This window comes from Bradyrhizobium sp. UFLA05-108 (assembly GCF_059803455.1).
On the sequence record NZ_JBANAZ010000027.1, the window covers coordinates 1 to 56,894 of the forward strand.

General features: G+C 64.0%; 55 protein-coding genes and 1 pseudogene (1 of these 56 running past the window's edge). 36 read left to right on the forward strand and 20 right to left on the reverse strand.

Features of this window, described 5'->3' with window-relative positions:
• Nucleotides 1-346: transposase (locus SO140_RS20645; protein WP_498543073.1), on the forward strand; the 346-nt coding region annotated here is incomplete at its 5' end.
• A gap of 263 nt (nt 347-609) precedes the next feature.
• On the opposite strand, the gene SO140_RS20650 is transcribed toward SO140_RS20645, so the two are convergent.
• Nucleotides 610-1,266, reverse strand: coding sequence for a TetR family transcriptional regulator (locus SO140_RS20650; RefSeq protein WP_449384183.1), 657 nt, complete (start codon nt 1,264-1,266; stop codon nt 610-612).
• Nucleotides 1,267-1,481: 215 nt separating this feature from the next.
• Between SO140_RS20650 and SO140_RS20655 the strand changes: the two genes are divergently transcribed.
• The 3 genes from SO140_RS20655 to SO140_RS20665 all read left to right on the forward strand — a co-directional run bounded on the left by SO140_RS20655 (nt 1,482) and on the right by SO140_RS20665 (nt 5,287).
• Nucleotides 1,482-2,822 carry an MFS transporter gene (locus tag SO140_RS20655; protein WP_498543074.1) on the forward strand — a complete coding sequence of 447 codons (1,341 nt, stop codon included), beginning with the start codon at nt 1,482-1,484 and terminating at the stop codon, nt 2,820-2,822.
• 18 nt (nt 2,823-2,840) lie between these two features.
• Nucleotides 2,841-4,352 carry a carboxylesterase/lipase family protein gene (locus SO140_RS20660; protein ID WP_449384181.1) on the forward strand — a complete coding sequence of 504 codons (1,512 nt, stop codon included), beginning with the start codon at nt 2,841-2,843 and terminating at the stop codon, nt 4,350-4,352.
• Nucleotides 4,353-4,858: 506 nt separating this feature from the next.
• The gene (locus SO140_RS20665; protein ID WP_449384180.1) at nt 4,859-5,287 is read left to right on the forward strand and encodes a universal stress protein; all 429 of its coding nucleotides are present in this window, start codon (nt 4,859-4,861) and stop codon (nt 5,285-5,287) included.
• A 215-nt stretch (nt 5,288-5,502) separates the two neighbouring features.
• On the opposite strand, the pseudogene SO140_RS20670 reads toward SO140_RS20665, so the two are convergent.
• Nucleotides 5,503-6,338 (reverse strand): annotated as a pseudogene (locus tag SO140_RS20670) (transporter substrate-binding domain-containing protein).
• A 113-nt stretch (nt 6,339-6,451) separates the two neighbouring features.
• On the opposite strand from SO140_RS20670, the gene SO140_RS20675 reads away from it, so the two are divergent.
• The 5 genes from SO140_RS20675 to SO140_RS20695 all read left to right on the forward strand — a co-directional run bounded on the left by SO140_RS20675 (nt 6,452) and on the right by SO140_RS20695 (nt 11,920).
• Complete coding sequence (locus SO140_RS20675; RefSeq protein ID WP_449384179.1) at nt 6,452-7,369, forward strand: NAD(P)-dependent oxidoreductase; 918 nt, start codon at nt 6,452-6,454, stop codon at nt 7,367-7,369.
• Between the two features lie 146 nt (nt 7,370-7,515).
• Nucleotides 7,516-9,180, forward strand: a complete 1,665-nt coding sequence (locus tag SO140_RS20680) for a thiamine pyrophosphate-binding protein (protein WP_449384178.1) — start codon at nt 7,516-7,518, stop codon at nt 9,178-9,180.
• Nucleotides 9,180-10,445 carry an NAD(P)/FAD-dependent oxidoreductase gene (locus SO140_RS20685; RefSeq protein WP_449384177.1) on the forward strand — a complete coding sequence of 422 codons (1,266 nt, stop codon included), beginning with the start codon at nt 9,180-9,182 and terminating at the stop codon, nt 10,443-10,445. Before SO140_RS20680 ends, SO140_RS20685 begins: the two co-directional genes overlap by 1 nt.
• Nucleotides 10,446-10,454: 9 nt before the next feature.
• On the forward strand, nt 10,455-11,198 hold the full coding sequence (locus SO140_RS20690; RefSeq protein ID WP_449384176.1) for an aspartate/glutamate racemase family protein: 744 nt from the start codon (nt 10,455-10,457) through the stop codon (nt 11,196-11,198).
• Between the two features lie 17 nt (nt 11,199-11,215).
• The gene (locus SO140_RS20695) at nt 11,216-11,920 is read left to right on the forward strand and encodes a GntR family transcriptional regulator (RefSeq protein ID WP_449384175.1); all 705 of its coding nucleotides are present in this window, start codon (nt 11,216-11,218) and stop codon (nt 11,918-11,920) included.
• A 20-nt stretch (nt 11,921-11,940) separates the two neighbouring features.
• Here the strand turns inward: SO140_RS20695 and SO140_RS20700 are convergent, their stop codons facing one another.
• Nucleotides 11,941-13,626, reverse strand: coding sequence for a glycosyl hydrolase family 79 N-terminal domain-containing protein (locus SO140_RS20700; RefSeq protein ID WP_449384174.1), 1,686 nt, complete (start codon nt 13,624-13,626; stop codon nt 11,941-11,943).
• Between SO140_RS20700 and SO140_RS20705 the strand changes: the two genes are divergently transcribed.
• The gene (locus SO140_RS20705; protein WP_449384173.1) at nt 13,625-14,428 is read left to right on the forward strand and encodes a fumarylacetoacetate hydrolase family protein; all 804 of its coding nucleotides are present in this window, start codon (nt 13,625-13,627) and stop codon (nt 14,426-14,428) included. The genes SO140_RS20700 and SO140_RS20705 overlap by 2 nt on opposite strands.
• 151 nt (nt 14,429-14,579) lie before the next feature.
• Nucleotides 14,580-15,023: a hypothetical protein gene (locus SO140_RS20710; RefSeq protein WP_449384172.1), complete on the forward strand. Its 444-nt coding sequence runs from the start codon at nt 14,580-14,582 to the stop codon at nt 15,021-15,023.
• A gap of 9 nt (nt 15,024-15,032) precedes the next feature.
• Here the strand turns inward: SO140_RS20710 and SO140_RS20715 are convergent, their stop codons facing one another.
• From SO140_RS20715 to SO140_RS20725, 3 genes are read right to left on the reverse strand one after another with little or no spacing between them, the layout of a single operon-like run.
• Nucleotides 15,033-15,773: an IclR family transcriptional regulator gene (locus SO140_RS20715; RefSeq protein WP_449384171.1), complete on the reverse strand. Its 741-nt coding sequence runs from the start codon at nt 15,771-15,773 to the stop codon at nt 15,033-15,035.
• Nucleotides 15,774-15,785: 12 nt separating this feature from the next.
• Nucleotides 15,786-16,637 carry an HpcH/HpaI aldolase/citrate lyase family protein gene (locus SO140_RS20720; protein ID WP_474799671.1) on the reverse strand — a complete coding sequence of 284 codons (852 nt, stop codon included), beginning with the start codon at nt 16,635-16,637 and terminating at the stop codon, nt 15,786-15,788.
• Nucleotides 16,637-17,089, reverse strand: a complete 453-nt coding sequence (locus SO140_RS20725; RefSeq protein ID WP_449384095.1) for a MaoC family dehydratase — start codon at nt 17,087-17,089, stop codon at nt 16,637-16,639. Before SO140_RS20725 ends, SO140_RS20720 begins: the two co-directional genes overlap by 1 nt.
• A 213-nt stretch (nt 17,090-17,302) precedes the next feature.
• Here SO140_RS20725 and SO140_RS20730 point away from each other — a divergent pair, with 213 nt between their 5' ends.
• The 5 genes from SO140_RS20730 to SO140_RS20750 are packed head-to-tail and all read left to right on the forward strand — an operon-like array spanning nt 17,303 to nt 22,658.
• Entirely contained in the window at nt 17,303-18,325 is a 1,023-nt protein-coding gene (locus SO140_RS20730) for a TRAP transporter substrate-binding protein (protein WP_449384094.1), read from the forward strand.
• Nucleotides 18,326-18,356: 31 nt separating this feature from the next.
• Nucleotides 18,357-18,911 carry a TRAP transporter small permease subunit gene (locus tag SO140_RS20735; RefSeq protein ID WP_449384093.1) on the forward strand — a complete coding sequence of 185 codons (555 nt, stop codon included), beginning with the start codon at nt 18,357-18,359 and terminating at the stop codon, nt 18,909-18,911.
• 6 nt (nt 18,912-18,917) lie between these two features.
• Nucleotides 18,918-20,207, forward strand: a complete 1,290-nt coding sequence (locus SO140_RS20740; protein WP_449384092.1) for a TRAP transporter large permease — start codon at nt 18,918-18,920, stop codon at nt 20,205-20,207.
• Nucleotides 20,208-20,237: 30 nt separating this feature from the next.
• Nucleotides 20,238-21,404 carry an acyl-CoA dehydrogenase family protein gene (locus tag SO140_RS20745; protein WP_474799668.1) on the forward strand — a complete coding sequence of 389 codons (1,167 nt, stop codon included), beginning with the start codon at nt 20,238-20,240 and terminating at the stop codon, nt 21,402-21,404.
• A 3-nt stretch (nt 21,405-21,407) separates the two neighbouring features.
• Nucleotides 21,408-22,658: an acetyl-CoA hydrolase/transferase family protein gene (locus tag SO140_RS20750; protein ID WP_449384090.1), complete on the forward strand. Its 1,251-nt coding sequence runs from the start codon at nt 21,408-21,410 to the stop codon at nt 22,656-22,658.
• A 2-nt stretch (nt 22,659-22,660) separates the two neighbouring features.
• Here the strand turns inward: SO140_RS20750 and SO140_RS20755 are convergent, their stop codons facing one another.
• From SO140_RS20755 to SO140_RS20765, 3 genes are all read right to left on the reverse strand, one after another.
• Complete coding sequence (locus SO140_RS20755) at nt 22,661-23,191, reverse strand: hypothetical protein (protein ID WP_449384089.1); 531 nt, start codon at nt 23,189-23,191, stop codon at nt 22,661-22,663.
• 14 nt (nt 23,192-23,205) lie between these two features.
• The gene (locus tag SO140_RS20760; RefSeq protein ID WP_449384088.1) at nt 23,206-24,516 is read right to left on the reverse strand and encodes a hypothetical protein; all 1,311 of its coding nucleotides are present in this window, start codon (nt 24,514-24,516) and stop codon (nt 23,206-23,208) included.
• A gap of 66 nt (nt 24,517-24,582) precedes the next feature.
• Nucleotides 24,583-26,781, reverse strand: a complete 2,199-nt coding sequence (locus SO140_RS20765; RefSeq protein ID WP_449384087.1) for a hypothetical protein — start codon at nt 26,779-26,781, stop codon at nt 24,583-24,585.
• A 747-nt stretch (nt 26,782-27,528) separates the two neighbouring features.
• Between SO140_RS20765 and SO140_RS20770 the strand changes: the two genes are divergently transcribed.
• The 11 genes from SO140_RS20770 to SO140_RS20820 all read left to right on the forward strand — a co-directional run bounded on the left by SO140_RS20770 (nt 27,529) and on the right by SO140_RS20820 (nt 37,765).
• Nucleotides 27,529-28,224, forward strand: coding sequence for an RNA polymerase sigma factor (locus SO140_RS20770; RefSeq protein ID WP_449384086.1), 696 nt, complete (start codon nt 27,529-27,531; stop codon nt 28,222-28,224).
• Nucleotides 28,225-28,369: 145 nt separating this feature from the next.
• A complete protein-coding gene (locus SO140_RS20775; RefSeq protein WP_449384085.1) occupies nt 28,370-29,194 on the forward strand; it encodes a flagellin in 825 nt (274 codons plus the stop codon).
• 64 nt (nt 29,195-29,258) lie between these two features.
• A complete protein-coding gene (gene fliD / locus SO140_RS20780) occupies nt 29,259-30,959 on the forward strand; it encodes a flagellar filament capping protein FliD (RefSeq protein ID WP_474799664.1) in 1,701 nt (566 codons plus the stop codon).
• Nucleotides 30,959-31,387, forward strand: a complete 429-nt coding sequence (locus tag SO140_RS20785; RefSeq protein WP_449384083.1) for a flagellar export chaperone FliS — start codon at nt 30,959-30,961, stop codon at nt 31,385-31,387. The genes fliD and SO140_RS20785 overlap by 1 nt, the downstream gene beginning before the upstream one ends.
• A gap of 189 nt (nt 31,388-31,576) precedes the next feature.
• Nucleotides 31,577-31,846, forward strand: coding sequence for a hypothetical protein (locus SO140_RS20790; protein WP_449384082.1), 270 nt, complete (start codon nt 31,577-31,579; stop codon nt 31,844-31,846).
• A gap of 507 nt (nt 31,847-32,353) precedes the next feature.
• Entirely contained in the window at nt 32,354-33,019 is a 666-nt protein-coding gene (locus SO140_RS20795) for a flagellar hook assembly protein FlgD (RefSeq protein WP_449384097.1), read from the forward strand.
• 19 nt (nt 33,020-33,038) lie between these two features.
• On the forward strand, nt 33,039-34,304 hold the full coding sequence (gene flgE / locus SO140_RS20800; RefSeq protein ID WP_449384081.1) for a flagellar hook protein FlgE: 1,266 nt from the start codon (nt 33,039-33,041) through the stop codon (nt 34,302-34,304).
• A 3-nt stretch (nt 34,305-34,307) separates the two neighbouring features.
• On the forward strand, nt 34,308-34,565 hold the full coding sequence (locus tag SO140_RS20805; protein WP_474799661.1) for a hypothetical protein: 258 nt from the start codon (nt 34,308-34,310) through the stop codon (nt 34,563-34,565).
• Between the two features lie 19 nt (nt 34,566-34,584).
• Nucleotides 34,585-35,040: a flagellar protein FlgN gene (locus SO140_RS20810; protein WP_449381108.1), complete on the forward strand. Its 456-nt coding sequence runs from the start codon at nt 34,585-34,587 to the stop codon at nt 35,038-35,040.
• Nucleotides 35,041-35,062: 22 nt separating this feature from the next.
• Complete coding sequence (gene flgK / locus SO140_RS20815; RefSeq protein ID WP_474799658.1) at nt 35,063-36,838, forward strand: flagellar hook-associated protein FlgK; 1,776 nt, start codon at nt 35,063-35,065, stop codon at nt 36,836-36,838.
• 15 nt (nt 36,839-36,853) lie between these two features.
• Entirely contained in the window at nt 36,854-37,765 is a 912-nt protein-coding gene (locus SO140_RS20820; RefSeq protein ID WP_449381106.1) for a flagellin, read from the forward strand.
• Nucleotides 37,766-37,771: 6 nt separating this feature from the next.
• Here SO140_RS20820 and SO140_RS20825 read toward each other — a convergent pair whose 3' ends face one another.
• The 5 genes from SO140_RS20825 to SO140_RS20845 form a co-directional block, all read right to left on the reverse strand.
• Nucleotides 37,772-39,343, reverse strand: a complete 1,572-nt coding sequence (locus SO140_RS20825; RefSeq protein WP_449381105.1) for an AMP-binding protein — start codon at nt 39,341-39,343, stop codon at nt 37,772-37,774.
• 34 nt (nt 39,344-39,377) lie between these two features.
• Nucleotides 39,378-40,013, reverse strand: a complete 636-nt coding sequence (gene upp / locus SO140_RS20830; protein ID WP_449381104.1) for a uracil phosphoribosyltransferase — start codon at nt 40,011-40,013, stop codon at nt 39,378-39,380.
• A gap of 129 nt (nt 40,014-40,142) precedes the next feature.
• On the reverse strand, nt 40,143-40,271 hold the full coding sequence (locus tag SO140_RS20835; RefSeq protein WP_449381103.1) for a hypothetical protein: 129 nt from the start codon (nt 40,269-40,271) through the stop codon (nt 40,143-40,145).
• Between the two features lie 118 nt (nt 40,272-40,389).
• Complete coding sequence (locus SO140_RS20840; RefSeq protein ID WP_449381102.1) at nt 40,390-40,767, reverse strand: hypothetical protein; 378 nt, start codon at nt 40,765-40,767, stop codon at nt 40,390-40,392.
• A gap of 48 nt (nt 40,768-40,815) precedes the next feature.
• Nucleotides 40,816-41,007, reverse strand: coding sequence for a hypothetical protein (locus SO140_RS20845; protein WP_449381101.1), 192 nt, complete (start codon nt 41,005-41,007; stop codon nt 40,816-40,818).
• Between the two features lie 247 nt (nt 41,008-41,254).
• Here SO140_RS20845 and SO140_RS20850 point away from each other — a divergent pair, with 247 nt between their 5' ends.
• Nucleotides 41,255-41,497, forward strand: coding sequence for a hypothetical protein (locus tag SO140_RS20850; protein ID WP_449381100.1), 243 nt, complete (start codon nt 41,255-41,257; stop codon nt 41,495-41,497).
• 41 nt (nt 41,498-41,538) lie between these two features.
• Here SO140_RS20850 and dapA read toward each other — a convergent pair whose 3' ends face one another.
• The gene (dapA, locus tag SO140_RS20855) at nt 41,539-42,456 is read right to left on the reverse strand and encodes a 4-hydroxy-tetrahydrodipicolinate synthase (RefSeq protein WP_449381099.1); all 918 of its coding nucleotides are present in this window, start codon (nt 42,454-42,456) and stop codon (nt 41,539-41,541) included.
• A 72-nt stretch (nt 42,457-42,528) separates the two neighbouring features.
• Between dapA and SO140_RS20860 the strand changes: the two genes are divergently transcribed.
• A complete protein-coding gene (locus SO140_RS20860) occupies nt 42,529-42,900 on the forward strand; it encodes a hypothetical protein (RefSeq protein ID WP_498543075.1) in 372 nt (123 codons plus the stop codon).
• A 46-nt stretch (nt 42,901-42,946) separates the two neighbouring features.
• Here SO140_RS20860 and SO140_RS20865 read toward each other — a convergent pair whose 3' ends face one another.
• From SO140_RS20865 to SO140_RS20875, 3 genes are all read right to left on the reverse strand, one after another.
• Nucleotides 42,947-43,201: a hypothetical protein gene (locus tag SO140_RS20865; protein ID WP_449381097.1), complete on the reverse strand. Its 255-nt coding sequence runs from the start codon at nt 43,199-43,201 to the stop codon at nt 42,947-42,949.
• 196 nt (nt 43,202-43,397) lie between these two features.
• On the reverse strand, nt 43,398-43,664 hold the full coding sequence (locus tag SO140_RS20870) for a hypothetical protein (protein ID WP_449381096.1): 267 nt from the start codon (nt 43,662-43,664) through the stop codon (nt 43,398-43,400).
• Nucleotides 43,665-43,705: 41 nt separating this feature from the next.
• Nucleotides 43,706-44,173 carry a hypothetical protein gene (locus SO140_RS20875; protein ID WP_474799653.1) on the reverse strand — a complete coding sequence of 156 codons (468 nt, stop codon included), beginning with the start codon at nt 44,171-44,173 and terminating at the stop codon, nt 43,706-43,708.
• 487 nt (nt 44,174-44,660) lie between these two features.
• Here SO140_RS20875 and SO140_RS20880 point away from each other — a divergent pair, with 487 nt between their 5' ends.
• From SO140_RS20880 to SO140_RS20905, 6 genes are all read left to right on the forward strand, one after another.
• On the forward strand, nt 44,661-44,750 hold the full coding sequence (locus tag SO140_RS20880; RefSeq protein WP_474799651.1) for a K(+)-transporting ATPase subunit F: 90 nt from the start codon (nt 44,661-44,663) through the stop codon (nt 44,748-44,750).
• A 111-nt stretch (nt 44,751-44,861) separates the two neighbouring features.
• The gene (kdpA, locus tag SO140_RS20885) at nt 44,862-46,565 is read left to right on the forward strand and encodes a potassium-transporting ATPase subunit KdpA (protein ID WP_449381094.1); all 1,704 of its coding nucleotides are present in this window, start codon (nt 44,862-44,864) and stop codon (nt 46,563-46,565) included.
• Between the two features lie 23 nt (nt 46,566-46,588).
• A complete protein-coding gene (gene kdpB, locus SO140_RS20890) occupies nt 46,589-48,700 on the forward strand; it encodes a potassium-transporting ATPase subunit KdpB (RefSeq protein WP_449381093.1) in 2,112 nt (703 codons plus the stop codon).
• A 112-nt stretch (nt 48,701-48,812) separates the two neighbouring features.
• Entirely contained in the window at nt 48,813-49,415 is a 603-nt protein-coding gene (locus tag SO140_RS20895; protein ID WP_498543076.1) for a K(+)-transporting ATPase subunit C, read from the forward strand.
• A gap of 40 nt (nt 49,416-49,455) precedes the next feature.
• The gene (locus SO140_RS20900; protein ID WP_449381091.1) at nt 49,456-52,179 is read left to right on the forward strand and encodes a DUF4118 domain-containing protein; all 2,724 of its coding nucleotides are present in this window, start codon (nt 49,456-49,458) and stop codon (nt 52,177-52,179) included.
• Nucleotides 52,176-52,865, forward strand: a complete 690-nt coding sequence (locus SO140_RS20905) for a response regulator (protein ID WP_449381090.1) — start codon at nt 52,176-52,178, stop codon at nt 52,863-52,865. Before SO140_RS20900 ends, SO140_RS20905 begins: the two co-directional genes overlap by 4 nt.
• A 162-nt stretch (nt 52,866-53,027) precedes the next feature.
• Here the strand turns inward: SO140_RS20905 and ku are convergent, their stop codons facing one another.
• Nucleotides 53,028-53,912 carry a non-homologous end joining protein Ku gene (gene ku, locus SO140_RS20910; RefSeq protein WP_449381089.1) on the reverse strand — a complete coding sequence of 295 codons (885 nt, stop codon included), beginning with the start codon at nt 53,910-53,912 and terminating at the stop codon, nt 53,028-53,030.
• Between the two features lie 120 nt (nt 53,913-54,032).
• Between ku and ligD the strand changes: the two genes are divergently transcribed.
• The gene (gene ligD / locus SO140_RS20915) at nt 54,033-56,690 is read left to right on the forward strand and encodes a DNA ligase D (protein ID WP_449381088.1); all 2,658 of its coding nucleotides are present in this window, start codon (nt 54,033-54,035) and stop codon (nt 56,688-56,690) included.
• 138 nt (nt 56,691-56,828) lie between these two features.
• Here ligD and SO140_RS20920 read toward each other — a convergent pair whose 3' ends face one another.
• Nucleotides 56,829-56,894, reverse strand: partial view of a DUF3309 family protein gene (locus SO140_RS20920; protein WP_211384334.1) — the end only. It continues 99 nt past the right edge of the window; the window shows 66 of its 165 coding nt (coding positions 100-165); its start codon lies off the right edge, out of view; its stop codon occupies nt 56,829-56,831.

The following is a 56,894-nucleotide window of genomic DNA, read 5'->3' on the forward strand; positions in this document are numbered from 1 at the left end:
CGGTGCCACCATTCTTTACATGGCCAGTAAGCGCGATTGTGATCATTGCGCATTGAAGTCCCGGTGCTGTCCCAAGCAGCCCTCAAGAAGGGTGCCGCGCTCGATCTACGAGGGCGCTCGCGACATGGCGCGCGAGATAGCACGATCTTGGGAAGGCCGCACTTCGCGTCGGCTTCGCAAGAAGATCGAGATGCTGTTCGCGCACCTCAAGCGCATTCTCAAACTCGACCGTTTGCGGTTACGAGGCCCAAACGGCGCGCGCGACGAGTTCACTCTCGCAGCCACCGCTCAGAACCTTCGCAAGATGGCCAAGCTGATCCCGATGCAAACCCTTAAGCCCGCATAAAGGCCGACACAGCCGCTCGGCCGCATCGCCGCTGACGCCAATACATCGGATTACTGCCGCCCTTTTTCAACGGAATCGGCCTTTCTCGGACCTGATACGCGTCCCGATTGCGGCGTAGGCTATGAGTACGCGCCCCAGTTTCCCTGCCAAAGCCTTTATCGGGCTCGCCGAAGGCGAGACCCGGTGGCGGGGAGTGACAGTTGGGATTTGGAAGCTCTCGCGACCCGACGCGAGCCGTCCGAACGGGCGGCCAGGCCGCCTTGCTATTCGCTCGCCTTCGCCCCCAGCCACGCCAAGATCATCTCCACGATTTGCGTCCGGCTCTTGGCCAGCACTTTCGGCTCGCTCAGGTCGCGGTCGAACAGGGCGCCGAAGGTGTGGCGGTTGGCGACGCGGAAGAAGCAGTAGGAACTGATGGCAAGATGCAGGTCGACGGCGTCGACGTCGTTGCGGAAGACGCCTTCCTTGCGGCCGCGGGCGAGGATGCCATCGAGCGTCGCGATCACGCTGGCGTTGAGCTGGCGCAGTTGCGGATTCTGCTTCAGATGCTTGCCATGATGGATGTTCTCGATGCTGACGAGGCGGATGAAGTTCGGATTGCGCTCGTCGTGGTCGAAGGTCGCCTCGATCAGCCGCCGCAAGCCCTCGCGCGCGTCGCAGCGCTGGATGTCGAGCTGGTCCTCCAGCGCGCGGATGTTGCGATAGGCTTCCGCCAGCACCGCGAGATAGAGCTGCTCCTTGCCGCCAAAGTAGTAATAGATCATCCGCTTGGAGGTGCGGGTCCGCGCCGCGATCGCGTCGACCCGCGCGCCGGAATAGCCCTCGGAGGCGAATTCCTGCGTCGCCACCTCGATGATGTCGCGCTTGGTGCGCTCGGGGTCGTTGGTGCGCTTATGGGCGGGGGGCATGCGCTTCAGCATCACTGTTTCTCCCGCCAAGTCGTATGGATCACCCTGAAGGTGAAGGCAAATTTCGCAACTCCGGGCACGGCTTCGATGCGGCCTTGCGTAAACGTACTAGTTCGTACATTATGAGGGAAAGAGGGTGACGGCAAGTCACCGCAGCTCCGGCGCAACCCAACGTGGTCGCCGGCAATGACGCGGGATCTGCCGCACATCACACGGGGAGGATTTTCATGACGTTGACGTCAACCGCATCGCTGAACGCGCCCGTCGCAAAGGAAGCCGCGCAGACCAGGCTGCCGAAGCGCGCCGCGCTCGTCAGCTTCGTCGGCAGCATGCTCGAATACTACGATTTCTTCATCTACGGCACTGCCGCCGCGCTGATCTTTCCAAAAGTGTTCTTCGCCAATGTCGATCCCTCGACGGCGACACTGCTCGCTCTGCTTTCCTTCGGCATTGGCTATATCGCGCGTCCGGTCGGCGCCGTCATCCTCGGCCATTTCGGCGACCGCATCGGGCGCAAGACGGTGCTCTTGTTCACGCTCGTCCTGATGGGCGGCTCGACGCTCGCGATCGGGCTGTTGCCGGATGCGAAGGCGATCGGCAATGCCGCGCCGATCATCCTGACCCTGCTGCGGCTGTTGCAGGGCCTGTCGGCCGCGGGCGAGCAGAGCGGGGCCAACTCTCTGACGCTCGAGCATTCCGCCAACTCCAACCGCGCCTTCTTCACGAGCTGGACGCTGAGCGGCACGCAGGCGGGCGCGATCCTGGCAACGCTGGTGTTCATCCCGGTTTCGAGCTTGCCGGAAGATCAGCTGATGAGCTGGGGCTGGCGCATTCCGTTCCTGCTTTCCGCGCTGGTGCTGCTGGTCGCCTATCTCGTGCGGCGGACCATGCCGGAGACGCCGGTCTTCGAAGACATCAAGGACAAGGCGCAGGTCGCACGCTTCCCCGTGATCGCGCTGCTCCGCGACTACTGGCCCGACGTGCTTCGCGTGATCGTCTGCGCGCTGATCGCCACCGTCAGCACCATGACCGCCGTGTTCGCACTTGGCTACGCTACCAGCAAGTTCGGCGTGGCGCGCCCGACCATGCTCTGGGCCGGCGTGCTCGGCAACGTCACCGCGCTGATCACCCAGCCGCTGTGGGCGTTGCTCGCCGACAGGATCGGCCGCAAGCCGGTGTTCATCGGCGGCGTGCTCGGTTGCGCGGTGCTGCTGTTCCCCTATTTCATGCTGGTGACATCGGGCAACACGATCGCGATCTTCGCGGCCGCGATGATCCTTTCCGGCGTCGTCTATGCCGCCCCGAACGCGATCTGGCCGTCGTTCTATGCGGAGGTGTTCGAGGCGCGCGTGCGTTATTCCGGCACCGCGATCGGCACGCAGCTCGGCTTCCTCGCCGCGGGTTTCACGCCGCTGGTGAGCGCCAGCCTGGTCGGCGAGGGGCCGAACGGGTGGATCCCGGTCGCGATCTTCGTCGGCGCCTGTTGCGTGATCTCGGCCGCGGCCGCTGCGACGGCGCGCGAGACGCACACGGTCGATATCGCCGATCTCGGAAAGCGGCGCGGTTAGAGCAGAGGTGAGGTTCACATGCTGACGCAGGCAGTTTCGACCACGAGCGGGGCGGTCATCGGCCTCGAACAGGGCGGGGTGCGCGCCTTCAGGGGCGTGCCCTATGCGACCGCACGGCGCTTTGCGAAAGCAGTGCCGCCGCGCGCGTGGTCGGAGCCGATCGCCTGTACGGCCTACGGCGCCTACGCGCCGCAGCCCGGTCATCTCGATCATGCGAACGAGCCCACCTGTCTCAGCCTGAACATCTTTGCACCGGCGGCGGCCTATCGACCATTGCCGGTGCTGTTCTTCATCCATGGCGGCGCCTTCGTCACCGGCGGCGGCGCCGACTATGATGGCGGCTTCCTCGCCGCGCAAGGGCCGGCCATCATCGTCACCATCAACTACCGGCTCGGTCCGCTCGGTTTCCTGCAACTGCATCGCTTCGGTGGTAGGCTGTCGGAGGCCAACAATCTCGCAATGTCCGATGCGCTCGCTGCGCTCGACTGGGTGCGTGCGAACATCGCGAATTTCGGCGGTGATCCCGATGCGGTGACGCTGTTCGGCCAGTCCGCCGGCGCGTCGATGGTGATCGCGCTGGCCACCCTGCCTCAGGCGCAGGGCAAGTTCGCGCAGGCCATTGCCTTCAGTGCACCGGGCCGTGGCATCATGAACCCAGCGCATGCCGATGAGGTGACGCGGCGGGTGATCGCAGAGCTCAAGATCGAAAACGATGCGAGCGCCATCGCGACGGTGCCGCTGCCTCAGCTCTTCGCAGCGGTGGAGAGCGTTGGTCGCAGGCTGGCGGATGAAACGGAAGCCGGGACCGTGTTCGGTCCGGTGCTGGACGGTGTGGTGATCCCGCGCGATCCGATCTCGGCGATCGCCGATGGCGCGCTGCGCGATGTCCCGCTCTGGCTCGGCTCCTGCCGCGACGAGATGGCGATGTTCCTGAAGAGCACGCCGCCCGCCGCAATGATCCGCGTCACCGAGCGGCACGTCCGCGCGTCCTTTGGCGATGCCGGCTTCGAGCGCCTGCTCGGCTGCTATCGCGCGACGGCGCGTCCCGATGAAGATCCTTACGAGGCGCTGCTGTCGGATGCATTCTGGCATCGACCGCTAGCCGTGATTGCGCGCCATCAGAGTGCGGCCGGTGGTGCTGTCTGGCTGAACCGGTTCGACCATCGTCCCGCGCTGGAGCCTTTCCTGTCGCAAGGGCCGACCCACGGCGCGGACAATGCCTGCGTCTGGGCGCACTTTCCTGACTTCGTCGATCGCCCCATCCTCCGGCGCAAGGGTGGCCCGATGACACCTGGCGATATCGAGGTCGCCACGCGCCTTCAGGCCGCCATGCTGCGCTTCATCGCGACCGGTGCGCCTGAAACAAGCGACGTCTGGCCGCGGTTCGAACTCGGCAAGGAATCTCTCGCCATCTTCGACCGGCCGTTCCAGATAGCTCGCCTCAACGTGGACGAGCGCTTCCGCCTGTGGGCGGAGCTTGAGGGGCGATCCGCCCCGGCCACCGACAACACAATGATGCAGGCAGGTTGAACAGATCGCCCTGCCTCGTAGCTTGGATAGTTCAGCGAGCGAAGGCGGAAGCGAGATCCGCGATCACGTAAGGTGGCCCCGCATTCACAACGGGCCTTCGCACGAGAAATGCAGTAGTACTAACCGCCCCAACGACAATAGGGGGAGCACCGATAGCTTCCGCCGTGCCAACGGCCCCAGTGCCAGCGCACCTGGACCACGTCACTCTCCTGCACCATCGGCTTGGCGCTCGTGGATAAGGGTGTGATCGGGGCAGCCATTGCGGGTGCTCCGAGCGATATCGCACCAATCACGAGAAGCGCTGCAGGAACCTTGGTCATCGACATGACGTTGCTCCAATCCGGAACTTGCGATCACAATCAACCTGGCTGACTGCAATTCGTTGCACGGTCCAGCCGCTCGGCCGTCCGCACCGCGCAATAGATTGATTTATCTCAAGACGGTATCCGGAACGCGGGCTCAACCTGCAGAAGGCAGGGATGGTTCGGACAATCGGGAGGTGAGGCATGTACCGGCATATTCTGATTCCGACAGATGGGTCGGAGCTGGCGGAGCATGGGGTGGCGCGTGGGTTGGCGCTGGCGAAATCCCTTGGAGCCAAGGTATCCGTGATCTTCGTCGTGGAACCGTTTTCAGAACTGACAGGGCGGTTCCTTGAAGCCGTCGCGACATATGCCGAGCTGCGCAAGGAACAGGCCAGGAGCGTATTGGATCGCGCGGCAAATGCGGCCAAAACGGCTGGCGTTTCTTGCGAGACGATTCAAGTGGAGAGCGGGCATCCCCATCAAGCCATCATCGCCGCAGCTGAGGACAAGGGCTGCGATCTCATCGTCATGTCATCGCATGGCCGCAGTGGGCTTTCCATGCTTCTGATCGGCAGCGTGACTAACAAGGTGCTGACGCAGGCGAGAATCCCCGTGCTCGTTTGTCAGTGAGCGCGCAGAGCCTACGCGATGGGTCATCAACCTGCCCGATTTTGGCTTGGCCACGCGCAAGCGTCGCGCACTCAATCGAGAGAGTGTGCCGTGTGGCACCCTCTCTCTAGCCGCTCCCAGGCAATGGGGGAGGGAACGCAGCGGTAGGCCGGCTCGCGCGTCGATCTCATCGACCCGGCTGGTCGGCGCGCTTCTGCTGCCACACGAGGCGGCTGTCAGAATTGAATTTCGCCGGGGATGTCCTCCGCGGTGAGGCCGACGGTTCAAAAGCCTTGAGCAGCCATTCGCGGGTCTGGCCCAGCGCGCGGTTGTAGTCGGCCCAGGCGCTGAGAAAATCCTTGTAGCGCCGATCGGCCTCAGCGCGGATGCCGAGATTGGTCGGCAGTGTGAGCAACGGCCGTGGCACTGCGAGCTCGCCGAGCGTCGGGTTCTTCTTCAACGTCGCAACCGAAAGCACGGCGAGTGATATGTTGCAGTCCGCCCGTCCAGTGGACACGGCGAGGATCGCCTCGTTGCGTTCCTTGAAGCCGAGGATCGTCGCCTTCGGGCAATAACGCCGCGCGATCGTCTCGTGCGTCGAGCCGATGTCGACGGCGATCTTGACCTCGGGCTTGTTGATTTCTGCCCAGGTCTGCGGCTTGCCAAAACCCTTCCTGGTGATGACGGTGAAGGAGTGCACCAGGATGGGCGAGGAGAAGTCGATGACCAGTGCGCGCTCGGGCGTCGGGTTCACGGCAAAGGCAAGATCGATCTTCTCGGCCTGGAGATCGAGGATCTGGTTGCCCCAGGTCGATTCCAGCGTCTCGACCTTGGCGCCGAGCTTGCCTGCGATGTCGTTCGCCATGTCGATGCAGGCGCCCGACCATTGATTGTTGGCGAGGTCCTTGTGGAAATAGGGATCCTGGCCGGCAATGACCGCGATGCGCAGCGCGCCGTTCTTCTTGATACGGTCGAGGGTGGAGCTTGGTGCCGTGTCGGCCCTGCCCGAGGTGGCTGCGGCCATCGCAGCGCCGGCGAGGGCGACGGTGGTGAGTGCGTCCCTGCGATTCATGGCAGTTCTCCTGGGCAGTTACCCTGACATCCAACCCCGGCTTCTGGACTATTTCTGTATTCAGCTTAAAATGCAATACTGTATTTTTAGCCCGGAAAGAGAAAGCTCAGCCAATGCGTGCCCTGTTCGTCGATGCCAACGACACGCTTGCCGCCGTAACCGAAAAGCTGCTGCGCAAGGATAGCCTCCCGGTCGGCATCAACCGCGACCCCGCGATTTCGCCCGACGACCTGCCGCTGCTCTTGGACGGCGTGGAGATCATGATCGTCGATCACACCGCGGTGCCGACGGCGATCGCCGCGAAGTGTGCGGCTCTGAAGCACGTCGTCTTCCTCGGCACCGGAGCGCGCAGCTACATGAATCCGGACGAGCTTGGCCAGCACGGCATCGCCGTCCACACCATCAAGGGCTACGGCGACACCGCGGTCGCCGAATGCGCGATCGCGCTGATGTGGGCCTCCGCAAAAGGGTTTGGCGAGATGGATCGCGGCATGCGCGAGGGCAACTGGCTGCGCCGCGACGCGCTCCAGCTCACCGGCAAGACGCTCGGTCTGATCGGCTTTGGCGGCATCGCCGCCGAAGCCGCGCGCATGGCGCTCGGCTGCGGCATGAAGGTGATCGCCTGGAACCGGACGCCGAAGACGCATCCGGGTGTCGACTTCGTCACGCTGGAGAAGCTGCTGGCGGAGAGCCACGTCGTCTCGCTGCATCTGCTGCTCAACGACGAGACCAAAGGATTCCTCTCCCGCGAGCGCATCGCGATGATGCGTCCAGGGAGCATCCTGATCAACACGGCGCGCGGCGCGGTGGTCGATGAGGACGCGATGATCGCGGCGCTGCGCTCGGGCCACATCGGGCATGCCGGCCTCGACGTCTTCACGGTCGAGCCGCTGCCGGCAGGCCATCCGCTGACCAAGCTTCCGAACGTGACGCTGTCGGCGCATTCGGCGTTCCGTACGCCGGAGGCGAGCGACAATTTGATCGGTGCGGCGCTCGATCATTGCCGCCGCATCATCGCGAGCGGCCGATAGTTGCAAACATCGGGGACGGGCATGATGTCTGCGCAGGATATGAGAAGCCTTTCGATCTTGCGTGCTCTGTCCGCCTGTCCTACGCCACCTCGGAACATAACTGGCGCGCGCTCAAGCGCATCGCCAAAGACTTTCAGGGAGCTGTCATGACCATTCGTAACGCCCGCACCGGAGGCCAGATCCTGATCGACCAGCTGGTTGCGCAGGGCATCGAACGCGTCACCTGCGTGCCGGGCGAGAGCTATCTCGCCGCGCTGGATGCGCTGCATGACAGCCCGATCGACGTGATGATCTGCCGTGCCGAAGGTGGCGCCGCGATGATGGCGGAAGCCTATGGCAAGCTCACGGGCCGCCCGGGCATCTGCTTCGTCACCCGCGGTCCCGGCGCGACCAATGCCAGCCATGGTGTCCACATCGCAATGCAGGATTCCACGCCGATGATCCTCTTCGTTGGTCAGGTCGACACCGGCATGCGCGAGCGCGAGGCGTTTCAGGAGCTCGACTACAAAGCGGTGTTCGGCACCATGGCGAAGTGGGCCGTCGAGATCGATCGTCCCGATCGCATTCCCGAGCTCGTCGCGCGCGCGTTCCGCGTTGCGATGCAGGGCCGCCCCGGTCCCGTCGTGATCGCGCTGCCGGAGAACATGCTGACCGAGACGGCGGCGGTTGCCGACGCGCCGCGCGTCGAGCCTGTCGTGAGCTGGCCGGCGCCGGCCGATCTCGAACGGCTGACTTCGATGCTTGCCGGCGCAAAGGCGCCGCTCGTCGTTCTCGGTGGCTCCGGCTGGACCGCGGAAGCGGCCAAGGGCATCGCGCGCTTCGCCGAGCGGTTCGATCTGCCGGTCGCAACCTCGTTCCGCCGGGCGTCGCTGATCGACGCTGATCATTCCCACTATGCCGGCGATCTCGGCATCGGCCCGAGCCCGAGCCTGAAGGCGCGCATTACCGGCGCGGATGTCATCCTGCTGATCGGTGGCCGCATGTCGGAGATGCCGTCTTCGTCCTACTCGCTGTTCGACATTCCCGTGCCGAACCAGAAGCTGATCCACGTTCATCCAGGTTCGGAAGAGCTCGGCCGCGTCTATCAGCCCACGCTCGCGATGCAGGCCACGCCTGCTGCGTTCGCAGCCGCCGTCGAGACGCTGAAGCCCGCGGCGACGCCGGCCTGGGAGGGCGAAGCAGCCAAGGCGCATGCAGACTATATTTCCTGGACCGAGACCGCGCGCGAGCTGCCGGGTTCGTTCCAGTACGGACGTGTCATGACCTGGCTGCGCGATCGGCTGCCGAAGGATGCGATCGTGTGCAACGGAGCCGGCAACTATGCCGGTTGGTTGCATCGCCATCACCGCTTCCACGCCTTTGCCGCGCAGCTTGCGCCGACCTCGGGCTCGATGGGCTACGGCGTGCCGGCGGGCGTGCTTGCCAAGCGGCAACATCCGGATCGCGTCGTCGTGGCGTTTGCCGGGGACGGATGCTTCCTGATGAACGGCCAGGAGTTTGCGACCGCCGTGCAGTACGACGCAGCCCTGATCGTCGTCGTGATCGACAATGCGCAATACGGCACCATCCGCATGCATCAGGAACGCGACTATCCCGGCCGCGTGGTCGGCACGCAGCTCAAGAATCCGGACTTCGCGATGTACGCAAAGGCGTTCGGCGGCCATGGCGAGCGCGTCGAGCGCACGGAAGAGTTCGCGCCCGCCTTCGAGCGCGCGCTGGCGTCGGGCAAGCCTGCGATCCTGCACTGCATCTTCGATCAGCGCGCGTTGTCCGTCGGCAAGGATTTTGTGCCGCAGGAGAATTCGCGCTGATGTCGACTGGCCGCCACGTTGCCATCATCGGCGCCGGCGCGGTCGGCGTGATCAGCGCCATCGAGGCGCTGCGCGAGGGCCATCGCGTCACGCTGATCGATCCGGGTGAGCCCGGCGGCGAGCAGGCGGCAAGCTATGGCAATGCCGGCTGGCTGTCGTCGCATTCGGTGATCCCGCCGGCCGAGCCCGGTATCTGGAAGAAGGTGCCGGGCTATCTGATGGACCCGCTCGGTCCGCTCGCGATCCGCTGGTCTTACCTGCCGAAGGCTTTGCCCTGGCTGATCAAGTACCTGCTCTCCGGCTGGAGCGAGTCGCGCGTCGAGAAGACGGCAGTCGCGTTGCGCGATCTCCTGAAGGACGCGCCCCTTCTGCACAAGAAGCTCGCGGACGAGGCCGGCGTTTCCGAGCTGATTGAACGCAACGGTGTGATGCATGTCTTCCTTTCGCGCGCCAATTTCGATGGCGACCTCGGCTGGCGCATCCGCAAGCGCGTCGGTGTCGAATGGCTGGAGCTCTCTGCGGACGAGATGCGCCAGCGTGAGCCCGAGCTTGATCCACGCTATGAATTCGGTGTGGTGGTCGAGGAGGCCGGACGCTGTCGCGATCCCGGCGCCTATGTCGCGGCACTTGCCAATCATGCGCTCGCCAGCGGCGCTAAACTGGTGCGCGCCAAGGCGACGGGCCTCAGGCTCGACGGCAGCAAGCTCATTGCCGTTCTGACCGAAAGCGGCGAGATCGCCTGCGATGCCGCCGTGGTCGCTGCAGGCGCGCGCTCAAGACTGCTCACCGCATCTATCGGCGATCGGCTGCCGCTCGAGACCGAGCGTGGCTATCACGTCATGATCGAGAATCCGGAGACGGGGCCGCGCTCTTCGATGATGGCCTCCGACGCCAAGATGGTGGTGAACTGGACCAACAAGGGCCTGCGCGCCGCCGGCACGGTCGAGATCGCCGGGCTTGACGCGGAGCCGAACTGGAACCGCGCCGAGATCCTGCGCGACAATCTCTTCAGCATGTTTCCGAAGCTGCCGAAGGACATTCCGGCCTCACGCATCAAGATGTGGTTCGGCCACCGCCCGAGCATGCCGGACGGCCGTCCCTGCATCGGCTATGCCCGCGCCTCGCGCGATGTCGTCTACGCGTTCGGCCATGGTCATATCGGCCTCGTCGGCTCCGCGCGCACCGGCCGCCTCGTCGCGCAGCTCGTCAGCAGCAAGGCGCCGGAGATTCCGCTTGAACCGTTCGCACCCAGCCGCTTCCTCTGAGATAGCATCATGACCTATCCGCAAAATTCCTCGTCCCGCATCGCTCGTGGCGGCAAGGCGCTCTATGGCGCGCCACTCGGCATTCTGATGCTGGAAGCGCGCTTTCCCCGTATTCCCGGCGACATGGGCAACGGCACCACCTGGCCGTTCCCGGTGCTCTATCGCGTGGTGAGCGGAGCGAGCCCGGAGAAGGTCGTGCTGAAGGGCGCGGCCGGGCTGCTGCCGGACTTCATTGACGCGGCGAAGGATCTGGTGCGGCTTGGCGCCGAAGCCATCACCACCAATTGCGGCTTCCTCGCGCTGTTTCAGAAGGAGCTTGCCGCCGCCGTCGGCGTGCCGGTGGCGACGTCATCGCTGATGCAGGTGCCGTGGGTGCAGGCAACCTTGCCGCCTGGCAAGCGCGTCGGCCTCGTCACGGTGTCGGGCTCGACCCTGTCGCCGGCCCATCTGGAAGGCGTGGGCGTGCCGCTGGACACGCCGCTGGTCGGCACCGAGAACGGCAAGGAGTTCTTCCGCGTCCTGATCAAGGCCGAGAAGGACGACATGGATATCGCTGAAGCCGAGCGCGATGTGGTCGACGCCGGCAAGGCGCTCGTGGCAAAGCATCCTGATGTCGGCGCCATCGTGCTTGAATGCACCAACATGCCACCTTACGCTGCTGCATTGCAGGCGGAGGTGGGCCTGCCTGTTTATGATATCTATTCCATGATCACGTGGTTTCATGCCGGACTGCGGCCGCGCCGGTTTGGTTAGAGGTCGAGAAGCTCCCCATGAACAAGCATCTGGAACTCGCCTCGGACAGCATCGTCGATCGCGTCTATGAACAACTCAAGGCGATGGCCGTGAGCTACGAGTTCAAGCCGGGCGAGCGGCTCAACGAGGGTGAGCTGGCAAAGCGGCTCGGCGTCAGCCGCACGCCGCTGCGTGAAGCGCTCAATCGCCTGAACACTGAAGGCTTCCTGCGCTTCATGCCAGGCAAGGGCTTCTTTTGCCGTGAGCTCGACGCGCACGAGATCTTCGATCTCTATGAGCTGCGCAAGTCGATCGAGATCGCCTCGGTCCGTCTCGCCGTCAAGCGCGCTGGGGACGAGGACATCGACGCGCTGCTCAAGTTCCTCGAAGCGACGGGGCCAGACCCCGGCGAACGTTCGTCGGTCGAACTGGTCGAGCTGGATGAGACCTTTCACGAGCGGCTGATGGCGATGTCGAACAATGCCGAGATGCTACGCGTGCTGCGCAACGTCAACGCCCGCATCCGCTTCGTGCGCTGGATCGACATGGACCGCGTCAACCGCTCCGACACGCAGGCCGAGCACCGCGCCGTCGTCGAGGGCCTCAAGGCGCGCGATGAGGCGCGTTGCGTTTCCGTGCTGGAAAAGCACATCGACCGGCGGCTCGATCGCATCACTTCTGCGATCAAGGAAGGCTATGCGCAGATCTACATGCCGGCGGCGAGCGTGCTTGGGCAACGCTGACCGGGAGAATGGGTCCCGCCTCATCGGCAGGCGGGATTGCCGGCATTCGGGATCACCAGGAAGGTGATGGTTTTCGGCGCCAGGGAAATCGTCCCGGCCGGCATCGTGTGCGCTTCGAGCGGGGGTAGATCGTCGTTGGCAGTGAGGGCGAGCATCCTCCCATTCAATCGTGCGGTCGAGCTTCGTAGCCGCATCGCATCCAGCGTGTAGCGCTCCGACGCGATCGGCAGCTGCAACCTGCGCGACCCGCTCCGTGACGTGTTGATCGCAAGGATGGACACGGCACCGCTCGTGCTGGGATGGCAATGCGCATACAGGTGAAGGTCGGGCGTGCTGGTTGCGCCGACGTCGAGCACGGTCGTTCCCATCAGCCGGTGCCACAGCAGCGCACCCCAATAGTTCGGCCGCGGCCGAAACGTCGTCTCGTCGAGCAGGCCGTAGTCGCTCGCGGCCAGCGTGTTGTGCATCACCACTTGAACACCCGCCCGCGCGAGCCGTCCGAGCTGGTCGAGATAGCGGAAGGTGTCGAGGAGGGTCGCGTCCCAGCGATTGCCGCCGCAGGCGGCGTCGGCCGTCTCCGTCAACCAGATCGGCGTGCTAGGTGCGAATTCGTCGCGCAGGCTGCGGTAGATCGAGAGCGCGCGATCGGTGCGCGCGAGCCAACCTGGCGATAGCGCCCGCGCCGGATCATCCCGGACGCCGCAGCGCGGCGAGAGTGTGTTGTAGTGATGATAGGAGAAGCGATCGAGACTTCGTCGGGAAGCCGCGAGCAGATCGCGCGTCTGGATACCGCCTGCCGACGGCGAGGACGAGTCGCCGACGGAGCCGGGGCCGACGATCAGCGTGTCAGGGGCATGCTGGCGCATCCATGAATGGAATACCGCGAAGTCGTGGCCATAGGCCTTTGCGTCATAGCCCGGGGGCGCGCCGTTCGTGGCCGCGAGCGTCGGCTCGTTCATCAACTCGGCGGCCGCGATGCGGCTGCCGAGCGATTGCGTGAAAGAGAGAAGCTGTTGCGGCTGGTCGGGCGTCCAATGTCCGTCCGCGTTGCGGCTGCCCGCACTGACGGCAAACGACGTGACGATCTCAGCATTCACCGCGCGCGCAAAGTCGACGACCCCGCGCCACTGTGCGCGGTTCAGTACGGAGTTGAAGCCGGAGGGCGGTACAGCCGGCGCGTTGTCGGCGTCGGCAAAGAACGTCGCGTTCGCCCAGGTGCCGCTGATGCGCATATACGCCGGGCCCAGAGCGCTGGCGAGCCTGCGCAGCCGCGTGTTGGCGAGATCGATCGGTGACCTGTAGCTGTAGCGATCGCGCGCGATCTGCGCGTCTGCTCGCGGGCTGCGTGAATACGGCTTCCAGAAGCGCCCGCCCGTCACTTCGACCATCTCGACATTATAGGATTGAAAGCGAGCGTCGATCGTACCGATTGCCGTCATGTGCGCGGGCTCGAGCGACTGCGCTCTTGCGCCAGCTCCAGGGGATATCGCGATAACGAGCAACAGCGTTGCGATGACGCCGTTCCGGCGGGGCCGCGGCGGAGGTTGCACGTCGTGCTCCCCTGCGCTGATGTCTTCCGGATCGATCATACCGTACGTCTGCCAGAAGTGCGCGGCCGCATCGGCGTCAAGGGCGTTGATGGGAGGGGCCTGATCCACTATTCCATCGGTCGGCCCAATTGACTGCCCCACAGGAGCATAAAACATGAAAAAAACCTCCTCACCCTCGCGGCGCGACCTGCTTGCGACCGCGGCTGCGGCAACGGCGGCCGCCACCATGACCGAGGCGGCGCCGGCCGCCGCGCAAGCGGGGCCGAAGCCGATTTTCCCGGTGCCGATGACGACGATCCCGATCGTCGGCGAGACGGATGTGTTCCAGGTTCGCCGCATCTACTGCATTGGGCGCAACTATGCCGCGCATGCGATCGAGCGCGGCTCGGATCCGAACCGCGAGCCGCCGTTCTTCTTCCAGAAGCCGACCGATGCGATCCAGAACGTCGCGATCGGCGAGGTCGCCGAGCATCCCTATCCGTCGCTGACCAAAAACTATCATCACGAGGTCGAGCTCGTTGCCGCGCTGAAATCCGGCGGCAGCAACATCTCGCCGGAAAAGGCGCTCGATCACGTCTATGGCTACGCGCTCGGCCTCGACATGACCCGGCGCGATCTTCAGAACGGCATGGCCGCGGAGAAGAAGCCGTGGGAGATCGGCAAGAGCTTTGACCATGCGGCGGTGATCGGCCCGATCCATCCGGCCAGCAAGACCGGCCATTTCGAGAAGGGCGCGATTTCGCTGGCGGTGAACGGGACCGTGCGGCAGAGTTCGGATCTCAGCAAGATGATCTGGAGCGTCGCCGAGCAGATTGCAAAGCTCTCCAAAGCCTTCGAACTGAAGGCGGGCGACATCATCTATTCCGGCACGCCGGAGAATGTCGGCCCGGTCGTGAAGGGCGACGTGCTTCTATGCAAGCTCGAAGGCCTGCCGGATATGTCGATCAAGATCGTCTGAGAGTTGAGCCGCCTCCGTCGGCACAACCATCCCGGCGGAAGTTTCCTGATTGCCGGAGTTCCATCGGTCGATTGCCCTGTGTTGGGCAATAAACAAACGTCCTGCCGCCATATTTGCGTAAGAAGTGATCTCCCGTGAGGGAGGCGCTCCGATGAACAGATCCTTGATGGCCGTGGTCGCGATGCTCGTGCTGGTGCCCGCCGGCGCCGTTGCGCAGGAACGCGCAGGCGATGCGGCATTGGGAGCCGTCTCCGGTGCTGTCGTGCTCGGGCCGATCGGTGCGGTGGCTGGAGCCTTCGTTGGTTACGCCGCTGGTCCTTCCATCGCGCGCTCATGGGGCCTGCGCGGCTCTCGCTCGGCGACGAGCCGGCAGCGGCCGCGCAGAGAAGCTAGTCGTGTCCCGAGTTCGGCACCTCCAGCGCCCGCCCCAGTGGCCCCGACGCCCAGCTCAGCGGCTCCCGGTCCCACCAGTAGTCGGGCGATGGAAGCCAATGGCCGTGTCGCTCAAATCGGGCCGGCTAGCAATCCATCGGTTCAGGCATCTCCTGCTCAGCCGCAGCAGACTTCGACGCCACCCGTTCAGGGGTTCGACTAAGGTCAGGGCTCACGCGGCGGTCTTCGGTCGAAGCCGGTCGACCGTCCTTGCGATCAGCGCCGCAACATCGGGCACCTTGGGGCCGATGCGAAATTCCGGTCCGGCGACCACGACGGAGAGCCGCCGATCGCCGATCGGCAGCGGGATCGCGGCGCCCGCGAGGTCGCGGCTGTAATCGCCAAAGCTCTGGCAATAGCCGCGGGCAATCGAATTGCGCAGCTCCACCTCGACCGCCTCGATGCTGATCGGCGTCGACGCGCCATACTGCCTGAACTCGATCTTGCGATAGAGCTGGTCGCGCTCTTCCTTGGAATATTGCAGCAGCAGCGCGCGGCCGCTGGCGCTCGCATGGATGGGAATGCGGTGGCCGATCGTCGCGAAGTAGCGGATCGCGGCCTGCGATTCCACAACGTCGATGAAAACAGCCATGACGCCCGAGGGCGCAACGATGGACGCGGTCTCGCCGGTCTCCGCCGAAAGCTCGGAGATCAGCGCATGCACCCATGGCGGCAGCGGCTCGACCTCCGAGACCATCCGCGCCAGTGTCAGCCAGCGCGGCGTCGGATAGTAGCCGCCCCGACGTCGCGGCTCGTAGAGATAGCCCTTCTCCGACAGGGTCGCGAGCAGGTTGAAGGTCGACGAGCGCGGCCAGCCGAAATGATCGGCGATCTCCGCGAGTGTCGCAGGCTTCCTGGCCTGCGCGAAGAATTCCATGATCTCCAGGATGTTGGCGGCTTGGCGAACGATCATTGGGATCAGGTCCTAAGGCAGGCCAAGGATCTTTTTCGCGGCGCGAAGATGCGGCTTGTCGATCATCATGCCGTCGAGGCGCAGCGTGCCGGAACTGGGATTGTCGGCGAAGGCCGCGATCACCTTCTCCGCCCAGGTACGCTCGGCGTCGGTCGGCGTGAAAGCGGCGTTGACGACGTCGACATGTTTTGGGTGAATCAGCGCCTTTGCGGAAAACCCATCGCGCCGGGCGGCGCGCGTCTCCTGCTCGAGACCCGCGAGATTGTCGATGTCTGTATAGACGGTGTCGATCGGCGCGACCTCCGCTGCGGCTGCCGCCATCAGGCAGAGATCGCGCGCCAGCCGATAGGGGCTATGGAACACGCCCCCGCTTGCTTTCTCAGTGGCGCCGAGCGAGGCGGAGAGATCTTCGGCTCCCCACATCAGGCCGGCGAGGCGAGGGGAGCAATCCCTGTAGGTGCCGAGGCCGAAGATCGAGCCAGCGGTTTCAGTCGCGACGCAGACGATGCGGGTCGAGCCCACCGTGGTGCCGGCCGCTGCCTCGAATGCGTCGAGCCACAGCGCCACCTGCCGGACGTCGTCGCCGCCGCGTGATTTCGGCAGCACGATGCCGTCGGGCGCGCCCGGCATGACCGCGGCGAGATCGACGAGCGTCATGCCGGCGTCGAGCGCATTGACGCGGACATAGAGCTGATGCGGGCCGCGGCGACCCTGAAGCATCGCGAGCGTCAACCTGCGCGCCTCGTCCTTCTTCTCCGCGACGACGGAGTCTTCGAGATCGATAATCAGGGCGTCGGCCTTGCCTTCACTCGCCTTCTCGAATTTGCGCGGGGAATCGCCCGGCACGAACAGCATCGAACGCATCAGGCTGGCCTCTTGTGCATCATCGCCATGCGGCGGCATTTGCCGACGATCTCGTCGTTCTGGTTGTAGGCATGGTGCTCGAACTCGACAATGCCTGCCTTCGGTCGCGATTTGGATTCGCGCACCGACAGCACCTTCGTCGTCGCCCGCAGCGTGTCGCCATGAAATACCGGTTTAGGGAAGGTCACGTCGGTCATGCCGAGATTGGCCACCGTGGTGCCGAGCGTCGTGTCGTAGACGGTCATGCCGATCATGATGCCGAGTGTATAGAGGCTGTTGAAGATGCGCTGGCCGAACTCGGTCTGCGCGGAAAAGTGCGCATCGATGTGCAGGGGCTGCGGGTTGAGCGTCAGCAGGCTGAAGAGCGTGTTGTCCATTTCCGTGACCGTGCGCGTCAGCGGATGCCTGAACTCCTGGCCTACCGAAAAATCCTCGAAATAAAGCCCCGCCATCTGTTTCTCCCTTCCAAGCCGATGGTTCAGATGCGTGAACCCGGGGGCGACATCGCAAGCCTTCTCGGCCTTTCGATGCATAGCCCTATGCGTTGTTCATAACCTTGACAGATAAATTCACATATATGTACGTTTAGCTCAAGCAAGAAATGGTGCGAAGGGCCAGTCGCTTGAGCCGCGGCTCCAGCGTTGCCACGTCTCAGGGAGAAACGAATGAACAAGAAGCTGGTGTGGGCCCTCGCGGTGCTGGCCTTGCCGATCGCGACGAGTTCGGCGCAGGCGCTCGAGCTGAAGGTCGCCGACTCTTTTCCCGCCGGCCATTACCTCGTCCGCCTGATGCTGAAGCCGTGGATGGACGACGTCACCAAGCGGACGAACGGCGCCGTGACCTTCACCTATTATCCGAACCAACAGATCGGCAAAGCCGGCGACATGCTGCGCCTGACGCAATCCGGCGTCGTCGACATCGGCTACATCGGGCCGTCCTATGTCTCCGACAAGATGCCTCTGTCGGAGGTCGCGCAATTGCCGGGCGCCTTCCAGACGAGCTGCCAAGGCACGCTCGCCTACTGGAAGACCGCGCGCGAGGGCCTGCTCGCCAAGCAGGAGTACGCACCCAACAAGATCAAGCTGCTGTTCGAGGTGGTGCTGCCGCCCTATCAGGTGTGGACCGCCAAGGCGAAGGTCGAAACGCCGAAGGACATGCAGGGCCTGAAGCTGCGCACCACCGGTGGCGCGCAGGACCTGACGTTGCGCGCGCTCGGCGCCGTGCCGGTGCGCATGGCTGCGCCCGATGCCTATGAGTCGCTGTCGCGCGGCACGATGGACGGCCTGCTGTTTCCGATGGAAAGCGTCGTCGCCTATGGTCTCGACAAGCTCGTGAAGCACGCCACCGAAGGCGTCAGCTTCGGCAGCTTCATCGTTGCCTATTCGATCAATCAATCGGTCTGGGACAAGCTGCCGGAGGACGTCAAGAAGGCGATGGACCAGGCCTCCGAGGCGATCGAGCCGAGGGCCTGCGCCGACGTCGACAAGGAGCAGGACGCGACGAAGCAGCACCTTACCGAGAGTGGCGTCAGCTTCGAGCCGCTGCCGGAGGCGACGCGCGCCGAGATCAAGGAGAAGCTCAAGGGTGTCGGCCACGAATGGGCGTCCGGTCTCGACAGCCGCGGCAAGCCGGCTTCGGCAGCGCTGAAGGAATTCGAAGCTTTACTCGCCGCAGGTGGCACGCAGTAGCGAAAGTCGCGACAAGGAGGAGGCGCCGAACGTGATCGAGAGGCTCGGCAATGCGCTTTCTGCGCTGGAGCGCGCGCTGACGGTGATCGCAGAGGTGTTCCTGTTCGTGATCATGGTGCTTGTCGTGACTGACGTGTTCATGCGCTACGTCATGAACCGGCCGTTCTCCTTCACCTACGACCTGATCGGGCTCTATCTCCTCGCCGGCGTTTTCTTTCTCACGTTGTCGGATGGCTTGCGCGAGCATGCCCATGTCGGCGTCGATATTTTGTTGTCGCGCTTCTCGCCGGCTGGGCGGCGGCTGTCGGAGATCATCACCGCGCTCGCCGGCCTGTTCGTGTTCGTCCTGATCTGCAAGGTAGGTTTCGAGCGAGCGCTGGAAAATTACGATCAGCATGACGTGCTCGCGGGCGCGATCCCCTGGCCGACCTGGATCTCGGCAGCGCTGGTGCCGTTCGGCTGTGGCGTCCTGGTGCTGCGGCTGACGCTGCAACTCATCGGCAATGTGCTGAGCCTCATCAGCGGGCGCGACCTCTATCCTTTGCCGCCGGTGACTGGGATCGGCGAAGCAAGATCGTTCGAGTAGCGGCCGATGACACCTCTTGTCGTCCTCTGCCTTCTGTTCTGCCTGCTCGCGCTCGGCACGCCCGTCGGTTTTGCGATGGCCTTTTCCGGTTCGGTGGGGCTCGTGATGGTCGGCGGCTTTGCGACGCTGTCGGGCATCTTGCAAACGGCGCCGCTTTCGACTGTGTCCTCCTATGAGCTGATCACCATCCCGATGTTTCTGCTGATGGCCGATCTCGTGCTGCTGTCCGGCGTCGCGGATGATCTGTTCAAGACGGCATCGGCCTGGGTCGGCCGCGTCCCCGGCGGGCTCGGCATGGCGACTGCGCTCGCGGGTGCGGGCTTTGGCGCGATCTGCGGCACCTCGACGGCCTCGGCCGCGACGCTGTCCTCGACCAGCCTGCCGGCGATGATCCGCCAGGGTTACGAGCCGAAGATGGCGGCGGGCGTGGTCGCGATCTCCGGTACGTTGTCCATGCTGCTGCCGACCAGCGTCGCACTCGTGATCTTCGGCCTGCTTGCAGAGGTGAACATCGGCAAGCTCTTAATCAGCGGCATCATCCCGGCGATCCTCGTCACCATCACCATCATGGCCACGATCTACTTCCTGGTCTGGCAGGATCCGTCGCGAGCGCCGGGCGCAAAATCGGTGCCGTGGCGCGACAAGTTTGCGCTGCTCTGGCAGGTCTCACCGATGGTGGTGCTGTTCTCGATCGTGACCGGCACGATCTATCTCGGCGTCGCGACGCCGACGGAAGCCTCGGCCTTCGGCGCGTTCGGCGCCTTCCTGCTCGCGATCGTCAAGGGCAAGATCACACCGTCCTCGCTCTACAGGACGCTGCTGCGAGCCTGTCACGGCACCTGCATGATCATCATGATTCTGGTGGGTGCCTCGATCTTCGGCTATTTCTTCACGCTCACGCATGTGACGCAGGATCTCGTCGCCTGGATCGGTTCGCTTCCGACCTCGCGCTGGGTCATCATCACGCTGATCCTCTGCGGCTATATCGTGCTCGGCTCCTTCATGGACCAGATCGCGATTTTGGTGCTCACGGTGCCGATCGTGCTGCCGCTGATCAAGACGCTCGGCTTCGATCCGATCTGGTTCGGCGTCATCAAGATCGTCACCGCCGAGGTCGGCATGATCACGCCGCCGGTCGGCCTCAACTGCTTCATCGTCGCCCGCTACGCCAAGCGGCCGGTGGCGGAGGTGTTCCACGGCACCTTCCCGCATTTCATCGCGCACCTGATCGCGATAGCGATCCTGGTCGCGTTCCCGAGTATCATCCTCTGGCTGCCCTCGCAGATGGGGCGCTAGCGTTACGAGCCTCCGGCAAAGGAGACCATTATGGATTTCGCGCTCACCGATCAGCAGGAAGCCATCCGCGACGCCATCGCAAAGGTCTGCGAAGGCTTTGACGACGCCTACTGGCTGAACAAGGACCGCGAGGGGGGCTTCCCGCACGATTTCCATAAGGCGCTGGCCGATGCCGGCTGGCTCGGCATCTGCGTACCCGAAGCCTATGGCGGCTCCGGTCTCGGTATCACCGAGGCCGCGATCATGATGCGCACCATCGCGGAATCCGGCGCCGGCATGTCCGGCGCCTCGGCCGTGCATATCAACGTGTTCGGTCTCAACCCCGTCGTTGTGTTCGGCACCGAGGAGCAGCGCAAGCGAATGCTGCCGCCGATGGTCGAGGGCCGCGAAAAGGCCTGCTTCGCCGTCACCGAGCCCAACACCGGCCTCAACACCACGCAACTCAAGACGCGCGCGGTCGCCAAGAGCGACCGCTACGTCGTCAACGGCCAGAAGGTGTGGATCTCGACCGCGCAGGTCGCGCACAAGATCTTGCTGCTCGCGCGCACGACGCCGCTCGAGGAGGTGCGTTCGCCGACCCATGGCCTCAGCCTGTTCTACACGGATTTTGACCGCAAGCGGATCAAGGTCCACGAGATCGAGAAAATGGGCCGCAAGGTCGTCGATTCCAACGAGCTGTTCTTCGAGGACTTTGAGATTCCGATGGAGGACCGCATCGGAGAGGAGGGGCGTGGCTTCGAGTACATCCTCGAAGGCATGAACCCCGAACGCATCCTCATCGCCGCGGAAGCGGTGGGCCTCGGCAAGCTCGCGCTGTCGCGCGCGACCGAATATGCCAAGACGCGTGTCGTCTTCAACCGTCCCATCGGCAAGAACCAGGGCATCCAGCATCCGCTCGCGGTGAACTGGGTCGAGCTCGAGGCCGCCTGGCTGATGGTGATGTCGGCAGCTTGGCAGTACGACAAGGGTATGCCCTGCGGCGCCGCCGCCAATGCCGCAAAATATCTCGCGGGCGAGGCCGGCTTCCAGGCGTGTGAGCAGGCGGTGATGACGCATGGCGGCTTTGGCTACGCCAAGGAATTCCACGTCGAGCGCTACCTGCGCGAGATCTTGATCCCGCGTATCGCGCCGGTCAGCCCGCAGCTCGCGCTCAGCTTCATTGCGGAGAAGGTGCTTGGCCTCGCCAAGTCCTACTAAGCCGTGTCCGGACATGTGCCATCGATCGACTTCACCGGCCTGATCCGGGACGGCGATCTCGTGGTGTGCGGGCAGGCGACTGCCGAGCCGCGCACGCTCACCGAAGCGCTCGTGAAACAGGCAGATCGTCTTCCGTCGTTCCGTCTGCTGGTTGGCCCACTCTTCTCCGAGACGTTTTCGTCCGAATGCGCGCCGAACATTTCGTTTCTCGGCTATGGCGTGATCGGCAATGCCAGACGTCTCGCCAAAGCCCGCCGGCTACTGGTGATCCCGAGCAATTACAGCGCCTTCTGCGCTGATTTCGCTGCGGGACGGCACCGGGCGGACGTCGTGCTCGTGCAGCTCGCGCAAGCGAGCGACGGCAGGCTCAGCGCCAGCCTTTCGAACGACTATGTGATCGGCGCCGCACGCCACGCGCGTCTGGTCGTTGCGGAAATCAATGCAGATGCGCCTTGGACATTCGGTGCCGAATGGCCGGATGACGTGCCGATCGATCTGCGTGTTGTGACCTGCCGCCAGCCAGTCGAATTGCCGTCAACGCCGCCTGATGACGTATCGCGCAGTATCGCCGCCCATGCGGCAGACCTGATCGCCGATGGCAGCACCTTGCAGTTCGGGGTCGGCAGGATTCCGGACGCGATCCTTTCCTCGCTCTCGCATGCGCGTGACCTCGGCGTTCACTCCGGCCTGATCAACGATGCCGTCGTCGACCTGATCGAGCACGGCACGGTCACCAACGCGCGCAAGGGGCTGGATGCGGGCATCATCGTTGCCAATCAGGTGATCGGCACGCAGCGGCTCTATCGCTTCGTGCAAGAGAACAGGGCGGTCGCGGTGCGGCCGGCATCCTACACGCATAGCCAGGGCGTGCTGGCGCGGATCAACCGTCTGGTCGCGATCAATTCCGCGCTTCAGGTCGGTCTCGACGGCTCGGTCAATTCCGAAACCTTGAACGGCGTGGCGGTCGGCGCGATCGGCGGGCAGCTCGACTTCGTGCGCGGTGCCAACGCCTCGCCGGGCGGCCGGGCCATCATCGCGCTACCCGCAACCGCCTCGGATGGAGCGAGCCGCATCGTGCTTGATGTCGAGACCGTAACGACGCCACGCGCCGATGTCGACGCCATCGTGACCGAATGGGGCGTGGCGGAGCTGCGCGGCTGCGATCTTGCCGAACGCGCGCGCCGCCTGATCGCGATCGCGGCGCCGGCGCATCGCGATGATTTATCTGCGGAGCTCAAGAAGCGAGGCCGTTAGCCTCAGTTCATCTGCGCAAAGCTCGGCCTGCTCTCGGTGCTGTCGATGATCCCCGGCAGCTCGGTCGCCTCATTCGCAATCATGCCCGACATCCGCCAGAACAGGTGCGCGAGCCGGGTGAAACATTGCCGCTCGCGTTCGATCGGCGACGCCTCTTCGGGAACGGTCAGGGTCTCAAGCCCGACCACGCGGCGGGTATCCGGCCAGATCGTCATCGATTGTGCGATAGCTGAGAAGCAGCGCGGGTCGTCGCTGTCGTCGGGCGCCGTCGGCAGACCGGGATATTGAACGGGCGCGACATGGAATTTGTAGGCGCCGCAGCCGAGCTGGAGCAGGAATTTCTCCGCGATCGCGATGTCATTGGCAAAGGACACCAGCCGCGCATCGCGTAAGGTTTCGGGTGCGATCGCGAGCAGATCGCGCGCCGACAGTGCCGAGCAGAAGGAGAGGTTCGGGTTGTGCTCGCGGAGCAGAGCGGCAAGCGGTAGCTGCTGTTGGCCGGTTTGTGTGAGCAGGATGATGGTCTTCAGCATTGGAGTAGCTCTCGTCAGGGGATGAGGTGGCAGCGCGTGGCTTCGGCCGCGGCGCTGGCGAAGAAGTCACCGGCGATCTTCTGTCCCGGTGCGATCTCGAGGACGCGATAGCGCGCGAGGCGCGCAGCCTCCCGAGCCGCATTGACATCGTCCTGCCAGCCGCAGAGCGACAGCTCGAAGCGTCCGTAGCCGCCGCAGTCGCGGGCGAAGGCGCCGGTCACCGCCTCGACGGTGGCGGCGACCGCATGCGCCTCGTTGGCCTCGACGTCGCGCAGGATCACGGCCACGCCGTTGTCGGCTGCGGCCTGAGAGGTCATGACCATGAAAGCGTCGCGTGCGCCGGTCCGGCCGGCACGGCGGGCCGCGCGCACGAGAGATGCGAAGCTGGCATCGCGCCCGAGCTCGGTCGTGGTCGTCGGTTGCGCGTGGATGATGACGGCGCGGTTCGCCGCGAGGTCGCCCGTCAGCGTGTGATAGGAGCGGGGCAGCCAAACCGTGTCGAGCGGGCCGTGTGAAGAGGCGTGGCTCCAGGCCTGGTCGAGCAGGTAGCCGTCCCATATCGTGGGATGGGAGGCGGCGAGATGGTGCCAGGCCTGCAGCACTTGCTCCGCGCCGGCCGTGCGACCGAGATAGAGAGTTTGAGCCGACATCTCCCAGCGGTTCCACTTGTGGAGCGCGACGTCGCAGCCGAGCGAGGACGGCAGCAGGGGCGCCTCGCGCAGCACTGCGCCGGCCTCGATGAACAGCAGCGGTTCGTGGTAGCGGCTCCACATCCGCGCGATGAACTCGGCCTTCTCGAAGCAAAGCACTTCTTCGCCGAGCTCGGCTGCGATCGGTTCGATATGGCTGTCGAGCTCAAAAGCCTCGAGCGAGCGCTGCAAGGCGCGGATCGTGGAAGGGTCGGTGCCGTACGGATAGTAGGAGATGATACGCGGCCGCACCGTGCATTGATCTGCGGCCGCAAGAAACTTCGACCACCCGATGCCGCCCCACCACATTTCATGCGGACCCTCGGCGCTTGGGCCGACCGTGCCGAACTCGGTCAGCTTCGACTTGAGGAAGTCGAAGGCCGGGTTTTCGCTGAGTGGAATGACGACCGCGCAGCCCGGAGTCAGGGTGCGGTAGAACAGCTCGGCCGCGGCGCCGCTCGGCGGCTCGGTCAGGATGATCACTCCGCCGCTCCGGCGGCCTTCATGCGTCATCTGTACCGTCGGGGCGCCGTAGCGATCGACCAGCCAGCCGAGGCGATGGCGCTGCGCTTCGCCGAGCCGGATGCCGGCCGTGCGCAAAAGGCCGTCAAGATCTGTCTGCGTTCCGTCCGTCAACTCCGTGCCCCCTCGTTTCGTATCGGCCCTTGGGCTTCAACGGGCGAAGGGGCCAGATCAGGCGCATTATTCGAGCGCGGTGAAGAGGATGCGGGCGTGACTGAGCGAGGTGAGTGCGACCGAATAGACTGCGATGTCCCGTGCCATTGGGGCGACCGGGATCAAGAGGCAGCCGTCGTCGTTCTCGGCGCAGTAGTAGGGACCGCTTCGCTGGAGCCCAGCATGGACCAGGCTGTCGGCAGCGATCCCGGTCACCTCCTGGCTTTCGGCCGCATCGCGAATGCTGTCGCCGCTCTGGACGGTCACCCCGTGGAGAAGCCCCTCGCGGGCGAGCTTGGCCAGCGGCACGGCGATCGTCGCGACCGCCATCGCTCGCGATAACGGGATGCGGAGGCGCAGTTCGCCAAGTCCGGTGCGATGGACGGTCACCGTTTCCATCGCGGCGCGGCCGTCGGTGCGGAACAGGCCGATCTGTAACGCACCGCAGGAGGCTTCCTCGAACACGTCGGCGGGCAGGCGGTTCGCGCCGAACAGCGTGTAGAGATAGGAATAGGACGGGGACAGCACGGCAAAGCTGCCGGCCAGCCACATCGGCGGCGCTGCCGAGGTGCAGGCGGCGGAGAGGCCGCGAGCAGTGAGCTGATTGCGGACGAACTCGTCATCGAGCAGCGGCGCAAGCGCATGGGTGCCGAGATTGACATCGTGCTTCAATCCGCCGAGCAGTGCGATCTCGTCGTCGTCCGGCAGCAACAACAGGCGCGCCAGCGTCGCGGCACTCCAGGTCGCGGCGACATCGAGCGCAGCATAAGGAAGCAGGTCGTATTCGGAGGCGATCCTGTCCGCTGCTGCCGCGAAGGCCAGTGCGCCCGATTGGATCTCGGCAGCCAGCGCGATCTGCTCGGCGGGCCGGGGATTGATCTCGCGCAGGACGGCCTCGTCCTGATAGTCTCGCACCGAGCCGTCGGCCGAGCAGCAGATCTGCTCGAGCAGCGCGACATTGCGGATCAGCATGCGCTTGACGTGCGGCGTCACCACGATATCGGAGATGAAGCCTTCCGCAGTATCGCTCTCGGCGATGTCGTCGAAAGCGTCATCGAGCGAGATCAGATAGGCGCCGTGCAAGCGGATCTTGATGCCTTCCTGGTCGAAGATGCGGCGCAGCGCCTTCTGCACGCTGCCGGAATAGCCGAGATCGGCGAGCACGAGGTCGGTGCAGTCGTCAAATCCGGGGATGGTGTGGCGGAGATAAGCGAGCAGGCGGGCGCGCAAGCCGGCGGCAAGCTCGGTGATTTCGCCGGCATCCATCAGATCCGGCAGCGCTTCAGCAAGCTCATCGCCGGGCGCGATCCCGTCGGGATAATTCGCAAAGAAGGCGGCGACCTTCGGCGGCAGGATCTTGATCATGTCGCGCAGCGTCGGGGCGTCGATCTTCATGATCTTGCCGAGGAGATCGCAGAGCGGCTCCATCGAATCAGCGGAGCCGATCAGGCTGACGCGGCGATTGATCTCTACATAAGCCGAGGTCGCGCCGTGGCGTTCCTGCCAGATCCGGTGCGACAAAAATCCGTCGCGGCCAAGGAAACCGAGCGCGACGCGCCGGCCGCGCTGTGCCAGCGCCTCGTAGCGGGCCGCGACGAAAACGTCGAACGCCGTCATCACCGAACCGAGCACGGTCATGCCCAACTGGAACGCCGGTGATTTCTCTGCGCTCCGCGCCGCCACCATCCGCCGCAGCGTACGTGAGCCGTGGTCGAGCCGCGATGGCTTGCCCTGGCACAACAAGTCGAACATCGCGGTCTCGCGCTGGAGCTTCGAGGCCAATGACGCCGAGGCTTGCGGATAGTAGCGTGGACGGATGCCGTGGCGCCGCGCGCCCCTGATGTCGGCACTCTGGTTGTCGCCGATGTGAAACGACGCGGCCGGATCGACGCCCTGTTCTGCAATGTATCTGGCGAACAAGGACTCGCTCTTGCCGCTGCCATGATCGCAGGACGCATAGAGGAAGTCCCAGGCGAGGCCGGGATGGCAGGCGCGTAGCAGGCGGGCGAGCTGCGCGGAATCCCAGTAGGTGTCCGAGATGAAGCCAGTGCGATGGCCGGCGCGCATCATGTCCAGATATTGCCGAAGCATTTCCGGATTGACGCGACAAAGCTCGAGCTCGGCGGCGAACTCGGCCTCGACGAGATCATCGAGATTGCGGCGATCGAGCCCGAACAGCTTGAACGGAAAATAGGAATAGATCTCGGCGATGTGCACTTCGCTCACGCCGCGTTTGTCCTTCGCGGTTCTGCGTGCGCGCGATTCGGCCTGGATCCGATGCTGAACGAAACTGGCGGAAACGTTCGGACATGTTACGGAAATGCCGGACAGCTCGTAAGTCCTTTCAAATACGCCATCTGGCGTCGTGCAGGCGCGCACCAGAAACGTATCGAAAACATCGAATGACCAAGCAGAAACAATTCTCGTCCGACGTTGCGCGTCGGCCGTCGCGATCTTCATGCTGCAATTCCCCGCCAATCGAACCGATTAACGCTGCCGTGTTGCAAGTCAGGCGCTCTCGCGGCGAAAAAAGTTCACGCGTGATTCAAAACCGCGCATGTCGCGACTGACAGATTCAAAAAATCCGCTAGGTTCGAAAAGGTGATTCGGCAAAAATTGCCGAGTGAGAAAATCGTCTCGTGTTCATTCACACTTGGACACAATCGATCGCCGCGTGCCTCGCGCGCAGAGCGCGTGTTCGTTTTAGTGCCGTGTATCTCCTCGAGTTTTTGAAGCTGCATCTGTTCGGGATGAATGATCCGCAAATGACGCGAGACGATGTCGATGATTGCAGGACAGTAGCGCGCGCTTCGCGCAACGTCGGCAATTGTTGCCGGTCACTCGGCAAAAGATTCCGGATAACATCTTGAAAAATAACAAAAATTCTCCGCCTGGATTGGTTCGGTTCCGCGTTCAACGCCTGGAAGCCGTGCGGAATATGCGCCGCCGGCATTGCGGGTTGGAGATTGCGGGATGAGTTACGCGCTTGATGTCTGGGCGCCCGCCGAGGCCGAAGTAACGACGACGGTGCCGGTCGACGAGACCCTGCCGGTGATGCCGTCGGCGCCGCTCGCGCCGGACACCGTGCCCGCCGCCGAGATCGTCCTCGACGAAGACAGCGAGCTGCTTGATCGCCTGGCGACCGGCGACGAGGCGGCGTTCCGCATGCTGGTCGAGCGTCACATCGATCGCGCCTATGCGATCGCGCTGCGCATCGTCGGCAACGCGGCGGATGCGGAGGACGTGGTGCAGGACACCATGCTCAAGATCTGGAGCCATCGCGGACGCTGGCAGCATGGCCGCGCCAAGTTCTCGACCTGGCTCTACCGCGTCATCTCCAACCGCTGCATCGACCTGCGCCGCAAGCCGCGCACGGAGAACGTCGACACAGTGCCGGAAGTTGCCGATGGTCAGCCCGATGCGGTTGACATCATCGAGCGCAACGAGCTGAACGACATGCTGGAGGTCGCAATGCAACGGCTGCCCGAGCAGCAGCGCATCGCGGTGATCCTGTCGTATCATGAGAGCATGAGCAACGGCGAGATCGCCCAAGTGATGGACACAACGGTCGCTGCGGTGGAGTCGCTGCTCAAGCGCGGCCGCCAGCAGCTCCGCCAGCTGCTGCGGCGGCACGAGCGCGACATCCGCACCGCGTTTACCGATTGCTAACTATAAAATCCTGCTCTCGGAAACTTTTTCGCCTGATCTCCTTGCGCTCCGACGTTTGAGCGAACGGACGGGGCTGCGGTCCGCGTCGTCGTCAGTCGCTTAATCACGATGCGGCACGTCATGCCCATCAGCACAGGAGCCAGCAATGCCCGCGATTTCCACCAACACCGCTGCGAACGCCGCAGTCCGCTACCTCAATATCAACTCCGCGCAGGAGACCAGCGCGCTCTCGAAACTGTCGAGCGGCTCGCGTATCACCTCCGCTTCCGACGACGCCGCCGGACTTGCGATCTCGACCCGCATCTCCTCGGACGTCACCACGCTCCAGCAGGCCGCGACCAACGCCTCGCAAGCGACCGCGATCCTGCAGACCGCCGACGGCGGCGCCTCGAACATCTCCGACATTCTCGCCCGCATGAAGTCGCTGGCCTCCGAGTCGGCCTCGGGCACCACGACAGACTCCAGCCGCGCCTACATCAACTCGGAATTCTCGCAGCTCACGAGCGAAATCGATTCCATCGCGTCCGGCACCCGCTACTCGAGCCAGAGCCTGCTCGACGGCACCAGCGTGTTCTCCTCCGGTGTTTCCGTGCTGGTCGGCTCGTCCAGCTCGGATACCATCACCATCACGCTGTCGAGTCTGACGGCTTCCTCGCTCGCCGTCTCCTCGCTCGACGTCAGCTCGCAGTCGGGTGCGACCTCGGCGCTGGACACGCTGGACTCCGCGATCGATACGGTCTCGGCCGCGCGCGCCTCGATCGGTGCGCAGGAATCCCGTTTCAACTTCTCCTCGGACTCGATCTCGACCCAGACCCAGAACCTGCAATCCGCCAACTCGGCGATCAAGGACGTCGATATCGCGGCCGAGCAGGCCACGCTGTCCTCGGCCGAGGTGAAGACCCAGGCCGCAGTCTCGGCCGAATCCGCCGCGAACCAGATGCCGCAGTACCTGCTCAAGCTGCTCGGCTAAGGATCGTCTTTCCGGGCCGGCATGAGGCCGGCCCGGCTCTTCCTGCGATAGGTCGGGCACATCAGTGACCAGTGTCAGTTCAAGCACCAGCAGCACCTCGACGAGCTCGACGTCGTCGAGCGCGTCCTCGGTGACCACGACCGGAACAACCACGTCGACCAGCCTCGACTGGAGCGCGCTGATCACGGCGGCGGTGAATGCCAAGCTCACTGCCGCGACGACGATCTCAACCACGATCACCAATAATGAGGCGAAGGTCACGGCCTACCAGACGCTGCAAAGCGATCTGAAGACGCTCTATTCCGGACTTGCTTCGCTCGCGACGTCCGTCGTGAACTCGCTTGCGACCAACGTATTCGCAACGCGCGCTGCGACCATCAGCTCGAGCGGCGACGTCAGCGCGTCATCCGCCCTGTCCATGAGCGTCAGCAATGGCGCCGCGACCGGTGACCATACGTTGACCATTGGCCAGATCGCGACCGCGCAGAAGGTGGTCGGCACGGCGCAGTCAAGCGAGAGCGACGCACTCGGCTATACCGGCACGTTCTCGCTCGGACTTGGCAGTGGCTCAACCGCGAGCATCAGCGTGACGAGCACGATGTCGCTCCAGGACATTGTCGATGCCATCAACGCCCAGACATCGACGACCAACGTCCAGACCTCGATCGTCCAGGTGTCCAGCGGCTCCTACGAAATGGTGCTGACGGGAACCGAAGATGCCGAGGATATCAGCTATTCCAGTACGTCGGGCGATGACATCCTCAACGAGCTGGGAATGACCGATAGCTCGGGATCATTCTCCGATGTGCTCCAAGCCGCGCAGGCGGCCGAGTTCACGCTCGATGGCATCTCGATGACCCGGGATACCAACGATATCACCGACGTTCTGACCGGCGTCACCTTCAACCTGCTGCAGGCGACCCCAAGCGGGGCGACGGTGAACATCAGCATCGAGACCGACACCAGCCAGATCGAGTCGGCGCTCGAGACTTTCGTCACGAACTACAACGCCTATCGCGATGCCGTGATAGCGCAGCAGGCGACCAATTCGGATGGCACCGCCTCTTCCAGCGCCGTGCTGTTCGGTGACGGCACCATGCGCGACATCACCAGTCAGCTTGAATCCGCGCTCAACAGCACGGTGGGCGGGCTGACGATGGCCGACCTCGGCCTGTCTTTCAACGACTCGAACGAGCTCGAGCTCGACACCTCGACGCTCTCGGAGATCCTGAGCACGAACCTGAGCGGCGTGACGACGCTCCTGTCGGCGCAGACCACGACCTCGTCGAGCCAGCTCAGCGTCGTCAATACCGGAACCTCGCCGCAATCCTTCACGCTAGACCTGACGGTCGATTCCTCGGGCAATCTCAGCTCGGCCTCGGTCGGCGGAGACTCCTCGCTGTTCACCGTCAGCGGCACCACCATCATCGGCAATGCCGGCACGGCCTATGCGGGCATGGCCTTCACCTACTCGGGAACGACCTCGCAATCGATCACGGTGACGTCGACTTCGGGGATCGCCACTCAACTCTACCAGATCGCCAAGAACGCCTCTTCGAGCACCGGCTCGCTGCAGACGCTGATCACTAACCTGGAAACGCGCGACGACGACCTGCAACAGAAGGTCGACGATATCCAGAGTGCCGCGTCGGCCTATCAGACGCAGTTGGAAGCGCAATATGCGAAATACCAGGCTGCGATCGAGAGCGCGAACAACACGCTGACCTATCTCAAGGCTTTGCTCAACTCCAGCTCGAGTAGTTAATGATGCATAATCCGATGGCGTACATGGCCAATCAGGCCTATCGGGGTGCGGCCACCACAGTGCCGCCGCTCAAGGCGGTGTCGATGCTGCTGGGCGGCGCGATCACGTTTCTTCAGAAGGCACTTGCTTCTCAGGAGGCGCGGCGCTTCGAGGAGGGGCATGAGTATCTGATGAAGGCGACCGCGATCCTGCGCGGGCTCAGTCACAATCTCGATTTCACCAAGGGTGGAGCGGTGGCCGAGCGGCTCTACCAGACCTACAATGCGATGATCCTGGCGAGCCTGCGAGCCTACGGCCGGCCGCATGCCCGCGAGAGTTACCGGCGGATCATCGTGGGCCTGACAGAGCTGCGCGAGGCCTGGGAATTCGTTGACGCGACCGTGCGGACGGCCAAGACCGGGACAGGCGATTCGGCGCAGAAGCGCTGAGCCCTTCGGGCCGGCTTCCGCCGCGACCGGCGCCGGGTTCCTGCGTCCCGTATATCTCCCGCTCGAGCGGTGGTTTCCGTGGCAATTCCGCGGGGCATCGCTGCTCCTGACGCGTCTGGACTGGCGAATTCGGTTTCCGTCGCCTCTGCAATGCTTTATGACAGGCCCCGGGGGTGCGGGACCCGGGCGATGGACGTCACCGAGTTTGAGGATCTGATCGATCGGTTGGGCGAGGACCTGTCCCTCTGGCCCGAAGATCGTCGTTTGTCCGCCGAAGAGCTGCTCGGTCATTCCGCCGATGCGCGCGCCCTGCTCGAAGCGGCACGCGCGCTCCGCAATGCGCTGGCCGCACGGCCGGTGCGGGCGCCTGCCGGACTTGCCGATCGTATCGTCGCCGCCGCCAAACGGACGGTCGATCCCGCCAAGCCCCACGCCCAGGACGAGACCGCGGGCAACTGAGCTTCTCGTTTCACATGCTTCAATGGTTTCGACCTCGAAGCGGACGTTAAGCCCTCGTCGCCTCATTCCGCCCACGGCGGAGCCGTCACAGATGACGTGATCGCTTGGGACAATCCTGTCGCCACATCGTCATGGCCGGGCATAGCCATCCGAAGGACGGCGTTGCTTCCGCTCGCCTATGTCCCGGCCATCCCCGCGTTTGCCCGCGGCACCAAGAACGTGGTGCGCGGGACAAGCCCGGGCATGACGCGCTTTGCGAACGCGCACGCGCAATCGCTCTGCGCGCAAGTGTGGCGAAGGACCGTTCTGCGCCGGCAGATCGACTTGATTTCGTCGTTCCTCTAAGTCGCGCACATACACGGCAGATTTTGCCGCCTCGGAAGGCGCATCGCAGCGCGCGAATCCCCGCCTGAATTCACGCGCCCGCGCGTTTCAACAGCACACAGATTTCAAGCGCAACCCGACGCGTTCGCTAGCCGCGCGTTGCACATGAACCAGGGCTTTTCGATGACCGTTGCCGCGACGACGTCTACTTCGACAGCAACGACGACGACATCGTCGTCGAGCTCCTCATCCACCTCATCATTGACGTCGAACGAGTTCCTGAGCCTGCTCGTCAGCGAGCTTCAGAACCAGGATCCGCTGAACGCGACGTCGACGACGGACTTCATCAACCAGCTTACGTCCTACGCCAATTTCAGCCAGCAGCAGTCGATCAACACCAATCTCAGCGCGCTCGCGAGCTCGTTCTCGAGCCTCGTGACGCTGAACTCGGTCAACTACATCGGCCACACCGTGGAGGCGAAGACCGATACGGCGACGCTGACCAACGGCTCGGCGACGTTCGGCTACTCGCTGTCCTCGACCGCGTCGAACGTTGCGATCACCGTCAAGGATTCGTCAGGCAATACCGTGTGGACCGGTACCGGCACCGGCAATTCCGGCTCCAACACCTTCACCTGGGACGGCAAGGATTCCAGTGGCAACCAGCTCTCCGACGGTGGCCAGTACACGATCTCCGTGACCGCAACGGACTCTGCCGGCAATTCGGTTCTCAACTACACGACGGTCACCGGCACGGTGACCGGCATCGACACCTCGACCTCGACGCCATCGCTCGCGGTGAACGGTGTCTCGGTGAGCGCCGCCAACATCATCGGCGTCACGTCCTGATTTCTTTCGGAGTTCGATCATGAGCCTCAGCGGCGCACTTTCCTCGGCAATCTCCGCGCTCAGCGCGCAGAGCCAGTCCTTGTCGATGATCAGCGACAACATCGCCAATTCCGACACGACCGGCTACAAGACGACGTCTGCGATGTTCGATGACCTCGTCACAGCATCGAGCAACGCCACCTCTTATGCTTCGGGCGGCGTCACCGTGTCCGGCCGGGCCAATATCACCCAGCAGGGCCTGCTGGCCGCGACGTCCAACGCGACCGACGTCGCGATCCAGGGCTCGGGCTTCTTCGTGGCGACCAACGCGACGTCCGGCGGCACGGTTTCCTATACCCGCAACGGTGCCTTCACCATCGACAACGCGGGCTACCTCGAAAACAACGGCTATTATCTCGAGGGCTGGCGCACCGACGCCGATGGCAACGTGACGGGCAATGAATCGGCGAGCAATCTCGAGGCCATCAACACCCAGGTGGCATCGACCAGCGGCAGCGCGACCACCAAGACGACGATTGCGGCGAACCTGCCGTCGGATGCCGCTACGGGCGACACCTATACCAGCTCGATGACGGTCTACGATTCACTGGGCGCGGCCAACTCGATCCAGATCACCTGGACCAAGACCGCCACCAACACCTGGAGTGCGAGCTTTGCCGATCCGACCTCGTCGTCGGACACCACGACCACGACCGGCACGACCAGCGGCACGGTTGCCATCACCTTCAACAGCGACGGCTCGCTGGCGAGCACCAGCCCCAGCCCGGCGACGATCTCGGTGTCGGGCTGGACCGACGGTGCGGCCGACAGCACCATCACACTCGATCTCGGTACGACGGGAGGAACGGACGGGCTGACGCAATACGCTTCGGGCGAAACCACGCCCTCTGTCAACGTCACGAGCATCACCTCGGACGGCCTGTCCTACGGCACGTTGTCGAGCATCGCGATCGGCAAGAACGGCGTGGTCGATGCCACCTATTCCAACGGCAAGACGATCGCGATCTACAAGATCGCGGTGGCGACCTTTGCCGATCCCAATGGTCTGTCCGCCAGCAGTGACCAGATGTATTCGGCGACCGTCACGTCGGGGGATCCGACGCTGCAGGCCTCCGGCGAGAATGGTGCGGGCACGATCTATGGCAGCGAGCTCGAATCCTCCACCACCGACACTTCGAGCCAGTTCTCCAGCATGATCTCGGCGCAGCAGGCCTACTCCGCAGCCTCGCAGGTCATCTCGACCGTCAACAAGATGTACGACACCCTGATCTCGGCGATGAGGTAGGCGATGCGCGGGGAACGGAGCCATGCCGCGGGAGAGGCGTTGCTGCTGCGACTGCGGCGGCTGATCGCACGCGCCCGTACTGCAGGCCGGGAACGCGGAGAATTGCTCGCGCTACTCGACGACATCGAGACCGCACGCCGCGGCCTGATCCGCGAATCCAAGGCAATCGAGGACGAAACACGGCAGACGAGCATGAGAACCACGGCGATCGGCGCCTATTTGCGCGGCGCGCAGATCGGCCGCGGCCGGCGCCATAATTGAGACCACGAAAGCAACGAACATGAAACAGGCTCAAATCACCAGGACAACCACCGTCGAGGGCGACGCGCGCATCAAATCACTGATCGCGCTGATCGACGGCCTGACCGCGCTGGTCGCCGAAGAGAACGCGGAGCTCGCCAAGGGGCTTCCGGCCTCGCGACTGAAGCAGGTCGATGAGAAGAACCGGCTGGCGGAAGTATTCGAAAGAACCGTTGCTGAGTGCGCGGCCGGCTCGACCAGCCTTGATGTCCGCGACCGGATCCTGCGCGAACAGCTCATGGAGCGGATCCTCAAGCTACGCGCGGCGATGGACGAAAATCTGGTGCGCCTGCGCGCGGCGATCGAGGCCAGCAACCGCCGTATCGAGGCGGTGATGCAGGCGATCCGCGAGCAGATCGCCGCGGTGTCGCCCTACGGTGCGTCTGGACGGCTCGCCGCGCGCGCGGTCTCCAGCGGCACCATTCGTCAGGCCTGAGAGCAGGGGAAGGGAAGCCGCCGTGTCGCTCGATATCGCACGATTGATCGCCTTCAGCGGGCTATCGGCCACGCAGGTGCAGATCAGCGTGACGTCGTCGAATATCTCGAACGCCGACACGACGGGCTATACCGAGAAGACCGCAAGCCAGGCGAGCAGCGTCACCAACGGCGTCGGCACCGGCGTCACGGTGACGGGCATTACCTCGAATGTCGACAAGCTGTTGTTGAAGTCGCTGATCTCTGCGACCTCCGACCTCGGATCGGCCGACACGACCAACACCTACCTGACTTCCTTCCAGAAACTCTACGGCTCGACCTCGAGCTCGGACTCATCGTCGACCGGAACGTCGCTTGCCAATTCAATCGCGTCGCTGGAATCCGCGCTGTCGTCGCTCGCCAGCACGCCGAACAGCGCCTCGCTGCAATCCAATGTCGTCAGCGCGCTCGATGACGTCGCGAGCCAGTTGCGTGAGACCTCGAGCGGCATCCAGAAACTACGCTCCAATGCCGACCAGGATATTTCGTCCTCGATCGACGACGTGAACTCGGACCTGCAGCAGATTGCCGACCTCAACGCCGAGATCAAGCAGACCGCGGCGGCCGGCCAGTCGACGGCGGATCTGGAGGACCAGCGCAACACCGCGCTGCAGGACGTCGCCTCCAAGATGAATGTCAACTACTACACGGCCTCAAACGGCGATCTCCAGATCTACACGACGTCCGGCCAAGCGCTGGTCGACAGCACCGCGCATACGATCAGCTATACGACGGCGGCGAACGTCTCCTCATCGACCGTCTACAGCGCCGGCTCGTCGTCCAGCGGCTTCAGCGCCATTACCGTGAACGGGGTCGACGTAACCTCGCAGATCACCGGCGGCGACATCGGGGCCCTGATCACGCTGCGCGACAAGACCCTGCCGGCCGCGCAGTCCCAGCTCGACCAGATCGCCCAGCAGTTCGCCTCGGCAATGAATGGCGTGTCGAACAGCGCCTCGTCAGTGCCGCCGCCAACCAGCCTCACCGGCACCACCAGCGTGACCAGCGCGACGGCGCTATCCGCGACAGGCACGGTGCGGCTTGCGGTCACGGATCAGAGCGGCAATCTGGTCTCCTACAGCGATCTCGATCTGTCCTCTTATTCCACCGTGGGAGACCTCGTCACCGCCATCAACGGCATCTCCGGGCTTTCGGCGTCCATCGATTCAAATGGTCATCTGACGATCACGTCGACCAACTCCAGCGACGGCGTCGCGATCAACGAGATGACGAGTTCGGTAGGAAGCTCGAGCGAGGGGTTTTCGGAGTATTTCGGTCTCAACGATCTGGTGACGGGCACCAGCGCGTCCGATATCGCGGTCAACAGCAGCATCCTCTCCGGCACCGATGAGCTGCAGCTTGCGACGCTGGATTCGTCATCCAGCCTGACCGTCGGCAGCCAGGTTCTGTCGTCGGGCTCGGCGACGGTGGTCAACGACTTCTACGACGCGCTGACGGATTCGCGGACATTCGGGTCGTCCGGCGGGCTGGCGGCGACCACCGGCTCGTTCGCCGATTATGCCGCGGCGATCGTCTCCGATGTCGCGAGCAAGTCCTCCCAGGCCTCCACCAACTACACTGCCAAAGAGACCGCGCAGTCGACCTATGCGAGCTCGCTGTCATCGCAATCGGGCGTCAATCTCGATGAGGAATCGGCGCGCCTGAGCACGCTGCAAAACAAGTATACGGCGGCCTCCGCACTGATCCAGGCCATCAACACCATGTATTCGGCGCTGCTGAGCGCCGTGCAGTCGTCCTAAGGCGGGAGAGGGTCCATGGTCGCGATGCGGGTGGCCACTTTCGCGCAGTCGAGCACGATGATCGCGGATGCGCTGCGCGTTCAGGCCGTCATGGCCAACGAGCAGATCCAGGAATCATCGGGCGTCATCTCGACCGATTTCGGCGGCTATGGCTCGACCGCGCAGCACGTGGTCAACCTTCAGGTCTCGGTGACACGGGCGCAGTCCTACATCGACGCGGCGACGCTCGCCGACAGCAAGGTGCAGGTGATGTATTCCGCGGTCGGCTCGATGGCCGACATCATCACCCAGCTCCGCTCCCAGCTCAGCGCTGCTTCGACCGGGAGTTCGACGGAGAGTGACTCGGTGATCTCTTCGGCACAGCAGATGCTGGGCGAGATGGGATCGCTGCTCAACACGCAATATGACGGCCAGTACGTGTTTGCCGGAGGCAAGACGGAGACGGCGCCGGTCGACCTCACGAGCTTCGCCACTGGCACGGGATCCACCACGACGGCTGATACCAGCTATTATGTCGGTGACAGCGAGATCGCCTCGGTCCGCGTTGCGACCGACCAGAGCGTGTCCTACGGCGTGACGGCGGACAATTCGGCCTTCGAAGAGGTGATGCGCGTCCTCAAATTCGTCGCCAACAGCTCCTCGCTATCGTCATCGGAAATCACCAGCGCGCTGGATCTGGCGAGCGCGGCGCTGGACGATACCGCCGCGGTGCAAGCAAAGCTCTCGAGCGCCGCATCCTCGATCGAGACGGCGAGCGCGCGCCAGAGCGACTACAAGAGTTATGCCGAAACGCTCGGGAGCGATCTCACGAGTGTGGATGTCGCGGCCATCACGGCGCAGCTCTCGACCTACCAGTCCCAGCTCACCGCGTCCTATTCGGCGCTCGCAAAAATCCTGGGCATGAATCTCGCGAGCTACCTGAAATAGACGCCGTTATTCCGCGGTAATCTTCTCCATGGCCATTGCACGCAGCCTAGCGCGCTGGATCTTGACGCCGTTGGCGCTGTCGGTGACGGGAAAGGCGGCGACGAAGTAGATGCGTGCGGGAACCTTGTAGCCGGCCAGCCGCTCGCGCAAGCGCGCGATCAGCGCGGCCTCCTGCGGCTGCTCTTTTGCCGGGATCACGAAGGCGGCGCAGCGGGCTTGTCCGTTCAGATCGACGGCGACGACCTGCGCATCGGCAACGCCGGCGCAGGACTTCAACTCGTCCTCGATCTCGCCGGGCGCGACGAGGAAGCCGCCGAGCCGCATGGCGTCGCCCGCACGCGTTTCGTAGACGAAGGAGCCGTCGGTGCGCAGCCTCCCGATATCGCCCGTGCGGAAGAAGCCGTCTTCGGTGGTTGCGTCGCGCGTCGCCTGCGGATTCTTGAAATAACCAAGGAAGCACGACGGTGCGCTGATCTCAATCTCGCCGGAGACGCCGGGTCCCACCAGCTTGCCGCTGTCCGCATCGCGCACCCGCACGCGAGCCTCCGGCGACATCGGCCAGCCGCCGCCTTCGATGCGGTCTCTGAAGCTGGCATCGCGCCGGCCGATCGAGAACAGGGCCTGCACTTCGCTTGACCCATACAGGCCGAACAGCGGCAGGCCCCGCGCCTCGGCCTCCGCCGCAAACTCGCGCCAACCCGGCTGGAACGCGGCGAAGCCGAACACTTCCGTGTGTGGGAACGGCCGTGGCGCATCGGTAAGCGCGAGGATGCGGCGGAACATCTCGTCGGAGCCGAAGCAATGCGTGATCCCGTGCTCGCCGAGGATCTTGAGCGCCGGCTCGGCCTCGAAAGCATCGAGCACGTGGATGGTGACGCCGGCCGCGAGAAAGGCGAGCAGGCCCGTCATCCCGAACGTGCCGCAGAAGGGCAGCATCGCGAGCAGTGAATGGCGCTGCGGCGCTAGCGCGAGCGCGCTGGCGATCCCCGCCGCATGCATAGCCAGTGTCGCTTGCGAATGCGCCACCAGTTTCGGCCCCTTGGTCGTACCCGAGGTGGTGTAGAGCAGCACCGGCAGGTCGACGTCGCCGCGTGATGGCGCAGCCGGATGAGGAGTCTCGAAGGCATCGAAGCGCACGCCGGGCCATTGGGCCGGAATCGTATCCGCGCCGACCACGGCGAGCTTTTCAAGCGCTGGTACATCGCTCTCTGCGATACCGGCGAGAATGGCGGCAAAGTCGATCGAGCGGAACGCTGTCTCCATCACCAGAAGCTTCGCACCGGAGAGCCGCAGGAGGTGGGCGACGTCCGCGCTGCGGTAGCGCGTGTTGACCGCGGCAATGATTGCGCCAAGTCGGGCGGCAGCGAACAGCAGCGCAATCCATTCGATGCGGTTGACCAGCCAGACCGCGACGACATCGCCTTTGCCGATGCCTTGCGCGGCGAGCCAAGCTGCAGTCTGGTCGATCCTGCCTGACAATTCGGCGCGCGGGACAGGCGTACCGTCAAACACCAGCGCGGGATCGGAGAAGGTCTCGATCCCAATCAGCGATTGCAGCGAGCGATCGTTGGGGCGCATGGCTACCCGCAGTAACCCGATCGCGCAAAACTGTCTACTTGGTGCCGAACATCCGGTCGCCGGCATCGCCCAGGCCCGGTACGATATAGCCGTGGTCGTTCAGCCGCTCGTCGACGGCGGCGGTCCAGATCGGCACGTCCGGATGCTCCGACTGGAACTGCGCGATACCTTCCGGGGCGGCCAGCAGGCAGACGAAGCGGATGTCGCGAGCGCCGCGGGCTTTGAGCAGGGACGCGCCGGCACAGGCGGAGTTGCCGGTCGCCAGCATCGGGTCCATCAGGATCACGGTGCGGTCGGAGAGGTCCTGCGGCGCCTTGAAGTAGTACTCCACCGCCTGCAACGTCGCGGGATCGCGATAGAGCCCGATATGGGCGATGCGGGCGGATGGCATCAACGCCAGCATGCCGTCGAGGAATCCGACGCCGGCGCGCAGGATCGGCGCCAGCGTGAGCTTCTTGCCGGCGATTTTCGGTGCCTGCATCGGCGAGATCGGCGTCTCGATTTCCACGAGCTCTAGCGGCAGGTCGCGCGTCACCTCGTAGCACAAGAGCATGCCGATCTCGTTCAGGATCTCGCGAAAGCTCTTGGTCGAGCGGTCCTTTTCCCGCATTAGCGAGAGCTTGTGCTGGACCAGGGGGTGATCGACGACGTGGACGTTGCTGCTACCCATGGCAACCGCTCTACACGGTTCCCCGAGCTTGCGCCAGATCGCCCGCAGCGTTTTCCCTGCGCACGAACTGCCTAACCAGCGGGCATCGCGACCGAGGTCCTCGCCCGGTTGCTGGCCTCGTAGTCTGGCCTAGACGCCCAATCCGCGCGCGATCAGCGTGATCACGAGCGTCAGAATGCCGCCCCAGACCAGGCTCAAGGTCAGGGTCAAGATGGTGACCGTGACGGCGTGCTCGAGATTTGCCTTCGTGGGCTGCATCTCAATCGTCCAATGCGGGGGCAGGCGGCGCGCCAACGCGCGTGCCGAGAAAGAGAGCTCCCATCAGCGCGACCATGATGATGATCTTGCGTTCAATCATTTCACGCGTTCTCCGCTATCATGCGGCGAGGCGCGCCAGACGGCGTCTGGCTTGACCAATCCACGGGGCCAGTTGAGCGGCGAAAGGATTGCCGTCGTTCTCGATATCAAGCTCGAACGTTTCGGATGGAAACACGAGCGCGCATTGCGCCGGTCGGCTCTGCCGATGTGCAAATTCCACCGCGGAGCTCTTGAACAGGAAGACCCCGCCAACGCGTCCCCTGGCCTCGCGGGCGACCCAGAGGCCGGTCGCGTTGCGGCCGATGAAGAAGGCGGGGATGGAGGCGCTGACGATATTGGGATCGAGCGGCTGGAGCGCAGTCGTCGGCTCGGATGCCCGCTTTGCCTGCGGAGGCTGAGACGGGAGATGCGCAGCTTGAAGGGCGATCGTGGCCATGGCGGCCTCCTCAGACATCTCCAAGGTCATGATCGTCTACCATGCCGGTCAAGCGTGGAAGCGCCAGACATAGATTGCGGTCTTCAGTGCGATGAGCGCAGTGAGCACGCCACTCGCCGAGAGTACGGCGAGCACGCGCAAAGCGTGGCGTTTGAGCTGGGACTTCCGCGCCTTCGAGATCCGCGCCGAGCGTTCCGCCCAGTCAAAGGGCCGTTCTAAGCCATGTGTCAGCATCGACATTTGATGGGTCCTTGTCCGTGCCAGGGCGAGATGGCCGCTCCAATCTACCTCGTATGATGTTCATCGCGGCGTAGGATTGCGAGACGAACGCCGAGGCCGCCGCATAGGAATGTCATAAAGATGCCGTTCGTCGCGCCGGCAGCCCTCTGAACAGGTCGCGGTTCCGCTTTGGTCGTGCCGCGGGCGGAGCAGCATTCGCTGTTCCGACAGCCGCGGCGAAGGCGAGGCGCAGGCGCGGTTCACCGATTTGGTCGCAAAAGCATTTCAGGATGGCGTCTGCATTCTGCTGCTGCCCAGTGATCGCCGCGCAGAGCTGGGAGCTGGTTCGGCGGAAGAAATGCAGCGAGTCTTCGGAATCTCGACGCCCAAACCGGTCGAGTTCCGCAGCGAGAGCCGCAACGTTGAGCCTGTCACCGTCGTTGCGCGTCACCGCAAAGCGCAGTACCGCCAACTGCCAGGCGTGGAGCAGCCTGCGCGGTTCCTTGGCTGATAGCGGCGAACGCATGCGATATCCGGCTGGTCTGCGAAACGTCAGGTTCCGACGCCGTCGATCAATTCTTCATCGGCGATTGCGGCGAATGCTCTTGCGACATCCGCTTGGGCTGCGTCGTCGAGCGGTACGATCGGCAACCGCGTGTCTGGCCGCATGAGGCCGAGCAGACTCAGCGCGCATTTGAGGGCCGCGGGACTTTCCTTCGAAAGACAGGACACGAGGGGACCGAGACGCGTGTGCAGATAGCGGGCGGATTGCAGGCGGCCCTGTCTGACCTGCGAAAAGATCGTCCGGCAGAGATCAGGGGCGATGTTGGCGACCTCCGACATCGCGCCGCCGCCGCCACTCGCGATGAAGCCGAAGGCGGTTGCGTCGTCGCCGGACAGCAGTCGGAAGACGGCAGGCAAAAGCCCGCTGAGGCGCGTCAGCCGGGAGATGTCGCTGCTGCCATCGCGCAAGCCGACGAACTGGCTGTTCTCGGCAAGGCGCGCGAGCGTGTCGTCGGCGAGGGGGCGCAGCGTGCGCGAGGGAATATCGTGCAGAATGATCGGCAGGCCGGTCGCGTCCGCGATCGCCCGGAAATGTGCGAGCATGCCTTGCTGCATCGGCTTGTTGTAGTACGGCACGACCGACAGGACTGCGTCCGCGCCAGCGGCTTCCGCCCGACGGGTGAGCTCGATGGCATGATCGGTTGCGTTCGCAACGGCGCCGGCGATGATCCTGCATCGACCGCGCGCGACATCGACCGCAGCGCGGATGATCAGCTCCTGCTCGGCCGCCGTCAGCGTTGGAGCTTCGCCAGTCGTCTCACAAACCAGGAGCGCCGGAGCACCGGCCGCGATCTGGCGCTCGCAGAGCATTGCGAAAGCCTTGAGATCGACGAGGCCTGCCGCGTTGAACGGGGTCGGCAGATCAGGGATATAGCCGGCGAGCCAGACGGACGGAGGGACGAGCATGGTTAGGGGACCTCACGCCGCGCGGTCCATCTGAGCGAGGCCTTGTCGCCGCGCAGACAGAACCAGCCCTTGATGGCACCTCACGCCCGCTTCGATCCGGAAGCCGAGCTGTTCGAGCTTCTTGCGGATCTTGAGTGCGAAACCGCTTTCGCCCGCCTTGATGCGAACCGCAATTGTCGCTGCGGCACTCAGGGAAGGGGCGATTTGCGCAAAGGCGCTTTCAAATTCGTCGATCGATTCCTGGACGGTGATGAGACCGACGGCGCATGTCGCCTTGCGCAGGCGAAACGTCGACGGGAATCCAATCCGGACAAAGCCGCGCCGCCGCAGGGCGAGATACAGGCTGGTACTGCCCTGGCCCGCGACGATCGCACGATGGAGGTTGGAAAGATGCGTAAGCGCGATCGTGGTCTCGACGACCTGATCGTGCTCGGGGGTAACTGAATGGAGCTGGAGCATTTGGATACTCTCTGGGAAGATCTGCGTTCCGTCAGGCGGCGCGCCGGTCGGCGGCCACTTGCGGCGTGCGGTTCATGTCGAGCTCGATCTCACGAGGCAGTTCGACGATGGTTTCGATATGATGTCCGTTCTCGAACAGCGCGTACTTGATCGCTTGGGCGCGGCTGACGAAGAGCCCGCCATAGAGGCCGTCCTGTTCCTGGGCGACCCACTGTCCCCTGCGATTCCGGCCGATGAAGACAACAGTTGAAGGCGAGCTGCACGACGGAGGTTCGACGAGTTTCACGTTAGAATTCCTTCTGGTCGACGCAAATGCGCACCCTCCGACGGAGGCTGTCCGCTTCCGACGAATATTGGGAGAATTCGTTGCGGGCACGCTTTGCGTGGCTTGTCCCGCTAATATCTCGGCTTGCGAATATGATTTCGAGGGCGGCCGCGGGGCGATCTTGTAGGAACGTTATAAAGTCGGGGGAGAACGGTCTTCAGACTGCTTCGACAAGACCGACGACATGCACCAGCGCAAACAATGCGCCGAACGCGACCGCCTCGTCCCAATGATTAAGGCGCGTGCGGAACGGTGGCTCGCGCTTGATCAGCCCGACGAGTACGCACAGGATGATCGCCATCCAGAGCAGGGCAGTGAGGCTCTTGCCGAAGCCGACGCTGCTGAACGCAGCAAAGCAGCCGAGCAGCGCGGCCCGCACGAGAAAGCGCACGAGCACCTTGGGTGTGCTCAGCGCGTGTGGCATGTCTGGCGATCGCGACAAGGTTCGGTGCACCCGACTGCGAGCTAGCCGAAATGATCGCAGTTGACCGGTTCGTACAGCTGACTCGCGGCCTGGCGAACGGACGGAACGCTTGGCCGGGTCTTTTCCGCACTTAGCATCTGCGCCTCTACAACAACCGAGAGCAGAGCGAGAGCGAGATCGGCGTGCTGCGCCTCGACCGAGTTCTCCAGCCAATCCGGCAACTCGCGTTCGCGCGAGAGCGCGCAATACCATTCGCCATCGTCATAGGCGATGCGGCGGACCTGCCACACTGGCAATTCGAGTTCCAGGAGCACGAGCGCAGCATCGGCCCAGGCTTCGGCATCGATCAGGCGCGACAGCCGTGCGGTTCGTTCGCTCTGCCCGAGCGAAGGGAAACGGCGGCAGGCCTTGTCGATGAGGTCGAGCATCAGGGGCCGCGTGACCGCCTGCGCTCTGCGAAGCCGCTCGCCGAGCGAGGCCGGATCGAAATTTTGCAGAACGGAAGACATGACGGCGTCTCGATCATGGGCCGGTTGCGGGTCCGCAGCCGATGCCATCAAGATCGCGGGAGGGGCATTTGAAAGCGAGATGGGGCAGGGGAGAGAAATATAGGGATTTCATAAAGATCGGAGCGGGCCGCGTAAGGGGTCCGTAGCTTCTCCAAACTCACAATCGTCGTCCCGGCGCGCCAGGACGACAGCGTGATTTGTGACGCCGGCCAGCGCGCCAGCCAGACACCTGTAGAACTGCCAGAGCTCCACGCCGCGCTCGGCCTTTATGAGATTCCTATATCGTCGCCATAGCCTCCATCTCGAAAACCTATGCCTCGGGTGGCACTTGTCGGCCTGACAGCGCGGCATCCGTATCCGGACTGCGCTTGGATGCATAGGGATACTCTCATGCTCGATATCATCATGCTGGCGTTGGCTTCGGCCTTCTTCGCGCTCGCGATCGGCTACACCTACGCCTGCGAACGGCTCTGACGGGAGCTTGACCATGCTCTTCGATTATTCGCTCGCCGCGGTCGTCTCGCTGGGCCTTCTCTTCTACCTCACTTATGCGTTGCTGCGGCCCGAGCGGTTCTGACGGTGCTTCTGCTGCTCAAACTGCTGCTGGCGGACGCTCTGCTCGTCGCGCTTCTGCTTACGTTGCTTCCACCGCTTCTGCACGGAAGGCGAGTCCTCAAAGGTTAATGCCATGACTGTCATCGGTTGGCTCCAGATCATTCTGTTCTGCGTCATCATCCTCGCCCTGACCAAGCCGCTCGGCTGGTACATGACCCGCGTCTTCAATGGTGAGCGCACCTTCCTGTCGCCCGTGCTGCGCCCGGTCGAGGCCGGGCTCTACTGGATCTCCGGCGTGGACGAGAAGCGGGAGCAGCATTGGCTGACCTATACGGTCGCGATGCTGCTATTCCACATCGGCGGCTTCCTCATCATCTATGCCGTAATGCGGCTCCAGGCCGTGCTGCCGTTCAACCCGGCCGGTCAGTCGGCGGTCGCGGAGGATTTGTCCTTCAACACCGCCGTCTCCTTCATCACCAACACCAACTGGCAGAACTACGGCGGCGAGAGCACGGTATCGTATCTCGTGCAGATGCTGGGCCTGACGCACCAGAACTTCCTGTCGGCAGCGACCGGCATCGCGCTTGCCGTGGCGCTGATCCGCGGCTTTTCGCGCGCGTCGATGCGCACCATCGGCAATTTCTGGGTCGATGTCACGCGCTGCACCCTATATGTGCTGCTGCCGATATGCATCGTCTATGCGCTGTTCCTGGTTTCGCAGGGCATGCCTCAGACGCTTGGCGACTATGTCGAGGCGACCACGCTCGAAGGAGCCAGGCAGACCATCGCGGTCGGCCCGGTGGCGTCGCAGGTTGCGATCAAGATGCTCGGCACCAATGGCGGCGGCTTCTTCAACGCCAATGCGGCGCATCCCTTCGAGAACCCGACCGCGCTGTCGAACTTCGTGCAGATGATTTCGATCTTTGCGTTGGGTGCTGCACTTACCAACGTGTTCGGCCGCATGGTCGGCAACCCGCGCCAGGGCTGGGCGATCCTCGCCGTGATGGGCGTCTTGTTCGTCGCAGGTGTCGCGGTGACCTATTGGGCCGAGGCCAACGGCACCTCAACCCTGCAGGCGCTGGGTCTCACCGGAGGTAACATGGAGGGCAAGGAGGTTCGCTTCGGCATCGTCGCATCCTCGTTGTTCGCCGTGATCACCACGGCCGCGTCCTGCGGCGCCGTCAACGCCATGCATGACAGCTTCACCGCGCTTGGCGGCATGATCCCGCTGATCAACATGCAGCTCGGCGAGATCATCGTCGGCGGCGTGGGCGCCGGCCTCTATGGCATGTTGCTGTTCGTGGTGATCGCGATCTTCGTCGCGGGGCTCATGGTTGGCCGCACGCCGGAATATGTCGGCAAGAAGATCGAGGCGCGCGAGGTCAAGATGGCGATGCTCGCGATCCTGGTGCTGCCCCTGATGTATCTCGGCTGGACCGCGGTTGCCGTGGTGTTCCCGCCGGCGGTAGCCTCGATGGCGAACGCGGGGCCGCACGGCTTCACCGAGGTGCTCTACGCTTACACCTCGGCGACCGGCAACAACGGTTCGGCCTTCGCGGGCCTCACCGGCAACACCTTCTTCTACAACCTGACGCTCGCCAGTGCGATGTTCGTAGGTCGGTTCTTCATGATCATCCCCGCAATGGCGATCGCCGGTTCGCTGGCGGGGAAGAAGACTCATCCGCCGTCAGCCGGCACGTTCCCGACCACGGGCGGGCTGTTCGTCGGCCTGGTCGTCGGCGTCATCCTTATCATTGGCGGCCTGACCTTCTTCCCGGCGCTCGCGCTCGGACCCATCGTCGAGCATCTCGCGATGAACGCCGGCAACGTCTTCTGATCGAATTGTCTGGAGTGACCTCCATGGAAACCATGAAACTGCAAAAGCGCGCTTCCGTCTCGGCGATGCTCGATCCGAAGATCGTTGTGCCCGCGGTTCGCGCGTCCATCACCAAGCTCGATCCACGGGTCATGATCAAGAACCCCGTGATGTTCGTGGTCGAGATCGTCGCGGCGCTCACGACCGTCATCTTCCTGCGCGACCTCCTCACCGGCGGGGCGGGCCTCGGGTTCACCTTCCAGATCATCCTCTGGCTGTGGTTCACGGTGCTCTTCGCCAATTTTGCGGAGGCGGTGGCGGAAGGCCGCGGCAAGGCGCAGGCGGATTCGCTTCGCAAGACCCGCACGGAAAGCCAAGCCAAGCTGCTGACCGGCTCCGACCAGACCTTCAAGCTGGTGCCTGGCACCAGCCTCAAGGTCGGCGATGTCGTGCTGGTCGAGGCCGGTGATACGATTCCCTCCGATGGCGAAGTGATCGAGGGCGTCGCATCGGTCAACGAGGCTGCCATCACCGGTGAATCCGCGCCCGTGATCCGCGAATCCGGCGGCGACCGCTCGGCGGTGACCGGCGGCACACAGGTGCTGTCCGACTGGATCCGCGTCCGCATCACGGCCGCGCAGGGCTCGACCTTCATCGACCGCATGATCAAGCTGGTCGAGGGCGCCGAACGGCAGAAGACGCCGAACGAGATCGCGCTCAACATCCTGCTCGCAGGCCTCACCATCATCTTCGTGTTCGCCACCGTCACCATTCCGAGCTACGCGGCCTATGCAGGCGGCTCGATCTCGGTGATCGTGCTGGTCGCGCTGTTCGTGACGCTGATTCCGACCACGATCGGCGCGCTGCTCTCGGCGATCGGCATCGCCGGCATGGACCGCCTGGTGCGCTTCAACGTGCTGGCGATGTCCGGCAGAGCCGTCGAGGCCGCCGGCGACGTCGATACGCTCCTGCTTGACAAGACCGGCACCATCACGCTCGGCAATCGCCAGGCGACTGCGTTCCGCCCCGTGCGCGGCGTGACCGCGCAGGAGCTCGCTGACGCAGCCCAGCTCGCCTCGCTCGCCGACGAGACGCCCGAGGGGCGATCGATCGTCGTGCTGGCGAAGGAGAAATACGGCATCCGCGGCCGTGACATGGCCGAGCTGGGCGCCACCTTCATCCCGTTCACGGCGCAGACCCGCATGAGCGGCGTCGATGCGGGTGGCATATCGGTGCGAAAAGGTGCGGTCGACGCCATGCTCAACTATGTCGGCGGTGGTGCGCCGCTGGTCGCCTCGGGCAACACGGCACGCGCGATGCAGCCGGCCCCGCTCTCGGAGGTCGGACGCGAGATCCAGGCCATCGCGGATGAGGTGTCGAAGTCCGGCGGTACACCGCTGGCGGTCGCCAAGGACGGTCGCCTGCTGGGCATCGTCCAGCTCAAGGACATCGTCAAGGGGGGCATCCGCGAGCGCTTTGCGGAACTTCGCCGCATGGGCATCCGCACCATCATGATCACTGGCGATAATCCGATGACCGCAGCCGCGATCGCCGCGGAAGCCGGCGTCGATGACTTCCTTGCGCAGGCGACACCCGAGGACAAGCTCAAGCTGATCCGCGACGAGCAAGCCAAGGGCAAGCTGGTTGCGATGTGCGGCGACGGCACCAACGATGCGCCGGCGCTAGCGCAGGCAGATGTCGGCGTCGCCATGAACACGGGCACGCAGGCTGCACGCGAGGCCGGCAACATGGTCGACCTCGATTCCAACCCGACCAAGCTGATCGAGGTAGTCGAGATCGGCAAGCAGCTTTTGATGACGCGCGGTGCGCTGACGACCTTCTCGATCGCCAACGACGTCGCGAAATATTTTGCGATCATCCCCGCGATGTTCCTGGCGTTCTACCCGCAGCTCAACGTGCTCAACGTGATGAACCTGTCGAGCCCGCAAAGCGCCATCCTGTCGGCGATCATCTTCAACGCACTGATCATCATCGCGCTGATTCCATTGGCGCTGAAGGGCGTCGCCTATCGCGCAGTCGGCGCCGGTGCGCTCCTGCGCCGTAACCTGATGGTCTACGGCCTGGGAGGCATCATCATTCCCTTTATCGGCATCAAGGCGATCGATCTCGTGGTCACCGCCCTGCACCTTGCTTGAGATCGTCATTGCGAGGAGCGGAGCGGCGACGCGATAGGCCGTCACCACCGGAGACATTTCTGGATTGCTTCGCTTCGCTTCGCTCGCAATGACCGAGAATAGGAGAGACATCATGCTCAGAGAAATCCGCCCCGCCATCGTCCTGCTGGTCGCGCTGACCGTCATCACGGGACTGGCCTATCCGCTCGCGATGACCGGAATTGCCGGCGTGCTCTTCCCGACGCAGGCACAGGCCAGTCTGGTCGAGAAGGACGGCAAGGTCATCGGCTCCGCCCTGATCGGGCAGGAGTTCAAGGAGGACAGATATTTCCATGGTCGCCTGTCGGCGACGCTCGCGCCGGACCCGAATGATTCGACCAAGACGGTGTCAGCGCCCTACAACGCTGCCAATTCCGGCGGCTCCAACCTCGGTCCGACCAGCAAGGCGCTGGCCGATCGGCTCAAGGAAGATGTGGACAAGCTGAAGGCCCAGAATCCGGGCCAGCCGGTGCCGATCGACCTCGTCACGACGTCCGCCAGCGGTCTCGACCCGCACATCTCGCCCGAAGCCGCCCAATTCCAGGTGCCGCGGGTCGCCAAGGCGCGCAGTATGCCGGAGGAACAGCTCAGGCAGATCGTGGCCGCCAATACCGAAGGCCGCCTGTTGGGCCTGATCGGCGAGCCCCGGGTCAACGTGCTGGCGTTGAACCTAGCGCTCGATCAAGCCGCCAAGTAGCGGCCTAGGCTCCCCCTGGCCGGGTGACTATAATGCGCTGATGGTCCGAGAGCGCCGCGATCCCGAACAACGTCCTTCGCCCGAGGCGCTGCTGCAAGCGGCGCGCCGGGAGGAGAGCGCGAGCGGCAAGCTCAAGATCTTCGTCGGCGCCGCGCCCGGCGTCGGCAAGACCTATGAGATGCTGCAAAGCGCGCACGCCAAGCGCAAGGCGGGCATCGACGTCGTCGTCGGTTTCGTCGAGACCCATGGCCGCGCGGAGACCGAAGCGCTGCTTCGCGGGCTTGAAGTCATCCCGCGCAAGAAATTCGACTATCGTGGGCAGGTTTTGGAGGAGATGGACCTCGACGCGGTGATCGCGCGCCGGCCGCAAATCGCCCTCGTCGACGAACTCGCCCACACCAACGTGCATGGAAGCCGACATCCCAAGCGCTATCTCGACGTCGAAGAGCTACTCTCGAACGGCATCGACGTCTACACCGCCGTCAACATCCAGCATATCGAAAGCCTGAATGACGTCGTCGCGCAGATCACCCATGTGCGAGTGCGCGAAACAGTGCCGGATTCGGTGTTCGATCGTGCCGACGCGATCGAGCTGATCGACCTCACGCCCGATGATCTGATCCAGCGGCTGAAGGAGGGCAAGGTCTATGTGCCCAAGCAGGCCGAGCGGGCGCTGGAGCATTATTTCTCGCCGGGCAATCTCACGGCGCTGCGTGAGCTGGCACTGCGGCGCACGGCCGAGCGCGTCGACGAGCAGCTCCTCACTCATATGCAGGCCAACGCCATCGCCGGTCCCTGGGCCGCGGGCGAGCGTATCCTGGTATGCGTCAGCGAGGACCCGCGCGCGGCGGGCCTCGTGCGCTACACCAAGCGGCTGGCCGACCGGCTGCACGCGCCATTCACGGCGATCTCGATCGAGACGCGGCGATCGCTTCAGCTCTCGGACGCGGAGCGCGACCGGCTCGCCGATACGCTGCGGCTCGCCGAATCGCTCGGTGGCGAGGCTCTGACCATCCCCGGCGTCGGCCGTCGCATCGCCGACGACGTCATCAACTTTGCTCAAGGCAACAACGTCACGCAGATCGTGATCGGCAAGTCGACGCGATCGCGCTGGTTCGAGATGACGCGTGGCTCGGTGGTGCACGACCTCGTGCGGCGCTCCGGCAACATCACCGTGCACGTCATTTCCGGCGACGAATTACAAGGTGAGGCGGCGCCGAAAACAGCGGTGCAGACGGCGGCCCGCACGGAGCCGTTCGATCCGCGCCCCTATCTCAAGGCGCTCGGGATCGCTCTGCTTGGACTTGGCGCGGCCGAGCTGATCCAGCCGTATTTTGGCATCGAGAATGTCGATCTCGTGCTGCTGACGGCGGTGGTTGCGGTCGCGGTGCGTTACGGTCTCTGGCCGTCACTGCTCGCCACCGTCGCGGCGTCGCTCTCGTACAACTTCTTCTTTCTGCCGCCGATCTATGCCTTCACGATCACCGATCCGACAAACGTCGCTGCTTTCGTCCTGTTCATGGTGGTTGCGATGCTGGTGTCCAATGTCGCGGCTCGCGTGCGCACCCAGGCCGATACCGCGATCGGGCGCATCAGGATGACCGAGCAACTCCATGCCTTCAGCCGCAAGCTGGCGGGCACCGCGACGCTCGACGATGTCTTGTGGGCGACGGCCTACCAGATCGCGCTGATGCTGAAGGTGCGCGTGGTACTGTTGTTGCCGGAGGAGGGGCTGTTGACGGTCAAGTCCGGCTATCCGCCGGAGGATGAGCTCGACCAGGCTGACCTTGCTGCGGCCAATTGGGCCTGGAGCAACGACCGGCCCGCCGGCCGCGGCTCCGACACGCTGCCCGGCGCAAAGCGCCTGTTCCTGCCGATGCGCACCGGGCGCGGCCCGATCGGTGTGATCGGCATCGACAATGACCGCACCGGCCCGCTGCTCACGCCCGATCAGCGCCGCCTGCTCGACGCGCTGGTCGACCAGGGCGCGCTCGCGATCGAGCGCGTGCTGCTGGTCGAGGATATGGATCGCGTCAAGCGCACGGTCGAATCCGAGCGGCTGCGCTCGGCGCTGCTCACCTCGATCTCGCACGACCTGAAAACGCCGCTCGCCTCCGTGCTTGGGGCGGCCTCGACCATGCGTGACCTCGCCGGCGCCCTGTCCGATACCGAGAAGCGCGACCTGCTGGCAACCGTGATCGACGAATCCGAGCGGCTCAATCGCTTCATCGCCAATCTGCTCGACATGACCAAGCTCGAATCCGGCGCGATCGTGCCGAACACGGCGCTGCACGACGTCGGCGAAATCGTCGGCAGTGCGCTGAGGCGGGCGAGCAAGATCCTGACGCGCCACAAGGTCGATCTCCGGCTCGCCGCCGATCTGCCGATGCTCGAGCTCGATGCCGTGCTGTTCGAGCAGGTGCTGTTCAACCTGCTCGACAACGCGGCAAAATATTCGCCGCCGGATACCACCATCGCGATCCGCAGCCAGCGTGACAAGGATCGTGTCGTGCTGGAGGTCGCCGACGAAGGCGAGGGCATCCCGCCGGGCGAGCTCGAGAGCGTGTTCGACAAGTTCTATCGCGTGCAGAAGGGCGATCATGTCCGGCCCGGCACGGGGCTCGGTCTTGCGATCTCCCGCGGCTTCGTCGAGGCGATGCGCGGCACGATCACGGCGACGAACCGCGGGGATCGCAGCGGAGCGATGCTGACCATTCGCCTGCCGATCCCCGCGCAGACCAACGCATTGGACACCGCTGCATGAGCGCACCATCGATCAAGGTTCTGATCATCGACGACGAGCCGCCCATCCGTAAATTGCTGCGGATGGGGCTGACCACGCAGGGCTATGACGTCCTGGAAGCGTCGAACGGCAAGACCGCGCTGGAAAAGCTCACCGAGGAGCCGGCGCTGATCATCCTCGATCTCGGCCTGCCCGATATCCAGGGCCACGAACTGCTCCGTACTATCCGCGCGCGCAACGAGAGCGTGCCGATCGTGGTGCTGTCGAGCCGCGGCGACGAGGCCGGCAAGGTGCAGGCGCTCGATCTCGGGGCCGACGACTATCTGACAAAACCGTTCGGCATGGACGAGCTCTTGGCGCGGCTGCGTGCCGCGCTTCGGCACCAGCTCCAGGTCCAGGGCGAGCGCCCGGTGTTTCGCGCCGGCGATCTCTCCGTCGATCTCGTTCGCCGCATCGTCAAGGTCGGTGAGCGCGAAGTGAAGCTGTCGCCGAAGGAATATGATCTGCTGCGCGTGCTCGTGCAGCACGCCGGCAAGGTGCTGACGCACCGGTTCCTGCTGAAAGAGCTATGGGACGAGCTGACCGATGCGCAATACTTGCGCGTCTATGTCCGCCAGCTTCGCCAGAAGATTGAGGCCGATCCCGAGCGGCCGCAATATGTGCTGACCGAGACGGGGATCGGGTACCGGTTGAAGGCGGGGGATTGAGTCAGCTGCCCGGGCATCAGACTATCTCCTCATCCTGAGGAGCGCGGAACGCGCGTCTCGAAGGATGAGGGCCCGTATTCTGCAGCGGGGCCTTCATGGTTCGAGACTGCGCTTCGCGCCTCCTCACCATGAGGGGGTAGGGCGATGCACGCGCGCAGGCTATCAACCCGCCTTGCGATGCCTTGCCGTCGAACGATGCGTCTTGCGCGTGCTGCGACGCTGGCTCGTGCTCCGCCGCGGATGGGACCGCGCTGACGCCCGTCCCCTGCCTCTTCCCTTCAAGCTTTGCTTCAGCGCGTCCATCAGATTGATGACGTTGCTTGGCCGTTCTTCCGGCTCAGGCAGCTCGATCTTCTTGCCGCTGGCTTTTCGTTTCACCAGCGCCTTCAGCGCGTCCTCGTACTCGTCCTTGAACTTGCTGGGATCGAAATGCGCCGCCTTAGTGTGCAGGATATGGCCGGCGAGCTCGACCATGTCCTTGGTGATCTTCGCGCTCTTGATGTCGTCGAAGAACTGGTCCTCGTCGCGCAGCTCGTAGGGGTAGCGCAGCGTGGTGCCGAGCAAACCCTTGCCGAGCGGTTCGATGGCCATGACATGTTCGCGGTTCGTCAGCACGATCCTGGCGAGCGCCACACGCTCCTCGTCCTTCATGGCATCACGGATCACAGCAAAGGCATCGACCGCAGCCTTGCCGTCAGGAGCGACATAGTAGGGGTGGTTGAGGTAACGCTTGTCGATCTCCTCGCGCGGCACGAAGCTTTCGATGTCGATCGTATGATTGCTTTCGATCTGAACCGCTTCCAATTCCTCCGGCTCGATCTCGACATATTTGCCTTTACGTAGCTCGTATCCGCGTCCCTTCTGATCGCTCTCGACGACGTCGCCGGTCTCGGCATCGACCATTTGCTGCTTCAGACGGTTGCCGGTCTCCCGGTTGATCATGTGAAACCGTGTTTTCGCCGCAGCGGTCGCAGCGGGATAAAGGACGACCGGGCAAGTCACCAGCGACAGCTTCAATGTTCCTTTCCAATAGGCGCGGGGAGCCATTCCAATCTCCAATGTTTTCAATGCGTTTTCGGAACTCCAACCCACCTTATGGGTTTTGGTTCCGGGTGGGACTTTGGCCGTGATAGGCTCGAATGCACTTGAAAAAATGCGGGACCGGTCGTGCTGAGAAACCTCTCCACCTATCGGAAAAAGCGGGATTTCGAGATCACTCCGGAGCCGTCCGGCGAGACGGCGGTGACGCCCTCGAAACAGCGGCGTTTCGTGATCCAGAAGCACGACGCGACAAGGCTGCACTACGATCTCCGGCTGGAGTTCGATGGCGTCTTCAAGTCCTGGGCGGTGACGAAGGGGCCTTCGCTCGACCCGCATGACAAGCGGCTCGCGGTCGAGGTCGAGGACCATCCGCTCGATTACGGCGATTTCGAAGGCACCATTCCGGAAGGCCAGTATGGCGGCGGCACGGTGATGCTGTGGGACCGCGGATATTGGGAGTCTGAAGATCCCGAGCGCGGCTTCAAGAAGGGCGACCTCAAGTTCACGTTGCATGGCGACAAGCTGCATGGAAGCTGGGTGCTCGTGCGCATGCGCAATCGCGACGGCGAAAAGCGCACCAACTGGCTGCTGATCAAGCATCGCGACGACTATGCTCGCGAAGGCGAGGGCAACGACATCCTGGACGCGGACAAATCGGTCGCTTCCGGCCGGGCGATGGATCAAATCGCCGAGGGCAAGGGGCGCGCGCCAAAGCCGTTCATGCTGGCGAAGGGAACCAAAGGCAAGGCCGATGCGGTCTGGCAGTCCAATCGCGTCGATCAGGAGACGCGCACCATCAAGCCTGCGCCGCGCGCGGCCTTGAAGAAGGGCAAGGCGACGACAGCAACGACCGCGAAGAAAGTGTCGGAGATGCCGGACTTCGTCGCGCCACAGCTCTGCACGGCGGTGGAGCGTCCGCACCCGGGCGAGGGCTGGTGCCACGAGATCAAGTTCGACGGCTACCGCGTGCAGCTTCGTGTCGAGGATGGCGAAGCAACCCTCAAGACCCGCAAAGGCCTCGACTGGACCGGAAAATTCGCATCGATCGCTAAGGAAGGCAGCGCGCTGCCGGACGTGCTGATCGATGGTGAGATCGTCGCGCTCGACCACAACGGAGCGCCGAGCTTCTCCGCGCTGCAGGCGGCGCTTGCGGACGGCGAGACCGATGACCTCATCTTCTTCGCCTTCGATCTCCTGTTTGCCGAAGGCCTTGACCTGCGCCGGCTGCCGCTCGGCGAACGCAAGACGCGGCTTAAGAAGTTGCTGGACGCGCGCAAGAGGAAGTCGAGCCAGATCCGCTATGTCGAGCATTTTGAGAGCGGTGGCGATGCCGTGCTGCAATCTGCCTGCAAGCTCCAGCTCGAAGGCGTGGTCTCGAAGAAGCTCGACGCGCCCTATCGTTCAGGGCGCACCGAAAGCTGGACCAAGGCGAAATGCCGCGCCGGCCATGAGATCGTGATCGGCGGCTACAAGACCACGAATGGTAAATTCCGCTCTTTGATGGCGGGCGTGCACCGCGGCAATGATCTCGCCTTTGTAGGCATCGTCGGCACCGGCTTTGGTGCTGACAAGGTCAAGCGCATCATGCCGCTGTTGAAGGCGGCGGAGGCCAGGGAGAGCCCGTTCGGCGGCAAGAACGCGCCGAAGAAGACCCGCGACGTGCATTGGCTGAAGCCCGAGCTCGTGGCCGAGATCGAGTTCGCAGGCTTCACCGCCGACGGCAATATCCGCCAGGCCGCGTTCAAGGGCCTGCGGCAGGATAAGCCCGCCGAGGAGGTCGAGGCCGAGGCGCCGGTGAAGACCGAGCTTGCCGAGCCGTCGCCGCGGAAGGGCAAGGCGAAGGCTGCGTCAAAGACAAGATCAAAGCAGCCCGGTACCGCGGAAGTGATGGGCGTCGTCATCTCGAAGCCCGACAAGGAGCTGTGGCCAGACGGTGGGGATGGCGATCCCGTCACCAAGCTCGATCTCGCGCACTACTTCGAGGCGGTCGGCGAATGGATGATCGCGCATCTGAAGGGAAGGCCGTGCTCGCTCATTCGAGCGCCCGACGGCATCAAGGGCGAGTGCTTTTTCCAGCGTCACGCCATGCAGGGCACGTCGAACCTGCTGGAGCTCGCAAAGGTCTCCGGCGATCGCAAGCCATATTTGCAGGTCGATCGGATCGAGGGGCTGGCGGCGGTGGCGCAGATCGGCGGCGTCGAGCTGCATCCCTGGAATTGCGCGCCTTACGCCTATGATACGCCAGGCCGGTTGGTGTTCGATCTCGATCCCGCGCCGGACGTGGCTTTCCCCAACGTGATCGAGGCGGCCAGGGAGATGCGACAGCGTCTGTCCGACGTCGGACTGGAGAGCTTCTGCAAGACCACCGGCGGCAAGGGAATGCACGTCGTCGTGCCGCTGCTTTACGGTGCGCGGGACAGGGTCGATTGGAAGGAGGCGAAAGCCTTTGCCCAAGGCGTATGTCGGTGGATGGCTGACGATGATCCGCAGCGATATCTGCTCAACATGTCGAAAAAGCTGCGCAACGGAAAGATCTTCCTCGACTACCTGCGCAACGACCGTCTTTCGACGGCCGTGGCACCGTTGTCGCCGCGCGCCCGCGACGGCGCCACCGTCTCCATGCCGCTGACCTGGGCGCAGGTGAAGGGTGACCTCGATCCGAGGCGCTACACGCTGCGCACTGTGCCAGGACTTCTGGCGCGATCAAAGGCGTGGGAGGGCTATGACGATGCGGCCGCATCGATCAAGGCGGCGATCAAGAAGCTGGCGGGGAAGGTGAAGTAGTGGCGGATTCACCGAAGAGGTGGAATCGGTAGGGTGGGCAAAGCGAAGCGTGCCCACCATCGCTTGCCCGGATTGACACAGAATAAGTGGGCACGGCGCTTCGCGCCTTTGCCCACCCTACGATGTCGGCGATCAAAGCTAGATCCGTCCCATCAGCAGCAAGATCAGCAGAATGACGATGATCAGCCCCAGTCCGCCGCCACC

Coding starts and splice junctions, on each gene's coding strand:
- SO140_RS20710 (WP_449384172.1), top strand. CDS start 14,580: ATGAACAGATCCTTGATGGCCGTGGTCGCGATGCTCGTGCTGGTGCCC.
- SO140_RS20725 (WP_449384095.1), bottom strand. CDS start 17,089: ATGGCGGGGCTTTATTTCGAGGATTTTTCGGTAGGCCAGGAGTTCAGG.
- SO140_RS20755 (WP_449384089.1), bottom strand. CDS start 23,191: ATGCTGAAGACCATCATCCTGCTCACACAAACCGGCCAACAGCAGCTA.
- SO140_RS20665 (WP_449384180.1), top strand. CDS start 4,859: ATGTACCGGCATATTCTGATTCCGACAGATGGGTCGGAGCTGGCGGAG.
- kdpB (WP_449381093.1), top strand. CDS start 46,589: ATGGAAACCATGAAACTGCAAAAGCGCGCTTCCGTCTCGGCGATGCTC.
- flgE (WP_449384081.1), top strand. CDS start 33,039: ATGAGCCTCAGCGGCGCACTTTCCTCGGCAATCTCCGCGCTCAGCGCG.
- SO140_RS20690 (WP_449384176.1), top strand. CDS start 10,455: ATGACCTATCCGCAAAATTCCTCGTCCCGCATCGCTCGTGGCGGCAAG.
- SO140_RS20695 (WP_449384175.1), top strand. CDS start 11,216: ATGAACAAGCATCTGGAACTCGCCTCGGACAGCATCGTCGATCGCGTC.
- SO140_RS20840 (WP_449381102.1), bottom strand. CDS start 40,767: ATGGCCACGATCGCCCTTCAAGCTGCGCATCTCCCGTCTCAGCCTCCG.
- SO140_RS20660 (WP_449384181.1), top strand. CDS start 2,841: ATGCTGACGCAGGCAGTTTCGACCACGAGCGGGGCGGTCATCGGCCTC.
- SO140_RS20905 (WP_449381090.1), top strand. CDS start 52,176: ATGAGCGCACCATCGATCAAGGTTCTGATCATCGACGACGAGCCGCCC.
- SO140_RS20775 (WP_449384085.1), top strand. CDS start 28,370: ATGCCCGCGATTTCCACCAACACCGCTGCGAACGCCGCAGTCCGCTAC.
- SO140_RS20845 (WP_449381101.1), bottom strand. CDS start 41,007: ATGTCGATGCTGACACATGGCTTAGAACGGCCCTTTGACTGGGCGGAA.
- SO140_RS20875 (WP_474799653.1), bottom strand. CDS start 44,173: ATGTCTTCCGTTCTGCAAAATTTCGATCCGGCCTCGCTCGGCGAGCGG.
- SO140_RS20700 (WP_449384174.1), bottom strand. CDS start 13,626: ATGTTTTATGCTCCTGTGGGGCAGTCAATTGGGCCGACCGATGGAATA.
- SO140_RS20745 (WP_474799668.1), top strand. CDS start 20,238: ATGGATTTCGCGCTCACCGATCAGCAGGAAGCCATCCGCGACGCCATC.
- SO140_RS20785 (WP_449384083.1), top strand. CDS start 30,959: ATGATGCATAATCCGATGGCGTACATGGCCAATCAGGCCTATCGGGGT.
- SO140_RS20860 (WP_498543075.1), top strand. CDS start 42,529: ATGGCACCTCACGCCCGCTTCGATCCGGAAGCCGAGCTGTTCGAGCTT.
- SO140_RS20740 (WP_449384092.1), top strand. CDS start 18,918: ATGACACCTCTTGTCGTCCTCTGCCTTCTGTTCTGCCTGCTCGCGCTC.
- SO140_RS20790 (WP_449384082.1), top strand. CDS start 31,577: ATGGACGTCACCGAGTTTGAGGATCTGATCGATCGGTTGGGCGAGGAC.
- SO140_RS20730 (WP_449384094.1), top strand. CDS start 17,303: ATGAACAAGAAGCTGGTGTGGGCCCTCGCGGTGCTGGCCTTGCCGATC.
- SO140_RS20895 (WP_498543076.1), top strand. CDS start 48,813: ATGCTCAGAGAAATCCGCCCCGCCATCGTCCTGCTGGTCGCGCTGACC.
- SO140_RS20820 (WP_449381106.1), top strand. CDS start 36,854: ATGGTCGCGATGCGGGTGGCCACTTTCGCGCAGTCGAGCACGATGATC.
- SO140_RS20835 (WP_449381103.1), bottom strand. CDS start 40,271: ATGCAGCCCACGAAGGCAAATCTCGAGCACGCCGTCACGGTCACCATC.
- SO140_RS20795 (WP_449384097.1), top strand. CDS start 32,354: ATGACCGTTGCCGCGACGACGTCTACTTCGACAGCAACGACGACGACA.
- SO140_RS20680 (WP_449384178.1), top strand. CDS start 7,516: ATGACCATTCGTAACGCCCGCACCGGAGGCCAGATCCTGATCGACCAG.
- SO140_RS20880 (WP_474799651.1), top strand. CDS start 44,661: ATGCTCTTCGATTATTCGCTCGCCGCGGTCGTCTCGCTGGGCCTTCTC.
- SO140_RS20675 (WP_449384179.1), top strand. CDS start 6,452: ATGCGTGCCCTGTTCGTCGATGCCAACGACACGCTTGCCGCCGTAACC.
- SO140_RS20900 (WP_449381091.1), top strand. CDS start 49,456: ATGGTCCGAGAGCGCCGCGATCCCGAACAACGTCCTTCGCCCGAGGCG.
- SO140_RS20825 (WP_449381105.1), bottom strand. CDS start 39,343: ATGCGCCCCAACGATCGCTCGCTGCAATCGCTGATTGGGATCGAGACC.
- SO140_RS20650 (WP_449384183.1), bottom strand. CDS start 1,266: ATGCTGAAGCGCATGCCCCCCGCCCATAAGCGCACCAACGACCCCGAG.
- dapA (WP_449381099.1), bottom strand. CDS start 42,456: ATGCTCGTCCCTCCGTCCGTCTGGCTCGCCGGCTATATCCCTGATCTG.
- SO140_RS20805 (WP_474799661.1), top strand. CDS start 34,308: ATGCGCGGGGAACGGAGCCATGCCGCGGGAGAGGCGTTGCTGCTGCGA.
- SO140_RS20715 (WP_449384171.1), bottom strand. CDS start 15,773: ATGATCGTTCGCCAAGCCGCCAACATCCTGGAGATCATGGAATTCTTC.
- SO140_RS20870 (WP_449381096.1), bottom strand. CDS start 43,664: ATGCCACACGCGCTGAGCACACCCAAGGTGCTCGTGCGCTTTCTCGTG.
- SO140_RS20770 (WP_449384086.1), top strand. CDS start 27,529: ATGAGTTACGCGCTTGATGTCTGGGCGCCCGCCGAGGCCGAAGTAACG.
- SO140_RS20705 (WP_449384173.1), top strand. CDS start 13,625: ATGAAAAAAACCTCCTCACCCTCGCGGCGCGACCTGCTTGCGACCGCG.
- SO140_RS20810 (WP_449381108.1), top strand. CDS start 34,585: ATGAAACAGGCTCAAATCACCAGGACAACCACCGTCGAGGGCGACGCG.
- SO140_RS20685 (WP_449384177.1), top strand. CDS start 9,180: ATGTCGACTGGCCGCCACGTTGCCATCATCGGCGCCGGCGCGGTCGGC.
- ku (WP_449381089.1), bottom strand. CDS start 53,912: ATGGCTCCCCGCGCCTATTGGAAAGGAACATTGAAGCTGTCGCTGGTG.
- kdpA (WP_449381094.1), top strand. CDS start 44,862: ATGACTGTCATCGGTTGGCTCCAGATCATTCTGTTCTGCGTCATCATC.
- SO140_RS20655 (WP_498543074.1), top strand. CDS start 1,482: ATGACGTTGACGTCAACCGCATCGCTGAACGCGCCCGTCGCAAAGGAA.
- SO140_RS20720 (WP_474799671.1), bottom strand. CDS start 16,637: ATGCGTTCGATGCTGTTCGTGCCGGGCGATTCCCCGCGCAAATTCGAG.
- upp (WP_449381104.1), bottom strand. CDS start 40,013: ATGGGTAGCAGCAACGTCCACGTCGTCGATCACCCCCTGGTCCAGCAC.